Genomic DNA, 47724 nt, shown 5'->3' with positions numbered 1-47724 from the left:
TTTTTATGGAAGACGGCAGTGTAATAATAACTTCGTTAATTTATACTTTAACAAATCATGAGTAAAAACCGTTGTTCAGATTACCACAGCTTTTTGTTTTAAGTGAAAACTTATGTTGCAGGTTTTTTATGCAATTTTACCATCGGTGGAAATTTTAGCCTTATTAAGTAAAACTGAACTTGTGACAACTGATAGAGAACTAAAGGCCATCGCCAATCCAGCTAATTCGGGACTAAGTGTCAAACCAATTGTGAAAAACAATCCGGCGGCGACTGGAATTCCCAGAACATTGTAGATAAAGGCCCAGAACAAGTTGAGCTTGATTCGGTTAAAGGTCTTTTTACTCAACTCTAAAGCTTTAGCAACATCACGAAGATCATTTTTAACTAGGACGATTCCTCCGGATTCAATCGCAATATCAGTTCCTGAACCCATGGCAATTCCGACATCAGCCATGGTCAGAGCTGGGGCGTCGTTGATTCCATCACCCACAAAGGCAACTTTACTTTCTTTTTGTAATGCCTGAACATGATCAGCTTTATCACCTGGCAAAACATCGGCGATAACTTCATCAATCCCAACTTGCTTGGCTATTGCTTGAGCCACTCGAATATTATCACCAGTTAACATAACAGTTCTCAATCCTCTTGCTCTTAAAGTAGCAATTGCTGCTTTAGAAGTTTCTTTCGGAGCATCTTGGATTGCAATCAAGCCGATAATTTTTTGATTCATGCCGACAAAAACAACTGTTTTAGCAGCGTTTTGTAATTGAATCATTTGTTGTTCCATAGCTTTGGTAATTTTAACATCAGCTAACAGCTTATCATTTCCCACAAAGGCCTCGTGGTTGTCAACTATTGCTTGAACACCTTTACCCTCAATTGCTTGGAAATTATTTGTGGTAGCAGGAGTAATTTTCAACTCTTTGGCACGATCCAAAATAGCTGTAGCCAAAGGATGTTCAGATGATTCTTCCAATCCAGCAGCGATAGCTAGAATTTGTTGTTCATCACCGATAATGTCGGTAACTTCTGGTTTACCGTTAGTAATAGTTCCAGTTTTATCAAAGACAACTGTTTTAACATCACTAACTTCTTCCAAAACTTCACCATTCTTGATCAAGATACCCATTTTGGCACCACGACCAGTTCCAACCATCAAGGCAGTTGGTGTTGCTAATCCTAAGGCACATGGACAAGCAATGACGACTACAGAAACTGCAAAGATCAACGCATTGGCCAATGTAGCGCCAAGGAAAACGTACCAAACTAAGAATGTTGTAATTGAAAGAATTAATACTATTGGTACAAAGATTTCCGATATTTTATCAGTTAATTTTTGAATTGGAGCATGACTATTTTGAGCTTTTTTAACTAATTCAACAATTTGTGACAACATCGTTTCATTTCCAACTTTTTCGGCTCGGAACATGAAGGTACCCGTATTATTGATGGTAGAACCAATAACTTTGTCGCCAACCACTTTATCAACTGGCATACTTTCACCAGTCACCATCGATTCATCAACTGTTGAATTACCATCAGTAATGACACCATCAACAGCCACTTTTTGACCTGGTTTTACTTTGATGATATCGCCAGCGACGACGTCAGAAAGTGGAATTTTAACCAATTGACCATCACGTAAAACTTCGGCCTCTTTGGCTTGTAGATCAACTAACTTTTCAATCGCATTTGAAGCATTGTTACGCATTCTTTCTTCAAACACTTGTCCAAGTAACACGAAAGTTACTACGAAAGCTGCACTTTCAAAAAAGACTGCCTGATTAGTGAACATAGCGTAAACACTGTAAAAATAGGCCGTGGCAGTACCGATTGCAACTAAAGTATCCATATTAGAATGATGCTTTTGAAAAGATGCCCACGCACTTTGCAAGAATGGTCGAGCTGAAACTGCCATAACGATGGTTGTTAAAATTAATTGCGTCCAGGCACCACCTGGTACCATCCAACCAAAGGGCATCATAACCATTCCAAGTAACATTGGAAATGAGAAAATCAGTGAAATCCAGAAACGTTTTGTAATTGTCATCATTAATGCCCCCTATTTAATAATCAACTTGCCATGGAACATATCCATACCACAAGCCCATTGGAATTCTCCAGGTTTAGTTGTATCGATTTTAACTGATTGTTGTTCATTTTGTGGTAATTCTTTATTGATACCAAAATCTGAAAAGACTACTCGATCCAAACAACTTGATGCATCTTTTCTAGTAAAATTGATAGTCGCTGGAACACCTTTCTTTAAAGTAACTACTTCTGGTGAATAACCACCCTTAACCTCAATATCAACTGTTTGGTTATTGTCAGTTACATCCGCTGTAGCTTGAGCCACTTGATGTTTACCGAAAAACCACCATAGAATAAAACCAATAACTGCTAATCCTACTAATAACACTATAATTTTTGTCATATTTTTTCTCCTCAATTCACGTTTACACTTGTAATCTACAAAAACCATCATATTATCAAAGTCTACATTTGTCAACTATAAGAATTAAGTGTTAGGGAAAACATAACTGTTTTTAACTTTAAACTTGCAGTACAAAGAATACCTCATCAATTCAAAGTACGGATTGATGAGGTATTCTCGTTGGCGCTCGAAAACTAAATGTGTTTTGTCCCACCCCCTAATAGATTACTGTTATACCAAGGAAATAACGGGCTAAAAAAGCTGCTTGTTCACTATTAACTTTTAAACCTCGAGCCAAATCCTGATCAATATCAATCGATTCAAAATGACAACTGCTTAAGTCAAGTCCTCTTAATTTAGTCCCTAAAAGATTCATCTTATCTAATTCACAGTTTTTAAAATTAATTTTATTCAGTTTATTTTCGTTAAAACTAACATCCTTTAAACTACTATCGTTGAATTGAACAACTTTTAAATTGAGTTTATTCAGGTTAGCCAAATCCAACAAACAGTTGTTAAAAATCACATTATTCAAATATGAACTATCAAAATCAGTTCCCATCATCTTACAATTTTGAAATTCAACGCGATAAATACTGGCCTCATCAAAAACACAATTTGATAAATCGCAGCCTTTAAAAATTACATCAGTTAACTCCAATTTATTAAAATTACAGCCACTAAAAGATACATGGTCCAAAACTGTCTGTTCAATGATTGGATGACTGATGTTTTGATTTTCTACAAAATCATTCTTCAAATCCTTATTAGTTAGTAGAAAATCCTCTTCGTTAAAGATATCGAAAAATGAACCAGTTTCTAAATAGTCCTCATTGATTTTGGGATGCTCCATAATTGATTGTCTCCTTTGTTAATACACTCTACTAAAAATACTAACAGATAACATAAAAAAAGAACCTGTCTATTAGACAAGTTTTTTTAAAGTGCTGTTATAAATGTAATTAAACCTAAAACAATTCCTGGAAGATTTGCTATTATAACTGGCCAATCTTTCTTCGGTTTTAATATTCCATATGAAACCCAAAGTATACTGTTCAAGGCTGCACATAATGGTTGTAACGGATTTCCTTTAACGCCACTTAAATTATTCATAATTTGGGGAATATAGGAAACATACATCAAAATCGAAAATACCGTTGCTAATCTACTAACATAGAATAATCCATTTTTACTTAAATTATTCGTTATTTTAGACTGTGGCATTAACAGAACCAACTTTTTCAACTCTCTTACCAAATTTACTGATAAATAGGAGAATGAACATTAATGCTGACAAGATAATACCAGTTACGAATGATCCATCACCCGCTGAAATATGAACCAATGAAATAATTACAGGAGCAAACATTCCCGCAATTGATGAAATGAAAGTATTCATAGCAATTGCGACGGTAAATTGTTTTTCATTAGTTAAAATTGATAATTCGTATGGAAGTGTGGCATTAACTAGTACAATTCCAACACCTGAGAACATGTTTCCAACAATATGAAGGGCAATATTATTCGTAAATAGGATCAATACAAATGACAACATGAAGGCAATGAACCCCCAAGCAATAGTATTTGTTTTAGTGAATTTACGAATGTACTTAATAAATACCGCCGTGATAATACCACCAACATTACCAATAGCTGTAACCATAGCTACATATGCTGTCCCCTTACCTTGTGATGATAAGACGATCGATTGATTAGTCATGAACAACATCATACATAATGATGTCACAAAAGTGATACCAAGTACCAAATATACATGACCATTCATTGCACCTAAGATTGATTTCAAATTGTTCTTTTTAGATGATCCATCGTTAACTTTCGATAATTTAACATCTTGTGGTACTAAGAAAAATATCATTACAATAACTACAATAGATAAACCATAGATCCAGAACAGATTATGCCAATCAGCTCCACCTAAAAGACCACCGATAGCTGTGAAAAGCATCATACCAATATTATTAGCACCAACTGCCCAACCCATGGCTGTGGCACGTTCCTCACCTTCGAAATTATTTTGAAGAAGAACGGGACTAACGTTACTAATAATTCCAGCACCAAATCCAACTAAGACCATACATGCCAAAATAATATTTAAACTACCACCATAAAAGGCCGGAATTAAACCAAATACACCAACAATGGCAACAGCTAAGATACCAAGGTTCTTACGCGTTAATTTAAATGCCAAATAACTGAATACAACCGTTGCGATTAACTGACCTAGTTGTGCAATTGAACCAATCATTTGTACTTTAGAAATCGGTTCACTCGGGAACGATTTTGCGATAGCAGCAATTGCAGCACTAGCTGCTGATGTTGACATCAATAATAAATTCATACTTAAAATACCAAGAATTAATGGAATCTTTTTCTTATTCATAAAACAGCCTCCAGAATATGTTTACGCTTTCATTTCTTTACATTTCTAATCATATTCTGTTCGGCCTCATTCAGCCATATTCAAATTTAAGTTAAACTATGTTCATTTCACAGATGTCCTATTTTCTTATCTTTATATAATCAATCTAAGTCATAACAATCATTGTGCATTAGAACGGGCTTTCTTCCGATAAATATCTGGGGAAACATTCAATGTGTTCTTAAATATCTTATAAAAGTATGACGGATTCTCATATCCAACTTTAAAAGAAATTTTCTCTATGGGTGCTTCAGTATAGGTTAAATATTCTGCAGCTACATTAATTCTTTGTAAATGTACCAATTTAATAAAAGTTAATCCAGTAGCTTTTTTTAGGAATGATGACAAATAGTTTGAATTATAACCAAAATCTTTGGCCATCTTATCCAAAGTTATATCTGAATAATTCTTCTCGATATAAAGTAATAGTGATAATAAGTTAGCTGTCTTCTTATCGTCGCCTTTCCAATCAATATCCACGTTATTATAGGCTTCTCGAATTAATCTTGAGAATAAAACCATTACTTCCAAACGGATAATCTGTTCTGACTGACTGTCAGGATGATAATACTCATCAATAATTTCCCAGATAGTTTCGCTTATCTTCTTATTATGATTTGTCTTGAAAAAACTGTATCTTCCCTCACCATAATTTTTATCAGATAACAATGAAAAGAGCATCCCCGAGATATTGGTATGACTATTATTTTGAAGTAGCGCATTTAATTCATTCAATGAAAAGGCTGTATCACGTAGGGATATATTTACAACAATATCGTCAGGACCAATCGGATCAACTTTATGAATCGAGTGATTCCCAATAATCAAAACATCATCTTGTTTCAGATGTATCGGCTTATTCTTCATAATCACCGTACATCCTCCTCGTAAAGGAACCATCATTTCAACATAATTATGATAATGATAGGGGATATCAGATTCTACTGGTTGTTCAGAAATAGAAATCGAATTATTGTTTAATTGTAAACTTTCGGAATAAGTATCAAAGAACTGATAGACCGATTCCCCGTTAACATTGACCGTTGGCGTGATTACTTGTCCTTCTTTTTCAAGTCTATCCAGTACGCTTGAAAAAGATCTTGGCGAATTATTAGTTCTCAAAATATCTAAGGTACTTTTATCCATTACTATCACCCTCTATTTATGGACATTATATCCTATTTATCAAATGTGGGAAATGAACATAATTAGAATATCATTTGACAATAGTTGAGATTAATCTAAGGGCTTACACTTTAATTAAATCAATTAAGCACGGAGGAATCTTATGTTAGATTTAACAAAAACACCATATAACCTTTCAACAGAACAAATCTCTTTTGTAGAGAAACAACTAAAAAATATGTCTCTTAATGAAAAAATCGGTCAATTATTCTTTGTTATTGGTCAAGATGAGGACAATGTAAATATCTCCGAATTCATTAATAAGTATCATCCTGGTGGGATGATGTATCGTCCTGACACCTCTAAAAAAATCAAACACGAAGTCGCTATGGCTCAAAAATCTACCTCAGTTCCAATGTTTATCGCTGCTAATCTTGAAGCTGGTGGTAATGGCCTCTTGAATGATGGAACCTGGTTTGGACGTCCTATGTCAGTCGCTGCAACTGATGATGCTAAACAAGCCTTTAATTTAGGTGATATTTCTGGATATGAAGCCGCACAAGTTGGAGATAACATGTCATTCTCCCCTATCGTTGACCTTGATCAAAACTTCCGTAATCCAATCATGAACGTGAGAACCTTTGGTAGTGATAAAAGTCGTGTTATCAAAATGGTTGATGCCGAGATAAAGGGTCTTGAACAAAACAACGTTATTCCTGTAGCCAAACATTTTCCTGGTGACGGCGTTGATGAACGTGACCAACATTTGGTTAGTTCCGTTAATTCTTTAAATACCGATGACTGGATGAATTCATACGGTCAAATATATCGTCACCTAATTAAAAATGGACTTCCATCCATTATGATTGCCCATATTATGCAACCGGCTTGGGAACGTAAATTAGATCCTGGTATTGAGGATAAAGATTTACGAGCCGCTTCAACTTCCAAACTATTAATCGATGGTCTTCTACATAAGGAATTAAATTTCAACGGTTTAACTATTACCGATGCCACTCCAATGCTGGGTTACACTTCGATTCTCCCTAGGTCAGAAGCTATCCCTGCTACGATCAACGCTGGTATCGATATGATTCTCTTTAATAAAAATATCGATGAAGACTACAAATTCTTAACCGACGCCGTTAACAATGGCACTGTCTCAATGGATCGTGTTGATGAAGCTATCCGACGTATCTTTGGCACCAAACTGGCTCAAGGCATCATGAATACTGATGGCAACTTCAGCCGTGTTATTCCTGAACAGATCAATTTAAAATCTGATGAACATAAAGAGTTGACTGAAGATTTAGCCAAAAATGCCATTACATTAGTTAAAGACCGCGATAAAATTCTTCCCGTCAACAGCAAAAAATATCCCCGCGTTCGTCTAGTCGTTTTAGGTGATAACGATGACGGTGGTTTTAAGGAAGGTGGACACGTAACTTCACTTTTCAAAAAGCAATTAGAGCATCAAGGATTTAAAGTTTCATTATTCGATCGTCAGAACCTTGATTTCCACGAAGTTTTTGAGGAAGGCGTCCAAGACTTAAAAGATAAATTTGATTTAGCAATTTACGTCGCCAACATTGAAACTGCCAGTAATCAAACTACTACCAGAATTGATTGGATTCATTTAATGGCCGCTGACGCTCCTTGGTTCATGCGTTCTATTCCAACACTATTTATTTCCATGTGTAATCCATATCATCTTTTTGATCTTCCAGATATTTCAACAATGATCAATGCCTACACCGGAAACCCTGAATCAATTCAAGCTGTCGTAAAAAAAATAACTGGTCAGGAACCATTTATGGGTAAAAGTCCTGTCGACCCATTCTGTAATAGATTCGATACCAGATTGTGAGGAAATTATGAAAATCTCAAATATTCTTGTTAACCATATGACTGAACCAGTAGGTTTCGATTTAAGTGGCCTCCGGATTGAATTCGAAGTCTCAACTACCAAAAATACTAAACTACAAAAAAAGCTCGAAATATTCAATGGTACCGAAATTGTCTTCAATTCCGATTGGGAGAATTATAATAATAACTTTTTCACTCCTAAATTGACACTTCAGCCTAAAACCAAGTATGACTTTACCATTAGTCTAAAAGGTTCTGATGAAGATGACATCACAACTGGTATGAGCTTCTTTGAAACTGGAAAAATGGATGAACCTTTTGTAGCAAAATGGATTGGTAATAACAATCTGGCAATTCAAAATACACTTTTAAAACGTTCCATTAACATCAACAAAACTATTAAAAAAGCTCGAATCTACATGTCTGGACTAGGTGTTTATGAATTATCAATTAACAACAACAAGATTGGTGACGAACTATTAGCTCCTGGAGTTACCGCCTATGATAAATTGATTCAAACTCAAACATACAACGTAACTGATGCTTTAGTATCCGGTGAAAATCAACTTCAAATATCACTCGGTGATGGTTGGTATAAAGGTAACTTTGGTTTCGATGGCGGCAAAGACAATATTTATGGTAATCAACAACGAGCTATTCTAGAACTTAATCTTACCTATACAGATGGTTCTAAAGACCTGATCATAACTGATGAGAATTGGTTAACGACCTCTGGCTCAATCACTAAATCGGCTATTTACTACGGTGAAGATCTAGATGACACTATCATTCCTGATAACTGGGAAAAAGTGACTGTTCTTGATTATCCAACTAATTTACTTCAAGATCGTTTGAGCCTTCCTCTAAAGGTCCACGAATACTTACCTGCAAAAGAGTTAATCCATACTCCAAAAGATGAACAAGTAATTGATTTTCAACAAAATCACGCTGGATTAATCGAATTTTACAATCAAGAACCCAAAGGTACTAAAATAACTCTCCAAGTTGGCGAAATTCTTCAAGCTGGTAATTTCTATAATAAGAATCTCCGTGAAGCCAGAGCTACCTTTACCTATGTTTCTGATGGTGAAAACAAATGGGTTCGCCCTCATTTCACTTACTTTGGTTATCGCTTCGTTAAAGTAACTGGTAACACTAAACCATTAAGCTTAAAGAATTTCCGCGCCGCAGTCGTTTATTCAGATATGCCTATGGCCGGAGAAATCAAAACCAATAATAATGAAGTAAACCAACTTTTCAGTAATGTTACTTGGAGTCAAAAGAGTAATTTCTTTGATGTTCCAACTGACTGTCCTCAACGTGACGAACGACTTGGTTGGACTGGTGATGCAGATATCTTCTCCAGTACTTCAACCTTTAATATGAATGTTTATGCTTTCTTCAAAAAATATGCTAAAGATATGGCTATTGAACAAGCTCAGAACGATGGTCGATTATCATTGTTTGCTCCAGCAATGGGCAGTAAAGATGGTGGTGCTGCCATTTGGGGCGACGCCGCTACCATTATCCCTTGGAATATGTATGAAAAATATAATGATGATGTTATTCTCAAACAAAATTATTCCAGCATGAAGGCCTGGGTCGACTGGATTCAAAGAAACACTCATGCGGCTGACAAAGATCTCTGGACTGGCACTTTCCAATTTGGTGACTGGTTATCACTTGATGGTGAAAACCCTGCTATGCCAACTGGAAAAACTGATGAAGACTTCATTGCCTCAATCTATTATTATTATTCCACTTGGATCGTTGCCCAATCGGCTAAGGTTCTTGGTAAATCAGACGATTACAATACCTATTCTGCTTTAAGTTCCAAGATTAAACATGGTATTTTCAAAGAATACATCACTGAAAATGGACGCGTTGCTATCGACACACAAACTGCTTACGCTCTTGCGCTTTATTTCAATATTGTTCCTGATAACCTAAAAAAACACGTTGTTAATGATTTGGTCAAACGTTTAAAGAAAGATCACAATCACTTACAAACTGGCTTCGTTGGGACTCCGTTCTTATGCCAAGTCTTATCTGATAACGGTCAACACAAATTGGCAACACAGCTCTTCTTAAATGAGGATTATCCTAGTTGGCTTTATGCCGTTAAATTGGGAGCTACAACTACTTGGGAACGTTGGAATTCGGTCTTAGCAGATGGCTCTATGAACCCTGAAGGAATGAATTCACTCAATCATTATTCACTTGGTGCCATCAAGGAATGGGCCTACCGCTTTATTTTAGGTATTAATCATCAAGATAATGGTTATCAAACTGTTGCCGTCGAGCCTAAGTTTGACTATCGTTTAAAACACGTCAGTGGTCACTACATTAGTTCATACGGAAAATTAACTATTAAATATGATCTCGAAACAAACCCTGAACACTTAATAACCTTTGATATCGATATTCCTTATGGTCAAACCGTTGAATTAAGTCTTCCAAACATCGGTACCGCTGGAATCACTTTAGATAATAAAAAGGTTCTCGACCATCAAATATTATTAACTAATGGTCAACACAATATCAGTTACATCCCCAGCCATGATTATATTGGTAGATATAATTCTGAAAGTTTGATTTCACAAATTATTCCTGATTCTGAGTTATTTACCAAACTTCAACAGGAAACATCTGCCCTAAATATGTTTGCTGATAAAGAAAACGTTACTAAATTTGGTAGTTTATCTATTTCTGAAGCAAATAAAATTTTGCCATTCATTCAGATATCAGCTGATGAATTAACTAAGATTAATAATATTTTGAATCAGACGCCATTATTAAGTGAAAGGAAGCAATAAATATTATGACTGTCACACAATATTCCAATCCCATTTTACGGGGAATGTACCCTGACCCCAGTATCGTTCGTGTAGATAATTATTATTACATGGTCAACAGTACTTTTGAATACTATCCAGGAATTGCTCTTTCACGAAGTTCAGATTTATTGAATTGGGAACAACTACCCAGCATTGCTAGTAAACATTCCCAAGCAAATCTAACTGGTTCAAAATCAAATGAAGGTATCTTTGCCGTCTGCATTAGATATCACGCCGGTTCATTCTATGTAATTACCACTAATTTTGCTGAATTTAAAACATTCATTATTACCGGTAAATTAAATACTAATGGTGCCATTGTTTGGTCTGATAAAAGAATTAACATTGATATTAACGGCATTGATCCTGATATCTTTTTTGAAAATGATCATACCTTCGTTCAATATACTGGTTATTTGAAACAAGGAACTAAGGCTTTACAGCAAGTTGAAATAGATTTGAAAACTGGCAAAATTCTTGTTGGTCCAAAAGTTTTAACCGCTGGAACTGGCGGTCGTGATGTTGAGGGACCACATATTATCAAAAATAAAGACTATTACTATCTTTTAGCTGCTGAAGGCGGTACTGGTTTGGGACATATGATTACTATTTTTAGAAGTAAATCAATTTGGGGACCATTTGAAGGCTGCCCAATCAATCCTATTTTTACCAATCGTGATCGCGCCGATGAACCAATTCAAAACATTGGTCATGGTGATTTATTTAAAGATGTTAATGGTAACTGGTGGTTGGTTTGTTTAGGTACTCGTCCTGCAAATGTTAACTTTAAAACTTTCACTAATACTGGTCGGGAAACTCTGCTATACCCAGTTCAATGGGATAATGATTGGCCTATTATTAACAATGGTGTTCCCACTCAAACCGTAGATTTAACTAAGTTTCCTAAACATGCTTTGGCCGTTAAGGAACAATCTATTCATGAATTTAATGACAACTTTAAAACCCCCGTTTTGAAACCTCAATGGGTTTCCTTACGTGATTCACTTACTGACCGTATTTCTATCAACAATGAATCACTAACTTTAACTGGTTCCGATGCAGATTTAACTTCAATCGAAACTCCATCATTTTTGGGTATTAGACAATCAGAACAAAATGAGGAATTCGTTGTTACCATTGATCCCGAACAAGTTAAATTAACTACTGGACAATTTGGCTTAGCCTTAACGATTGATAATCGTCATTTTGCTAGTCTCACTATTAAAAAGAATAAGAATCAATATGAAATTATCGAACATATCCAGGTCTTCGATTTAGTCGTTGATAAAGTCATTGCTAAATCAGATAATCTTCCTACCACAATAAAGATTATCAATCATCCTACTTCTAAAGAATTCATCATGAAAACTATTGATAAACAAGAGTTCAGTTTTAAAACTAGTGCCATGCATTTTTCTAATGAAGCTATTGGTGCTTTAAACACTGGTGATATGTTTGGAATTTACGCTTTGGGAAATGATACCAAGGTTACTATTACTTCCGCAAAACGTTCTACTTTAGAGGAGGAAAATATCCAATGAAAGGCGTACTTTTTGATTTAGACGGTGTTATTACTGACACTGCTCAACTACATTTCAAAGCTTGGAGTGCAGTAGCCAAAAATGATTTAGATATTTCTTTACCTGCTAATTTCGAAAATGATTTGAAAGGTATCAGTCGTACTGATTCAATCAATAGAATTCTTGACTTTGCTGGTAAAGCAGATCAATTCTCTTCCGCAGAAATTGAAACCATGTTAGATAAAAAAAATACTTATTATCTAAAAGAAATGGATAAATTAGATAATAATGATATTTTCCCTGGAATCACTAATTTATTAGATCAACTCAAACAAGCCGGAATCTTACTATCAATCGCTTCAGCTAGTAAAAATGCACCTGCTGTTTTGACTAAAATTGGTCTTATTGATAAGTTTGATGCCATCGCTGATCCTTCAAAAGTAGCACATGGTAAACCTGCTCCCGATATTTTTATTGAAGCCGCTCGAAAGATTAATTTAGACCCCCATGAATGTATCGGTTTGGAGGATGCCGCTGCTGGAGTACAATCCATCAAATCAGCAAATGCAATTGCTGTTGGAATTGGAAATAGTTCAGTTTTGTCTAAAGCCGATAAAGTTGTTCCCTCAACTGATTACCTATCACTTTCCTTATTAGAGAATGTTTATAATTCAGTAAAATAGAAAAAAATCTTTTGAGTTTAAACTCAAAGGATTTTTTTATTGGCCATCATCAAGTTCAAGTAATTCAAATAAATGTTAAAATTATTGCATAAATTATTTGGGAGGCTTTTTAAAATGAAAATAATCACTGAATCTCAGGCATTAGAGATCCTAAAAAATTTAATTGCTATCAAATCAGTTAATGACAAAGAAAAAGATGTTGCTACTTACTTACAGGAATTATTAGCTAAATATGATATCAAATCAGACATCAAAACTATTCGTGGTGATCGGGCTAATTTGGTTGCTGAAATTGGTTCTGGTTCACCTGTTTTAGGCGTTTCTGGACATATGGACGTGGTTGAAGCAGGTAATCCTGAAGATTGGAACAGTGACCCCTTTGAAATGACTGAACGTAATGGTCAATTATTCGGTCGTGGTATTACTGATATGAAAGCCGGTTTGGCAGCTTTAGTTATCACGATGATCGAACTACATAATGAGGGACTTCCCAAACAGGGTACAATCCGTTTGATAGCAACTATGGGTGAAGAAGTCGGTGAAGAAGGATCTAGTTATCTACTTGATGAAGGCTACATGGAAGATGTCGATGGTTTAGTAATTGCTGAACCTTCTGGTTACAATATCGGTTATGCTGAAAAAGGTTCGATGGATATTAAATTTGTTTCCAAAGGTAAGGCCAGCCACAGTTCAATGCCCGAAAATGGTTATAACGCAATCGATGCCTTGATGAATCTGTTAATTGATGCTAACGCTGCTTTCCGTGATAAAAATATCAAACAAGATGCCATGGGATCATTGATTTTTAACACTACTTTGATCAAGGGTGGAACTCAAGTTAATTCCATCCCTGATTACGCAGAAGCCGATGCCAATGTTCGCACTATCCCCGAATACAGTAATCAACGTGTTATCACTGAACTAAATACCTTAATGGAAAAATATAATCAACAAGGTGCCGGATTAGGTATGGATATTTATATGAATGAAGAACCAGTTTCCATGCAAGCGGACAATACCTTGGTTGATTTGACGAAAGAATTAATGAGTAAATATACCACTGATGAGATTACCATTTCACCGATTTCACCAGTAACCGATGCTTCTAATTTGGTCAAAGGTAAACCGATTGATTTTCCATTTATTATTTCTGGTCCCGGTAATGATACCCCTCACCAGGTTAATGAGAGTTTGGATAAGCAAATGTTCTTTGATTTTATTGAATTGTATAAAAAATTATTTGTTGAATTTCTCTAAGGAAATTAAAAATCCCACTTCTAATCGCAGAAGTGAGATTTTTTTATATCTTACATTTTAGAGAAATAACTCCCATTGGAGGAATTACTAAATCGGAATCCTGAGGATCCTCTAGTGCATTCACAACCTGATATTCTTTTCCCAATTTCAATTTATCAATTGGTATTGTTTTTTTAGAAACATTTTCCAATCTTATAATAAATGAATTTCTATCGGTATAAGCTGGATAAATTGAACTTACTAAATAATTATTAGGTAAATTCAACAATTCCAATTCAGTCATTGCTTCTTTTTCGATTGTTGGGAACTGAATCTTATTATCCAAACGATTATGGAATAAATTCAATTCCTGTTCTTGATAATTTGGAGATGTTAAATCATCATTTTTTACTTTTTGCTGTAATTTCAAATAATCCAACTTGTCATTAAAGCTTAGACTAAAACTCTCAGATATATCTTCTAGTAATTCACCATCAGGAGTTTGAATCATCACATGGCCCTTTTTAGTTGTATCTCCTGAAGCTCTGCCAGGACGATAAACCAAATCTGGTTTCCCCAACTCATTAGTTGAAGAAAAAATTGTTAACCAAATAATATCGTCCGTTTGTTGATATTCAGATATATCTTTTGAAATGACTGAAACTACTTTATTGTCATCCACTAAAGAAACAGTATTATCAAACGGATAAATATTAACAGGTACTTCTGCCCAATCGACATGTGATTCAACTTCATTGTTTCGTTCAATAAAGCCAAATGGAACTGATGCTATATTTGTATTACTTTTAATACCTGTTCTTATGCCAATTCTGACACGATGATCTAATACTTTATTATCAAACTTAAAGTTAAATCTGATTCGATCATCATTTGGTAATAATAACATCTCTAGTTTATATGAAACAATTTCGGTCTCATCAGAATACCGTGACTGAACTTGTGATTTAGGAAGCTCTTTTTCTCCAGATAAAATCATTTTGGAAAAATTAGCATGTGTTTCAGTAGTATATTTATTAAATTCAAGCGAATATTTTTCACCATTTCTCAGTGGCGAAAAGTCATATGTATCACCATCATTAGCAACATCTTCAACCAAAATAGCATCTTTTAACAATTCGTTGTGATATTTAATATTCACTTTTCCATTGTCATATCTAACTGAAATCAAGTCATTACTAATATCATCCTTAGAACTTTGAATATTACTTATTCTAGTATGATTTACAATTTTGAATACCTTAAATCCTAACGCTGGTAATTCTATTTTACTTAAAACCTTTGAAATATAATATCCTGGCTCTTCGATATAATGATCACCTGTTTCATCCTGCATCAACACATTTTCTCTAGGTTCAACATATTTCTGTGATATTACTTCAGTTACACATTCATCAATCTTGGGATCATTTGAAGGTGTCAATATTTCCAGAACTTTATAACCATTAAATTTGTGTGCTTCGGTATTAAAAACTAGAACTTCATCCTTTGCTAGACCAATCTTTTTAGCAATCAAATTCTCGACCGTATTGATAATATCATCAGCAATTTGAATTCCTTCATTCAAGCGATGCATAATATCTCTTTCGACCGGATCAGTAACACTTCCAGCCATACTATCATGTGCTTGACTTTCCAGCAGTTTCTTCCATGCTCTGACCAAAAGGTTTTGACTAATATCTAATCCAACAGCCTGAGCAATAACTAACATTGGTTCCGCCTTTTTTAGTAACAGACTTTCCAATTTTCTGGACTCTAATTTAATATTCATACGGCTAGAACTGCTTGATCTATGAACTCTTGCTAAAACTGGATCAATAAACTCACCAACGTATTCTGGTAAATCCTTACGTTCGACAATTTTATCAACAAAGGTTTGATAATCAGATATTTCATAATCATACTTACCTAGTTGATTAATATTCTTAACTTTATTTTGGAAATCCTTAATGATATCTAATTGGTCGTTTCCCGATGGAATCAGGATATCATTACCTCTTTCAATTCTTTTAATAAAATCAATTGCATTATCCAATCGTTGATCAACATACTCATGATTATCATCCAATAGCATTCCAGTGCTATAACCTTGAGGCATATTAACCGCTGTAACACTATTTTCTTGCCCTAATGATTTCCAATTAAAGTAGTATCCACCAATTTTTTTAGCATTGAGTCCACGCCAAAAAACAAAACTGGACAAGCCTAGTTCATTTAGAATAACTGGCATTTGAGAATTAAATCCAAAAGTATCGGGTAAATAACCAACATGTAGATATTGACCATATTTCTTTGAATCGAAGATTCCGATCATTCCATTGCGAAGTAATGATTCACCTTTAATATGTAAAGCATCTGGTTGTGTAAACCAAGGACCAATTATTAATTGACCATCTGCAACCAGCTTCTTTACACGATCTAACATTTCCGGACGAATTTCAAGATAATCATCCAAGATTGAAATTTGTCCATCTAAGGTAAAACTGGTTTCTGGATGATTTTCTAATTCAACTATGGCATCGGTAAACAATTTATCACTTAGAAAAATTGAATCCTCTGCTGAGAAATACCATTCTCGATCCCAATGCGTGTGATTTACAATACTTATTTTTTTCATTAGCTTTCCCACTCTTCTTCAGAGAAGTCTACATCTTGGCTTTCATCGATAGTCGTTTCTGGTGTATCTTCAACTTTGGCATCTTTTCTAACTAATAAAGTTGCACATGTAACAAAAGCTGATCCAACAAAAATACCAAGAATATAAACTGGCCAATTATTAACAGCAAACCATCCATAAAAACCACTGATAGGAGCCTTGTTAACAGCGCCTAAACCAACGGCAATGGCACTACCTAAAGCTGAACCGATAACATTAATCGGAATAACTTTTAAAGGTGATTCAATAGCAAATGGAATAGCACCTTCACTAACACCGATAAGTCCCATGACAAATGATGCTTTACCAGCCTCATTTAATTCTGGAGTAAATTTCTTTTTATTAATCATGGTTGCAATTCCTAAACCAATAGGAGGAATAATAATAGCTACTTGTGCGGCCGTATTGGGATCATAAACACCACTTGTTAAAAGAGCCATAGCAGTTGTAACAGCAGCCTTATTAACTGGTCCACCTAAATCAAATCCGACCATTCCACCAACAATAGCGGCCAAAAGAACCTTATTAGCCCCTGTCATTGATTTTAACCAACTTGCCAAGCCTGAATTCAAAGCAGCAAATGGTCCACCAACAACATACTGAATCAAAATTAAAGTAATCAAGGAACCTAGAACTGGAACTAAAAATACTGGTACAACTGAGTTCATTGCTTCTGGTAAATGAATGTGATCAAACATGAATTTAGCTGTATACCCTGCAATCAGCCCTGAGGCCAAAGCGCCTAAGAAACCGGCATTCATATTAGCAACCAAAACACCAGCTACCATACCGGGTGCAATTCCACCCTTGTCAGCAATTGAATATGCTATGAATCCGGAAATGATTGGGAACATTAATCCTAAAGCTAAACCACCCCAGCCATCATCTGTATGTAAAAATTGAATAATTGCATTTGAATTTGTGGCCCATTTTGCATCCCAAATATCAGAAATACCAAATGCTGAAGCACCGATTCTTGATATAGCCATTAGAACGGCTCCGGCAATAACAACTGGAATCATGTATGAAATACCAGTCATAACGTGCTTTTCTAAATCCTTCCAAAATGACTTACTCATTTTAAATACCCCCTTAAGTTATGAAATACTACTCACCATCTGCTAAAGCTAAAGCATCATTGATAACTTTCTTTGCATCCTTGATAGGATCACTAACATTAATATCTAAAATTTTCTTACCATCAAATCTTTCAGAATCACGTACTTTAGTATCTGTTGCAAAAATTACTGCTTCACCAATTTGGACGTCTTTTTCTGTTAGGCGATTACCAATACCAGTGGCACCTTGTGTCTCAACTTTAATCAATACATCCATTTCTTTAGCTGCTTTGCGAAGAGCTTTTTCTGCCATATATGTATGAGCAATTCCGGTAGCACATGCTGTAATTGCAATTAATTTTCTTTTCATTATTCCGTAATCTCCTTATCTTTAAAAATATTAATAATATCATCTTTCGTCTCAGCGACTTTTAAAGCGTCAATCACATCGTCATCCATCAAACTTTGAGCCAAAAGTGACAACACTCGTAAATGTTCTTTTGATTCTGATCCGCCAGGAATTGATAACATAAAGACCATTGAAACCTTTTTACCATCGAGTGCATCCCATTCTACCGGCGTATTTAGTTTAGCAAATGCTATTGAAGATGTTTTGACTACATTAGCTTTACCGTGTGGAATTGCAATTCCCTCGCCTACTCCAGTCGTGCCTGTTTTTTCACGTTCCATTACCGATTCAACGTACTTATCTACATCAGTAATGACACCATCTTTTAAAAACATCTGTGCCATATCACGAATAACTTCAATTTGTGATTTGGCATCAATATTGAAATCCATTTGGTTCTTATTTAACAAATCTAAAATTTCCATTTTTATCTCCCCTTTAACAAGTTAGATATTTCTTTACTATCGTTATCTGAAATGATTTTTTTAATCAATTTATCATCACTTAAAATATCCCAGAAGCGGTCATAAATCTCATCTAATTCTTTCTGTTGTATATCTCCTTTAAAGGCAATAAAGAAAACTACACTTACCATTTGATCTCCCCATACAATGGGATTATTCAATTTCAGAACACCAATTTGTGATTTATTAACGAATTTAGGATTAGCATGTGGCATTGAAATATTTTTAAACGAAGTAAACGATAAATTCTCTCGTTTAATTGCACTTTCAATCGAGCCATCTTTAAGTATTGAATTGTCTTCTAATAATTTCCCCAGAACTCTGATTGCATCCTGCCAAGTATCTACATTAGCGTTAATGATATTCTTATCTGAAATTAAACTATTAAATAATTCATAATCATCTTTTGGTGATTTATCAGTGGTTATCGCTATTTTTATTTTGTTTTTTAATTCTTCCGTTGACACTACCGGACTAACATAAATCGTTGGTTTGGTATTCTTAGGTAGTTCAATTGTGCTAATAATTAAATCTATTTTTTCACTGTCAAATTTCAAATATTCATCATAGGAAAGAATCTTAACAACCTTCACTCTAGTAAAATCATTCTTTATCCTGGCCGCTAACAATTGGGAAGTTCCTAATCCCGTACTACATACGATAGCTGTTCGAACAATATTATCGTTAGACCGTTTCCGTTCAAGATAGGCCTCAAAGTGAAGTGCCAGATAGGCTGTCTCATCATCATTAATCTTGGTGTTATATTTTTGCTCATAAAGTTCTTTCAAATGTACTGCCACTTCAAAGGCATAATTGTATTTCTGAATAATGGAATCTTTATATGGATTAGTGATTGAAACTCCTAATTTCCAACGGTTCAATGACGAACTGATATGCAATAGTAATCCTTCATATAATTGATCATCATAACCAAAATCATTTAAATAATTTTGTAGTAAATTATTTGTATTTAAATTGGTAGATATTTTATTAGCTTTCTTTTTCCCAGCCGCCACTAAATGTAATTGAATGTAATATATTTCCTGCTTAGGAAAATTAACTTTTAGCGCATTCTCCAAGTCCTTGGCCAATATTTTAGATTCAGTTAAATAGATTTGTGAGTTACCCCAATGCTCATTGTTATTAATAAACTTACCAAGACGTATTCTCTCAACTGCTATCAATAAATGAACCAACAGTGACTGATATTCATAATCGTTTAAGACCATATTTTGTTCTTTAATGAAATCACTCAAGATACTATCAACTGTTGTTATTAAATTCTTTGAAATAGATAGCTTGTTATCGTTTATTATTTTCAAGTTACGTTCATTAATTGTTGGTACGGCATTGAACAATTGTCTGGAAACAACTTGTGTCAAAATCTTGCGCCGTCGATCTTCATCAATATCAAGTTTGATTCCTTTACCTGACCTCCGTTGAAGCTCCAAACCTAATAGTTTCAAACGCAATTCAATATCATCTATATCCTCCAAAATCACTTGACGATTTACATAATATTTATCCGATAAGTCTTGGATCGTAATAAATTCATCTGAATTGAGTAATTGACTAAAAACTAATTCTCTTCTAGTTTCATTATCCAGATACTCATCATTCTTTTTAAATTCAATTCCTGTTAAAATTTTCAGAAGATTTTTATCACTGCCTTGGATATAAATTCCAATTCTTGGTTTTTTAATAAGCTCAACATCAAAGCCGTTAATATACTCTTTAATAACAGCCACATCGTTATAGATAGTTTTTGTTGAAACATTCACTTTTCTTGATAATACTTTGGCACTCAGAGGTAGATAGTCAGGTTCTCTTTTATTTTCAACTAGTATTAAAATTAATTGAATCTGTCTTTTATTTAGGTTCATCTCTTTGCCTCCAATTACAATATAGCATTTGTGTAAACGGTTCCATATATGATTACCTTCCACATTAATGTGGAAATATTTAGATTAATTGATTTAAAAACAAAAAAACAACCACATTTTTATAGTGGTTGTTAATTAATTTTATCATATTAGTTTAATTCCAATTGCCAATGCTCCGTACTTGCGCTCACGTTCCCGAGAATAAATTCCCATGTTATCCTGATCCAACTCTTCAATCGTTTGATCATCCGGACTGCCAATAATTGAACCTGAGTATTCTGCAAATAATTGTTTAAAGGTAGCAAATTGTTTCAACTTCAAAACCTGAGTTCTAATCACCGCTCCAGTTTCTAAATCAGTGAATTTGATTTCATCGCCAATTTTTAACTGAGATCTCTTTTCATCGTTTAATCTGATTTCGATTTTTTTACTACCGTTCTTAATTGCTAAAAATGGCTCATGATTTAACCGCATATCCATAAGTATTCGACCTCTTCTTAATATTTAGGTAATTATAAGCCCCATAAATCTTATAATTATGTATTATATAGTAGAAACAAGATGGGGGAGCAATTATGGGGATACTAGCTGAATTCCGCGAACAGAATCGCAATTTTTGGCGTTATTTTTGGAAATACAGTCAAATTATCATTCTGATTCAATTGATTATTAATTTTATTTTGGTACCAATTTTAAACTACTTGGCCAATGGCATTATTCGTCTAGGTCATGTAAATTACATTTCCTATACTAATGCAATATTCTTAATCACCAAAAAACCAATGGTGGTAATTGGGTTAATAGCGGTGCTGTTAATTCTTTTGTTATTAGTTTTTGCACAGTTCACACTATTATTAGTTAGTTTTCAAGCTATCAAGTCCCACGCTAATTTAAGTTGGTGGGATTATCTTAAAAATGTTAGTAAAAATCTTTTTGGACTGCCTTTTAAGGCCTTTGGGTTTTTCCTACTCTACTTTTTAATTATCACACCTTTTGGTAGTATCGGCATGTCTTCAAGTCTATTAAACAAGGTCAAAATTCCTGAGTTCATTATTGAATGGCTTTTCAAAGAACATTTACCTTTGGGTATTTTATTAATAATCGTTTATGCAATTATTTTCTATATTGGATTACGCTGGATATTTGTTTTACCAATGATGATTTTCGAAAATAAAGACATTCGTGATTCTATTAGACGCAGTTGGAATTTAACTAAGGGCCGAATGATTTATTACTTAGGAATTTTTGCTGCTTTGATTATTGTAATTACAGTCCTAATCGGTGTCTCCACGGGACTTTTAATTATTCTACAATCCGGTTTTGATCATATTTCATTCTTAAAAGCCATCGATTTTCCGATGGCAATCATTAATATGACTGCGATTCAACTGATCAATTATCTAACCAGTATCTATGCCTCTGGTATGGTTGTACTGATTATCTTAAGCGATACACAAACGAATTATTTTTATCCCCATAAAAAACACCGTTCTCATAAATGGTTCTGGGGCATTTTAGGCACGTTCGTTATGGTCAGTTTTATTACTTACGATACGATGTACTTCAATGATTGGCTTCTAACTCCACCAGTTACTATTTCTCACCGTGGGGTTGATGACGGAAATGGTGTTCAGAATACTGTTCAATCACTGGAAGCCACTGCCAAAGAAAAACCTGACTATATTGAAATGGATATCCAAGAAACTAAGGACCACCAATTCGTAGTTTTCCATGATAATACGTTAAAAGTTCTAGCTGGAATTAATAAACGTCCTAGCCAAATGACTTTAGAAGAATTAAAAAATACCGACATTCATGAAAATGGTAAAACCACCAAAATTGTCAGTTTTGATGATTATTTAAATACTGCAACTAGATTACATCAAAAATTATTGGTCGAATTAAAATCTGTTCCCGGTAATAAAGCCGATTTTGTAAAACTATTTGCTAAAAAATATGGTAAACAATTATTGAAGAATAAAGATATGGTTCATTCTTTAAATTACAATTATATCGAGGAAACGAAAGATTTATTACCCAAAGAACATACCAGTTATATTCTACCTTTCAATCTCTTCGGTGTTCCTTTAACCAACGCTAATGCCTTTACCATGGAATACACGACGCTAAACAGTTCCTTCGTTGACGACGCTCATATCCAGCAAAAGAAGGTTTACGCCTGGACAGCTAATGATACTGAATCGATGGATCGAATGATTTTCATGGGTACTGATGGTGTAATTACTGATAATTTGAATACATTAAAAAAAGAAATCAATGTACTCTTCAATGATGCTAGTTATTCCAAACGTATCTCTGCTTATGTCACTCAGATGCAAGATCCATTTTAAAATATAATTTTTTCATTTAACTATTAAAACAAAAGTGGAACATAACATGGTCAGCTCTCGAGCATGTTATGTTCCATTTTTTATCTAATCAAATCATTTTTTCCTTCACTATCAATATAGTGAAAAACATCTTCTTTACTAAATATCGGTGAATCATTCATCGAAGCTTGTGCCAAAACTGAATTGGCAATCGCAAATTCCAAAGTATCGTTAAAATCCCATTTCTCTAACAATCCTGTAATCACACCACTAGCAAAAGCATCTCCGCTTCCGATACGATCTAAAATATTCAACTCTCTCGGAGCAGAATTATAAACTTTATCATGATGAAACAAAAATCCCTCAAAAAATTTTTTTCCATCAATAAAAGTTCGTTTACTACCAGCAAATATGTTGATTTGATAATCATGACAGAACTGCTCATATAGCTTGGTTTCATCAATATTTGGATAATCTAGCAGCCCTGTTATATCACGTTTACTGCCAAATAAAATATCCACGTAAGGTAAAATACTTTGATAACGTTTCTTCATAACCTCGTGATTATTTTGCTCATTCAAACTAAAACGATAATTAAAATCAAAACAAACAACTTTGTTTCGCTCATGAGCTAATTCAGCCAACTTCATGGCAGCTCGCCTAGTTTGTCTAGTTAAACTCAACGAAATACCACAAATATGAACAATATCAATACCGACTAAGGCTTTTTCAAAATCATAATCATCGGCATTCATTAAACTAAATGCACTCGACAGCCGATCTTGATACGTTACCCGTTCTGGTCGTGCTCCTTGTCCTAATTCAACAAAAAAACTACCGATATTTTTTCCACGATACAATAATCTTCGATCAGAGATACCAAGTTTTCGTAAATCAGCTGCGGCCTTTTTTCCTAAGGGATTGTCTGGTAAAACTGTCAAAATCGAAGTGTTATAACCAAAATGTGCCAAGCTACTCAATAAATTAACACCTGTCCCCACAGTTGTCATATTTAAATTATCACTTTGCTCCAGCATCATTTTGTCAGTAACGGTAAATCTAATTAACACTTCACCAAAGGCTAAAATATTCATTTTTTAACCTCTAAAATTTTTTCATGATCTCGTAAAGTTTGGCAACATCGGCCGGTCTCGTATCACCAGTAGTTGGATCAATGATTGAACTATAAACATGGGGAATAATTCTCTTAACACCAGCATCTACGGCAATTTTGACAATCGTTTCAAAATTATCCAAATCGATTCCACCAGTTGGCTCCAAATCAAAATTATTGTCAGCACAGGCTTTGGCAACTTCTTTGAATTCAGCTTCGTGAGCTAAACCTTTCATTGGGAAAAATTTAATTGAAGAACCTCCCATATCCTTTAATAAAGCAATGGCAGTCTCAATTGGTACTTCAGTAGCGGCGGTTTGACTGCTCAATGGACCCGTTGCCAAATTGACCAACCCGACTTTACCAGTTGGAGAAACTAGTCCGTTGATAATTGTCTCTGATTGTCCTAATGCCTCTCTAGTAGCACCAACACCAGTGAAAACTTGGTTAACATGTTGAGGTTGAATGGCTTTAGAAACTCGAGTTACCATGTTGCTTTGTTTGGGATCACCAGCACCTAGTCCGACTGAGACAGCATTATCAATAGCAACTTGATATTTCTTCATATCTTCAATAGCAGCTTCATCAGTTGGATAATTTTTGGTCAAAACTCCCAAAACCACATGACCTTCAGCGGCTTCGTAACAGTCTTTTGCGTTTTCAACTGAATTAGCCAAAACATTCAAACAGATTCCATTTTCCAAATAGTTTGGTAGTAAATTCATGTTTATTCTCCTTCAATGATTTCTTTTAATCTAGCAACGATTTGATCCATTTCAATTTCATCAACAGCTCTAATATCAAACTCAATTATTCCTTGATTAACTCGATATTCACGGGCATAAATGGCTGTTTCACCAGTTCTTAATTGCTGACAAATCTCAGTTGCCGATAATTTACCGATTGGTTTTACTTCAGCTCGATAAATTTGCCGTCCAGCAGCATCTTGAACAATTTTGACTTTAGTATCAGGTAGTGCGGCCAATTTTTCTACAAATGGTTCCAACCGTTCAACCATTGAATCACCAGTTTCAGAACCATTCTCTAAATACTTGGCAATGGCAGTTGTTAAACCAATAATATTTTCCTTACCAATCTTCATAGCCCGACCAATACCAGCACCTTGCATCCGAGCCCATTTAATATAGTTAGCTTTTCCAAAAATCACCCCTGAAGCTGGTCCTTCAATTGCCTTAGCACCACTATAAATAACTACGTCGGCACCCATTTTAAGGTATTTGAACAAATCTTCCTCAGCTGCGGCATCTAAAATCAACGGTAAATTATGACGATGAGCGACTTCAATTGCTTCTGGAATCGACAGCATACTCTTTTGAACTGTATGGTGACTCTTAATGTACAAAACGGCGGCAGTTTGTTCAGTTATCTGCATTTCAATATGCTCTGGAGTACACATATTAGCATATCCAGCCGGCACCATTTTGGCTCCAGCAAGACCCAACATCACATCAACAGGCGCTCCATAATCAACATCGTGGCCCATTGGCAAAATTACTTCACGCTTAGTAATGCGTTCAGTGTATGGATGATAAACGTGATATGAACTGCCTTGTCCGATCACACCAGCTATTGTTTCAGCGATTCCGGCCGAAGCTGAGTTAACAACTAAAGCATCTTCACTACCGACTAAATTGGCCAGATATTTTCCTGTTTGAATCAAAAGATCTGACATCTCAAAAAAATTCTGAGCACCTAATTTTTGAGCCAATACCACTTCATCCGAAACTTTAGAAACACCCAAAATCGTCATTTTTCCATCGGCGTTGATTACATGTTTCAAATTATATTTCTGATAAATATCCATTTTATTCTCCTATCGCATAAGCTTTTCCAGCAATGATACTGAATCGTGGTTTGACTAATTTTTGTGCTACTTTAGCATAACCATCAGAATCAATAATTTCTTTTTCACCAGTCTTTAGATCAAAGATGGTAACATCCGCATCCATTCCCACCTTTAATTGACCTTTCTTACGTAGTTTGTAATTAGTAGCTGGCACAGTAGTAATCATTGGAATAATCTGTTTGAGATTTAAGCCTAAATACAACATTTTTTCAACACACGTTGCCATGTCATATACCGGACCATGTTCACGATTTTTATGATATATATCGGTACTAAGACTCTGAGGATAAATTTGATTCTTCAAGGCTACATAAGCTGTATGGAAATTAAAACTATCTGTTCCATGACCAATATCAAAAATAATTCCATCATCGATAGCTTGAAAAACAAACTCTTCCACCTTGTCATCACTATTTAAGATGCCATTTTCTTTACCGTTAAAGCAGTGTGTTAAAATATCGCCTTTTTCCATAACGGACAGAATTTCCTTTAATTCTGGTGGATTACTACCAACATGAACCATTAAAGGTAAACGTTGAGATAATTGTTTTTGAAATTTTTTAGCCTCTAATAATGGTTTGATACCATTTTCAACCACCACAGACTTACTGATCCGGGCTTTAAGACCAATGATAAAATCTGGATAATCATTCACAGCTTGTTGCAAAGGTTTAAATCTAATCTGTTTCATATCGCCTAATTCGTCTTGATCCAAAATTCCTGTTTGCGAAATATTGATCATTGCATAGACATTAGTCTTTTTGGACTGGGTAATTTGATAAAAGTCACCAATATTATCGGCACCAGTCGAACCCGCATCAATCACAGTGGTCACACCAGTTCCATAGCCAACTTGGTCGGGATCGTCGTAATAGAGAGATAATTTTTCATAACAGTGGACATGGTCATCGATCCAACCAGCAGTAATATAGGACTTACCTTGCAAATCCAATTCTGTGTCAGCCGTAATATTTTCCAAATGAGTAGCTTTTTCCAAAATTTTTCCATCTTGAAGTAACAATTCAAGTGGTTCATTATTAATATCTTTGCCATTCTTGATATACAAACTACTCACAGGATCATCTCCTAAATCTGAATTTATTCCATGGTCCAACATAATCTAATAGGAATAATTCATCTGAAGAAATTTGAGCGACTTTATTCTTACGTTCATCGCTATGATTCTTTAAAACAACTTGTAATTCATTCTTATATTTCCCAAAGTTATCATTGCCGATAACCACATCTCCACGTTTAAAATCATGGCTAGCTGAACTGACTGGATTATCAGCCTGCTTATACTTTTTCCGTACCTCAGTCGAACGAATGACTAAATCAGTAATATCACCACGACGAACATGTTGATTATCAAGTAAAATTTCTCTTTCGACTTGAGTAATATCAGTTGTCAAACTAACATCAAAAGTTAATTGATACCGGTCAATTTCACCCAATTTACGTAGTTCATGCTCTGATGCGTAGGCATTTCCGACAATGACACAGTCAATTAGATTAGTAGCGAAAAGATGCTTAGCTTGAATCTCAATTGGAAGATCACGATGCATTTCCAAAGTTGGCAAACCATCATTGATATCCCAAGGTCCTATTTTACCTACTTGTGAAGTGATAAAAGCGGCAGTATCGATTCCCTGGTCTTTGAACCGTTTTGAAGAACTAATGAAGAAATCTAATGGCAGCCCCGTACCTCGTTGTGGGTAAAAATTGTGACAACCATAAATAAATGGTTTGTTGGCTGAATAACTTAAAATATTATTCAAATAAGCAACATCATTACTCATATTTAATTCAATATTCATCTCTTGGGGATTAAACGAGATCAAAGCTTCTTTTTGACCATCAAAACCTTGATCCAACCGAATAGCATCGGCTCCTAATTCGTGAAAGAAATCCAAATCATCATATGAAATGCCTAATTGATCAAAAATATTAGGTGCAATATCCAAAGTGGTTGAAAATCCTAAGCCTTTAGCAAACTTAATCAAATCAGTGAATTTTTCAGCTACTTTATCTTTTCCCTCCGAAACCTCCAACATGCTCATAAAAATTCTTGTAAAACCATACTGACTGGCTAATACCAAATATTTCTTATCTTCATTCAGATCACTATGATCAGGATAAAGTGAAATACCCAAAGTCCTTTTAGTCATATCTTCTTACCTCTTTCCATTTTATGAAATGCATCCAGATAAAAATTAGAAATAACGATAGATAAATAAATCGTGCTCAAAACTACTAAAATAACTGCTGGTTTGAACAAAAAACTAATAATCGCAGTACTGAGAATAATCATCAGTGAATAAAATATTAATTTACCAGCCGATACTTTTTTAAGAAATTTGGGAACGAAACCTTTTTGAACTAATATTTCACTAGCAATAAAGAAAGCTGCAAGAAATATAAAGAACATTATTTACTCCTTCTCTAGTTGTTGTTTTTCAAATACTTTAAAGAATGGATAATAAATTGCCAAATCAATCAAGAAATTGACAAAAACTAGAATCAACGCTGGAATACTCCAGTTCGTACTGATAAAAGCACCTAATGGTGTAGGTACAGTAAATGGCATTCTCGCCATCATCATTGGAACCACACCAGCAATGGTCAGAAAGTACGATAACGTGGCTGTCACTAATGGTGCGACAATAAAGGGAATCCCCAAAATCGGATTCATCACAATTGGAGCACCAAAGATAACTGGTTCATTGATATTAAAGATACCTGGCAAAATAGCTAATTTGCCCAAATCCTTAAGATAGGCTGATTTAGAGAAAAGGAACAAAACAACTAACGCCAAGGTACCCCCAGCACCACCGATCCATAGGAACCATTGCAAAAATTGCTCCGTGAAGATAGTTGAAAGATGATTAGCACTTGTCCCGTTAGCGAATTGTTCCATATTTTCAGCAATCGAGATTTCCCAAAATGGTCTAACAATTGGCGCCATGATAGCTGGTCCATGGATACCCAAAATCCAAAAACCAGTAATCAAGAAAATGGTCAACAAACCACCAAACAAACTATTACCAACTAGAATTCCCTTTAATGGCGTTAAAAGAAAGGTTAAAAAACTGGAAATATTGAAATTCAAAATGTAACGAATAAACCAAAAGACTAATAAAATAGCTGCCGCTGGCATTAAAGCCACAAATGAATTGGAAACTTCTGGTGGTACTCCATCCGGCATTTTAATAGTAATATTCCGTACTTTAAAGAATCTGTATATTTCCACCGATAATAAACCTGTTACGATTGAAGTAAATAATGATGATGCACTCAAATTAGCAATATTAATATAACGTCCCGCATCGATCACACCTTTAACATCCTTAGTGACATTAATCGGTGCAGCAGCGGTTAACATAAATGCCAAAACTGCTAAAGTACCATTAGTTAATTTATCGAGCTTATAACTCTCTGCCAATGATGAAGCAATTCCGAATGTAGCGTAGAGCGCTAAAATACCAACTGTGTATCGAAACGGTACGTCCAAAATGTCCTTATAAGGTAACAACATCGCCGCTACTGAAGGAATGGGAATATTATTGAGAATTGTGAAAAATGAACCCACGATAGTCAACGGTAATGTTGATATGACACCCTTTCTAATTGCTGTCATATGCCGTTGGGCGCCTAATTTACTAGCAAATGGCGAAATTTTAACATTTAAAAAATTAACAAAATTATCCATTTTGTACCCTCCTTTTTTCGACAACATCATAACATTATAATGTTATGATGTTAACGTTTAAATAAAGATTTTTTAAATCTCATATTCAATCTTGTATGGCATTTTATTACTGTCATATATAGATGTAGTATATTCAATTAAATGGCCTTTATTATCGAAACCTTGTCTGATTCTTTTCAAAGCTAAAGAATCCTTTTTATTTAACAATTCTTGATCGGATGTATCTAAATTAACTGCACTAAATTCTTCTTTAAAACTATTAATTTCCTGACCGTTATCTTTTAAAAATTTATATAAAGATTGATTATTAAATTTACTTTTATTATTAGTTAAATTAATGTTCGGCAAAAAATGTTCTACAAGAATAAAGGGATTATTATCTAATGAATATAAATTTTTAACATAAATAATATTTTGATTTTCAAAAAGGTCTTTCAATGGTGTATCAATTGCCGATACTAATTCCACTGTAAGATTTTTTTTAGTTAGTTGATCATGCTCTTTTATAATTGAAGAATACGACCTCGCCTTGGACAATTTATTGAACAAGCTGTTACTGATCACCCGTGTTCCAATGCCACTCTTTTTCAAGAGATATCCTTCAGTAACCAATTGATCAACTGCCTTACGAATCGTAATTTTACTGACATTGTACTTCGTTTCTAATTCATTCTCAGTTGGAATTAGACTACCTACTTCATACATACCAGACAATATATTCTTTTTAATATCATCAGCTACTTTTTGATACAAAATTTCTGCAACCATAAATACACTTCTCCAAACGCTTAATATTTATATATTCATTATAGTATTACTTATTCAATCAAAAATATATTTTTATAAACATCAATTATTTGTTTAATTCACACTAAAAAAGAACCGCCATTCCTGTTTGGCAGTCCTCTACTTTAAAACAATATTTTTTCGATTTTTATTTTTTCCTAGAGAAGAATTCATCCACTAAAAGATGTGTTTCCTTTAATTTTTGAACATTACTATCATAATCACGTTGTAAATAAAGATAATAGATCAAATCAACTGCATATAGTTGACTGATCAACGACGTTGTAGCCGCAGATCTAATTTGATCCTTTGGTATGGTATCACTTGTCAAAATATGAATATTAGAGATCTGTGCTAAACGACTTTTTTCATTAGAGGTTAAGCTAATCACTGTAATATCTTTTTTTCGTGCTAATTTTGCCAAAGTCAAAGTCTCATTAGTCTCACCTGAATCAGAGACTAAAAATAAAACTTGTTTATTTTGTTGCGTCAAAAAGTTGGATGCCATTACATGAGTATCTTGCGTATTAAATATATTTATTCCAATTCGAGCAAATTTTTGGGTAAAATCTTCAGCTACCAAATTGGAAGCTCCAAGGCCATAAACTTGAATCATATTCGCAGCCACCAATTGATCAACTGTCTTTTGCAAAATTTGTTTATTCAAACCATTACTTGTAGTTTCCAAGGTGTGCTGAATTCGAACGACTAATTTTTCTTTCAGTTCATCAACTCCATCATCTGGAGAAATTTCATCATACAAACCATTCGTTACATCGTCCACGGAACAGCGTGCTAATTCCACTTTTAAACCCTTAAATCCATCCACGCCTAAATTTTGAGCAAATCTAACTACTGTGGCCTGACTGACACCACTTCTTTTTGATAATTCCGCTACGCTTAACCCTGGAATATTTTGAACATTATCCAAGATATAGCTTCCCAAAACTTTTTCAGTTTTACTAGCCGTTTCCATTTTGGAACGAATTGTTAATAAAATTGTATTTACCATCCGCAATAGCCCTCACTTAATTGCTTGTCGTACAAAACCATTTGACTCGCTTAGTTTTTGCTCAGCTGCTGCTTTATCCATATGCTGAGAGATCATAACAATAGCGTCTTTAACTGAGTAATCGGCCCTTTTTAAAACTTTTAAAGCTACATCTTCAGTCACACCCGTCACTTCAGTAATGATATTAAGCGAACGTTGAACTAACTTCTTATTAGTTGGTTTGACATCCACCATCAAATTACCATAAGTTTTTCCAATACGAACCATCGCAGCAGTAGATAACATATTCAAAACCATTTTTTGAGCCGTTCCAGATTTTAATCTAGTTGAGCCTGACAATACTTCTGGACCAACGACAACTTCGATTTTAGTATCAGCATGTTGGCTGATAACTGCATCATTATTGCACGATAAAGCAATTGTATCGGCTTTAACAGATTTAGCGTAGTCCAATCCACCAACTACATATGGAGTCCGTCCGCTGGCTGCAATTCCCACAACAACGTCTTTGTCAGTTAATTGTCTAGCTTTCAAATCACTAGCCCCTAATTCCGCATTATCTTCGGCGCCTTCAACTGCCAAAGTCATGGCTTTGCTACCACCAGCAATTAACCCTTGAACCAATTCAGGGTCAATTCCAAAGGTAGGAACACATTCAGCAGCATCCAGGACTCCTAAACGACCACTCGTACCAGCTCCAATGTAGAATAAACGACCACCAATTTTGAAAGAATTTGCAATTTTCTCAACTGCGATGGCTATTTGAGGAAGTTCTTTTTCAATTGCCAAAGATACTTTTTGATCCTCATGATTCATGATCGTCACAATTTCTTTGGCATTCATCTCATCAAGGTCAGTCGTTGCCGGATTTTGGCTTTCAGTTGATAGTTTTTTTATATCCATATTTGATCATTCCTAACTTCCAATATCAATCAATTGAATTGCCTGATTGGCAACACAGTATTTTAACAAACTAATATCTTTCTCATCGATTTGACCAATAACATTGACCGTACTATCAGCTGGTAATTGATATTTGACTAATTGTAATTCTCCTTGATAACGTCCCGATAATTCATTGTCTAACGTAATTGAGCCACGTTTCCGTAAACCACTGTTGGTTGGACGAATTTCAGTTTTATTAAGAGGTCGCCCCTCTCTCAACCTGACGACATCCCTTGAAACATCTGCTCTTTGATGCAAAACATCAGTGATATAACTGGGAGCATGATCGAATTGAGCTCTAATCTGTAAGACATTTTTTATGAAATAATTTCTAAATTGTTCAAAGGTACTGGCTTTCAAAGCTGAATCACCAATATAAATCCGATCGGCCCCATACTCTTTCATGTCAATTGCTGCTGCTAAAGGATTCTCATATCGATGAGCTTCCAAGGTTGGTAAGCCTTTATAAACAGGAGCTCGAAGATTTTTATCACCAGGAACAAAAGCCATAACTTTAAAATTATTAGCTTTTAACCATTGATTCTTTTCTTTAAACCAAGCTCCGTCCAAACCAGTGTTTTCACGCGGATAATAATTATGCCAGGCTTCCAAATTTGCAAAGTTAGCTTTGGCCGCAGTCAATTCATCAATTTCTGTTTGTTCGATTGTACTAGCATTCAAGGCCACCTTCATCCCTAACGAGAGTCGAGCAATCCTTTGAATAGAAATGCCATCATCAATTCTTAACATTGTCACATGCAATTTTTTAAAAATCGCTAAGTCACGATCCAAGTTTAAATTAAGTCGTTTCATTGCTACCGAAGAAATATCAAGAGTTAACTCCAAACCATTGTCGAAACATAATTGTCCCAATCTTTTCAAATTATCTAGGAGAACCTGTGGATCATCTTCCGGTAAATTAATTGAAGTAAAAACACCCTTGAATCCAGCTTTGACAAATTGGTTGAACATTTCCAAATCTTTCTTTTGAAAAGAACTGTGCAAATAGGCTGAAAATCCTAACATATTAAACTCCTTTATTCTGGATAAATTTCGTTAATTCTATCTTCATCAACTCCGAAGAACCAAGTTACAACGAAGCCACCAGCGTAGGCAATCAATAATGCTAAGAGATAAGTTAATTGTTGTCCTGGTTGCATGATCAAAAGTCCAAATAGTCCTGAAACGCCCTGTGTAACAGCACCCAAGTGGAATAATGAAGCAAAGATACCACCAAAACCAGCACCAATACTGGCAGTAACAAAGGCTCTACCAAGTGGCAAGGTTACGGCATACATCAATGGTTCACCAACACCCAAGATAGCAACGGGAATTGAACTCATAACCATTTTCTTAAATCTCTTGTTCTTTGATTTGATATAAAGAGCAAGACCGGCACCAACTTGACCACCACCGGCCATCATTAAGATTGGTAGTAGATAGTTGATACCATGTGTAGGACCTGAAGGATTGTTTAGTAACACGTGAATTGGTGTTAAAGCTTGGTGCAATCCAACAGAAACTAAAGCTAAGAAGGTTGATGATAGAACAAATCCACCAAAGACACTCAATTTAGTATAAACAAAGTCCATTGTTACGTAGATGGCTGTAGTCAACCAAGCACCAATCGGTTGTAGGAAGACGACCGCAATCAATGAACCAACAATAACAGTTAATAATGGCGTAAAGAATGTATCGAGCACACTAGGCATAATCTTGCGGAAATTTCTTTCCAAAATAGCGAAGAAAATACCCATTAATAGAGCTGTAATTAAACCACCAACACCGACAGTAAATGGTGCATGGGTAAATGGCATCGTAATGCCTTTAGCAGCCAATGGTGAGCCGGGAATTGCAACACCTAAGCAGAGTGTTCCCCCGATACCACCTAAAATTGGACTACCTTTAAACTCTCGAGCAGCATTCATCCCAACGAAGACTGGAAGGAAAGTGAATAATCCCCAACCTAAAGTTTTAATAGTCATGTACCACCAGTCAGTTGCAAAGGCTTGATGAGTTTGAAAATCAATAACATTAGCTAGACCATTGATCAATCCAGCGGCAATAATACCAGGTAATAACGGTATAAAGACGTTAGCAATGTGTTGTAGACCACGTTGAAGTGGCTTGTCATGTTTAGCTTTGTTAGCTGTCTTATTCTCTTTGGCGATTTGCTTGATATCTTCGCCACGTTTTGAATCTTCAACTGTCTCCCCATCGTCGGCATCGCTACCAAGTGGCACTCCAGTTAAATCTGCAAATGGTTCAGCAATTTTATTTACTTTACCTGGACCCAAGACAACTTGCAGTGTATCAGCTTGGACAACAGCTAAAACACCATCAATACGTTTCAATGCATCAACATTTACTTTGTCATTATCTTTGATACCTAGCCTTAATCTAGTCATACAAGCAACATTGGCTGTAACGTTTTCTTTACCACCAACATTTTTTAGAATTTCGTTAGCAATCTCTTTATTGTTCATGTTTGTTTACCTCCCCAAAGCATTCTGATAACGCTTACAATTAAATAATACCTCTTTTGAAGAAAATTTCAATATTTCATATGAAAATACTATAATTATAAAATAAAATTTCAAAAAATTTATTTCACACAAAAAGAACTATCATCCACGCATTTCATAGATGATAGTTCTTTAAAATACCTCTTAAATTATTTTGAAAGATGTATCTGTTAATTTGAATTTATCTTTAAGATTATCTGTTAAACGAATTGTCCGATCCTTGTAAACAAAAACCAATCCAATTGCATTATCAGTTAATAATTTTAAAGTTCCCTCATAATTATTATAAAATCCTAAACTTGACCAAATCTCACCATCAATTGATTTGGGACTAATTACAGTGACCCCTATTAAATCTGTTTTCACTGGATAACCCGTTTTTGGATCCATAATATGATGGTAACTATGCCCCTGCTTATTTAAAAAACGTTCGTATATCCCTGAAGTTACAACCGAGTAATCAGGTATTTCAACAATTCCTAAATAATCACTACGAGTATCAAATGGTGACTGAACTCCCACAGTCCAAAGACCATCCTCATGAATACTCTGACCGACTAAAAGCACGTTTCCACCCAAGTCAATAATTCCCTGTTCTACTCCAGATTCATACCATAATTTCTTAATGGCATCAGCAATGTAACCTTTGGCTATACCACCTAAATCTAGTTCCATTCCTTCATCTAATAGATACACCGATCTATTACTGTCATCCAACATAATTCTTCCTGGATTAGTTAATCTTAATCTATTAGATATCTCTTTTTCAGTAGGAACTTCCGCATCAGAAAATCCTATGTGCCATAATTTTACTAACGGACCAATTGCTGCGTTAAAGCCTTGATTCTTTTGACTGACTTTAACAGCTGCTTTTACCAAGTCATAACTTATTTTTGAAACTGATACAGCTCCCTTACCAGAAGCATGATTGATAGACATGATTTCTGACTCAGTTCGATTTACTGTTAAAATATCCTCACAATATTGAATCAATTCGTATGCTTTATCAAGGGCCGGTACTTGTCCTTCTTGAAAAACTGTTAATTTAATCTCTGTACCCAATGCATGGTAGGTTTTAGTAAAATTTGACATAATCAATCTCCCGATAACAAGAATTTCTTATTATGCTTCAACTGCAGCGGCATCTTTCAAATAATCCAACTCAGCTTCATTAATTAATTCATTAGTTTTTTCTGTATAATCTTTAATCTGATCGTCTGTCCAATCATAGTACTTGGCCATTTCGCTGATAACTCCAGCCTTGACGTTCTTAATTTCATCATGATTGAATAATAAATTATTAGTACGACGGAATAAATAATCTTCCGGTGTAAGTGTCATTTCGTTTTCCATTGAGTAACGAAGACTCAATGTTTCGGCTAAGCTCAAACCAGCAATTGGTTTAGTATCCTTAGCATTGGCAATAACTTCTTCAGTGTTTGAGCCAAAGATGTTAGCCATCTTTTCAGCACCGACAGGATCAACTCCTGCTGCAATAGCTTCTTTTGCATAGTTTTCAAGTTCTTCTTCAGCGTGATTTGAATCAAAATCACCACCAGAAACCTTGATGCTAGCAGAATCAACTGGTTTAAAATCACGAGCATATTGAGTATTCATGATTTCAATGATCATCTTCATAGCACCATCAGCCATCTTACGATAGTCAGTTAACTTACCGCCGGCTAGAGTAATCAAACCGTCATCGGCACGTTTCAAAGAGCTACCTCTAGAAACTTGTGAAGCTGTTAGTTTGTGGCTACCAGAATCACTAGCACCTGAAACTACATCAGGCTTCTCTTCTTCTTTTTTCTTATCATCAACCGGAGCAGGTTCTTCGGCAACAAGTGGTCTTACACCAGCCCAACTTGATTCAACATCATCAAGTGTAATATGAGCATTAGGGTATTTCTTGTTGATGATCTTCAATAGATAATCAACATCACCTTGATCAACCTTAGGATGTGTTAAATCACCCTTAAAGTCAGTATCAGTTGTTCCAAAGTATGTCTTACCATCTCTTGGAATTGTAAAGATCATACGACCATCATTAGTACCTGAACCAAAGTATGTTGGCTTTGGAACATTCAATCTAGATTGGTCAACAACTAAGTGAACACCCTTTGTAGGACGCATTTGTGTCTTACGTTGATCATGCTTGTCATCCAAGTCTTTAACAAAGTCTGACCATGGACCTGAAGCATTCAAGACGATCTTAGCTTTGACATCAAATTCTTCGCCACTGATCATGTCTTTGACTGTTACACCACAGGCATTGCCAAATTGATTATGAAGAACTTTAACAGCCTTCATACGACTAACCATCAAACCGCCCAAGTCATGAGCCTTTTTAATGTTTTCAATAACCAAACGTGAATCGTTGTTCAAGTAGTCTAGATAAACCCCACCACCAGCTAAGTTCTCTGGGTTCAATTGTGGTTCTAGCTTCAAGACTTGTTCTTTATCCAAAGTATAGTTAGCATACTTCTTCAAATATTCTGATTTATTGATTCCAGCTAGGCGATCGTATAGATCCATCGCAATCTTAACTGAGAACATTGAGAAAGTTGTTCCGGGTTCGTCATAGATTGGTAGCAACATTGGATCAGGTCTAGTTACGTGTGGTGCAACGTGTTGAATAATTGCACGTTCTTGGACCGTCTCAGAAACGACCTCAACATCAAAACTCTTTAGGTATCTAATTCCACCGTGAACTAGTCGTGTTGATCTTGATGAAGTACCAGCCCCGAAATCTTGCATATCAATCAAGGCTGTTCTCATTCCAGCAGCACTAGCTTGTAGAGCAAGACCTGCTCCGGTAATACCACCACCAATGACTAAGAGATCTAGTCTTCTAGTTTTTAATTTTTTTATTTCTTCTGCTCTACTTTTTATTGAAAATGTCATAGTCCGTCCCTCGTTACTACGCAATAGATAGTCAATTTGATTATCTGCAATGCATTTTAATTTTTAAAACTTTGTGCTGCTTTAATAGCATGTTGCCAGCCTGTATAAAGGTTTTCACGTTCATCTGCTGGCATTTCAGGCTTAAAGATCTTACCTGTTGCATGAATATGTTTTAGATCATCGACGCTCTTCCAATAGCCAACACTTAAACCAGCTAAGAAAGCTGCTCCAAGTGCAGTTGTTTCTAGATTGGCTGAACGATCAATTTCTGTATCAAGAATATCAGCTTGGAATTGCATCAAGTAGTCGTTGTTAGCAGCACCGCCGTCAACTTTTAACTTATTGATTTCAATTCCAGAATCTAATTTCATTGTGTCAATTACATCACGACTTTGATAAGCCAATGATTGTAATGTTGCTTTAATGAAGTCTTCTCTGGTTGTTCCTCGCGTTAAACCAAAGACAGAACCTCTTACATCAGAATCCCAATATGGAGCACCTAAACCGGTAAATGCCGGTACAACATAGACTTCGTTTTCATTGTTAGATTTCTCAGCTGCGGCTTGTGAATCTGAGGCATGTTCAAAGAGTCTCATTCCATCACGTAACCATTGAATAGCCGATCCAGCAACGTAAATACTTCCTTCTAGTGCATAATTCATTTTTCCATTTATACAGTAGCCAATCGTCGTTAACAAATTGTTAGCGGAAATTTTTGGAGTATCACCAGTATTCATAACAACGAAAGCACCAGTACCATATGTGTTCTTAACCATGCCTGGCTCAAATGCTAACTGACCAAATAATGATGCTTGTTGATCACCAGCCATACCAGAAATTGGAACTTCACTTCCATAGAAGTGATAGTCTGCTGTGTGTCCATATATTTCAGAATTAGATTTAACTTCAGGGAGCATGATCTTAGGGATATTGAGCATCTTCAAGATGTCATCGTCCCAGTCCAAGTCGCGAATGTTGAATAACATTGTCCGACTGGCATTTGAATAATCAGTTACATGTATTTTTCCACCAGTAAGTTTCCAAACTAACCATGTATCGATTGTTCCAAATAATAACTCACCATTTTCTGCACGTTCTTGTGCACCTGGAACTTGATCCAGGATCCAACGTATCTTAGTAGCTGAGAAGTAAGCATCAACAATCAATCCAGTTTTTTCATGAATTTGATCTTTATAGCCTTTTTCAATCAGCTGATTAGCAATATCAGAGCTTTGACGTGATTGCCATACAACAGCGTTGTAAATTGGTAGTCCAGTCTTTTTGTCCCAAATAATTGTTGTTTCACGTTGATTAGTAATACCGATCCCACTGATCTGGTTGGGTTTTACGCTTGATTCAATAAATGCATCAGCGATTGTTGATAGAACACAATTCCAAATTTCATTAGCATCATGTTCTACCCAACCCGGTTGGGGAAAGTGTTGTGTAAATTCCTTTTGGGAATCTATAACTTTATTTCCTTCATGATCAAAAATTACTGCTCTGGTACTGGTTGTACCTTCATCGATTGATAAAATATATTTTTTGTCTGCCATTTTAACCTCTCCATATATGGATTTATGAAAGAGGTGTGACTATCTTAGTAGTCCCACGATTGCCCTCATTTTGAGAACAAATACTAAGTTAATTTTTATTAACTCCCAACATAAATCTAGCTCAATTACTTACTAAACTAATTCAATTTTCTTATCAAGAACTTCTTGTGCCTCGTCCATTAATTTCTTAACGATTTCGCCAGCTGGTAATGATTCATTAATCAAACCTGAGATTTGACCACTGAATACTAGGCCATCTTCAACATCATCTTTTTGAACGGCGTTTCTTAATCCTTCATTCATAACTGAGTTAAATTCGTCACGTGATACTTGATCCAATTCAAGCTCTGTTAGTTTACTTGCAATGTTGTTTTTAATGATACGTGATGCATCTTTGATTGTGGCACCAGCAACAATAGTTGATGTATCAGTTGCATCAATAACTAATTTTCTCCAATTATCCCCAACAGGACTTTCTTTTGAAATTGAGAAGATTGTTCCACATTGAACAGCTTGAGCTCCAGCAACAAAAGCACTGACAACTCCACGTCCATCACCAATACCACCAGCAGCAATAAGTGGAATTGATACTGCGTCAGCAATTTGTGGCCAAAGAGTTTGTGATGTTAGAACACCAATGTGTCCTCCACCTTCCATACCTTCGGCAATAACGGCATCGGCACCCATTTCTTCCATCTTCTTAGCAATCTTAACGTTTGGAATAACTGGACAAACTTTGATTCCAGCAGCCTTCAAATCTTTCATATATGGTTTGGGTGTACCTGCACCGGTAGTAACAACTTTAACGCCTTCATCAATAACTACTTTGACAACTTCAGGTGTGTTTGGATCCATTAACATCAAGTTAACAGCGAATGTATTCTTAGTTAATTTCTTAGCTTTTTGAATTTCTTCTCTTACTTGATCAGCTGTCTTTCCACCGGCTGCAATAATTCCAAGGCCTCCACCATTTGATACGGCAGCTGCTAGTTCAGCAGTAGCAACTTCTTGCATAGCACCTTGTACAATTGGGTATTTAATTCCTAAAAGTTTACATACTTCATTCATTTTTAACATCCTCCAATAGAAAATTAAGTAATAACCAAATCCATAAATGAAATTCATAGGTTTAAATTCGATTTTCATTCACCTAGGCTAAATATTGAAAATCTCTTTAAATTTGCAATCAATTTATTTTTGCAACCGTTTACCTTTGAAAACCATTCCTGTATCTCTCGAGCGCTCCTACAATTTATAATACAATCGATTAATATATTTGCAAATTACGTTCACATATTCACTATTTATTAAATTATCTAAAAAGCCGATTTAAAAGCTTTTTCAATTTCGTTATTTTGTAAGCGTTTACTGTCTTTTGCTATATAACTCGCAGCACTTGTGGCTGTAAGTACCGCTGTGTCAGCCTTTCATCACTGTATAACCTATGATTATGTATATTATGATAAACAGTAAGCTGTTTTTTGATAATCACAATCATTTTTTAGAATCGCTTCACATTTATTCATTTTATTAAATATATTCTTATGTTTTTTGATTTATCAATCATAACTAAAGGTTATAAATACTATATAATAGATTTATCGTTAAATTTATCAGTAAAATTGCCGTTTATATTATCTTATTTTTTAGTACATTATCTAAGATATTTATGAATTAAATATTGATATACAATTCGTAGATAAAAAAACGTATAATTTAGACGTAGTAGTTTGAACTTACTGATGTAATTTTCATTAATTATGATCTCAAGAAATTAATCATTATATTGTTAAACAGCTCCTGTTGCTCCGACATAATTATGTGACCTGAATCAGGTACAATCACAGCTGTTCCATTTTTACATAGTTTTGCCGATGCAGTTGCATGACCTGGAGACCAGAATGGACTCTCTTGGCCGGAAAGAAACAGAACTGGTACTGTGACTCCTTTAATAACATCTCGCCAATCTTGAAAGGCATGGTCAAACAGCAACGGTCGATTCAATTGGTAATCAAATTTCTTGTTGCCCTGAACTGATTTAACGAGCTTATAAGTTTCATCATCAATATTGTGATAGGTAGTGTGGACATGATACATTTGCTCAGCCTCATTAGGGAAATTATTCCAGTTCAAATCTAATAATCCATATGGCCAGGTTTCATCCGATATCATTTTGGGTGACTGATCAACACTAATAATTTTATTTATACGGTCATCTCCATAGAGCGAACAATAGGCCCAGATAGTCGCTGCTCCCATAGAATTACCCATCATACTGATCTTATCTATTTTTAAATAGTCTAATAATTCAGCGACATCTTTACCCTGACGACTCATTCTTAATCCTTTAGTTGTTGTTTCAGATCGGCCATGATTTCTTCTATCTAAATTGATGACCCGATAGTGTTGGCTCAATAATTGAACTTGAGAACGCCAAATTTCTTTATAACCGGCATATCCTGTCATTATTAAAATCGGATTCCCTTGACCGACATCATCATATTCCAGTTGTACACCGTCACTAGTTATAAATCTCATTTTTCAAAAGTCCTCATACTTTCTTTGGTTTTTAATTTATTTGAAAAAACATAATAAGCGAAAACACTACTATAAATTTTCGTAATGGTATATTTTCCATTCACACTAATGTAAGCGGATACATAGTCTATACCAATTATTTCTCAAGGAGGATTTACCATGGATATTCATCAGATTCAATATTTAATAACCATCGTTGACAACGATTTCAACTTAACCAAAAGTGCTCGAGTTTTAAACGTCTCACAACCGGCACTAAGCAAATTAATTGGTGAATTAGAAAACGTTGAGCAGATTCAAATCTTTACTCGTGGAAAAGGTCGGATCACTGGGCTAACTCCTACCGGAGAGGACTTGATTAAACATGGTCGAAAACTTAGTCAAGATTATGAAGATTTAATCAAAAGTCTTTATGAACGCAGTGATTCAAAGAGTGGAACTGTAAAAGTCGGAATTGCTCCAGTTATCATTTCAACCGTCTTCAATCGTTCCATTCCCAAATTTATTCAAGAGAATCCCGACATCGACTTACAAATCATTGAAAAAGGTGCTTACGAGTTACAAAAGAAGTTAATTCTTCAGGAAATTGATTTAGCCGTCTTAGTTTCACCAGCTACCTATCCATCAATTCGTGAAAAGATAATTTATAACGATTCCGTTTCCGTTTGGTTCAATAAAAATCATCGTTTCCATGATTTAAAAGGTCCCATTCCGTTTAGCGAGATTGTCAAAGAAAAAATTGTAACTTTAGATGATAGTTTTATGGTTACCCATCAACTCAACCAAAGATTTAGTCAAAAAGATTTACGTCCTAATTATTTCTTTCAAACAGGTTCTTGGGACTTAATTTTAAATATCTGTCAGGAAATGAATGATGCAGTAGGTATCATAGCTTCACCTATTGGTCAAAATTATTCTGGAACTAACATTGAACGTCGTGATTTTTCACCAAATTTCCCTTGGAGTATCAGTATTTGCAGTCTAAAAGATAGTTATCAAAATACCGTTGTCAAATATACACAAGATTGGTTTGTCGATTACTTCAAAAACAATCAAAAGAATAACTAATAAAAATGTCTAATTCACTTTTGTGAATTAGACATTTTTTATTGCTAGAACAAGTTGAGTGATCAGTTTGCTTTAAATTATTTAAGTCAGCTTCATTCTATGCAGTAACTCCAACTTTTTCGCCTGGATGATTAATAACACTGCCCATCAATGGTTCTGCAAAAATACGTGCATCCATATAGCGTAAGTCATCACTAATCTGTGGCTTAAAGTCCATATGATCAAGAATGTCCTTTTGAAGATCCATTCCTGGAGCTATTTCAATCAATTCAATAGCACCATCAACTAATTTAAAGACAGCACGCTCTGTAATATAGTAGATATTTTGTTTATTGTCATAAGAAACAGGTCCTGAGAAGGTGATTTGTTCAACATTGTTTACAAGTTTATTGAATTTACCTTCTTGGATAATGTGTAACTTACCATCTTTAACTTCTTCTTTTAAACCGCCGGCTGTAAATGTACCGGTAAAAACAACAGTTGGTGTATTTTGAGTAATATTAACAAAGCCACCAGTACCCGCAATCTTAGGACCAAATTTAGATACATTGATATTACCCAATTTATCCAATTCAGCAAGGCCTAAGAAGGTAATGTCGATACCACCACCATCATAGAAGTCAAACATATATGGTTGGTCAATTGTAGCTTCTGGTGAAATGGCACAGCCAAAGTCACCGCCACCCATTGGGACACCACCAAAGGTTCCGGGTTCAACCGTTGTTGTTACGTTTTCAGCAGCTCCTTCTTCTTTCAAGATCAAAGAAACTGTTTCTGGATATTTACCGATACCATAGTTAACGATACTATCATCGTCATTCTTATACATAGCGGCACGTCTAGCAATAACTTTCTTAGCATCAAGTGGTACGTTGATTGCACCTGCTGGTTTAACGACAGCTTGGTTGACATAATCAGGATTAAATTGGGTATCAGTACTTTGTTGAGTCATTTCAACATTTGAAGTTTCCACAACATAGTCAACAAGTAGTCCAGGGATTCTGATATCCTTAGGCTTCATTGAACCCTTCTTCAAAATACGTTTAACTTGAACAAAGACTTTACCACCATTATTATGTGCAGCCATAGCAATAGATGTTGATTCAAGTGTCAAAGGTTCATCATCAAACGTGATATTACCATCCTCATCAGCGTAAGTTCCACGTAAAATGGCGATATTTGGCTTTGGAACGTCATATGCTAAATAATCTTCTCCATTGATCTTCATCTTTGAAACTAAATCGTCTTTTTTAGCAGCTTCATTTAACTTACCACCTTCGATATCTGGATCGACGAATGTACCAAGTCCAACTCGACTAATTTGAATAGGTTTGTGAGCGGCTGAGTCACGGAAAATCTGTGACATAACACCTTGAGGGAAATTATATGCCTCAAATTCGTTATCGGCTACCAATGGTTCTAGTTGTGGAGCTAATGCCCAATGACCACCAACTAATCTTCTTAGCAAACCTTTAGCAGCAAAATTATTAGTTCCTTTGTCTTTTCCGTCACCAATACCTGATGCATGCCATACTTCTAGGTCCTTAGGATGACCTTCTTTATCAAATCTCTTACGAATATTCTCCAAAATCTCTTCAGCAACATCTGAGCCTAAGAATCCTTCCAAAGCAATTGTTGCATCATCAGGAATTAGCTTTGCAGCCTCTTCACTGTTAATAAATTGTACAGTCATTTAAAACACCCCATCCTTTTTAACTCATCGATCACAACTACCTACTGCTTACTTTGAAAGTTATAGGCAAGATGTCTCGAAAAAATATTATGGTCTCAATTTCATTAATTTATCTAAATCTACAGTTTCAATGTCAGCACCAGGAACTTCAAAGCCGTTTAGTTGCATGAATTCTCTTCTAAATTCAGCGTAACCAGTTAACTCACTGTTAAAGTTGTCTGGAGTAATCTTTGTCATCAATTCGGAAACTTTTGCTTGAATATCATCACGTTGTTCCCAAGCATCAGGACGTAAGCGCCCTCTATCATCAACTTCACGACGATTGCCATAAACCATGTCACGGAATAGGCGATCTTTATGCATAATTGGTGTCTCGTGTGTTCCTGTTTCTTCTTCAATCTTATAAAGTGCAATACAATACATTGGGAAAATAGGAATAACAACAGATGCTTTAGTAGTAACAGCACGAGATACAGAAATTAGTGATTCACCGTTAATGTCATTGATCTTGTCTTGGATCTTGTGTGATGATGCTTCAGCAGCGTCTTTTGCAGCTCCCAAAGTACCCTCGTGATAAAATTCATAGGTGCTCTTTGGTCCAATGTATGAATAAAGGATTGTCTTAAATCCATCTGCTAAAACTCCAGCAGCTTTCAATTCATCGACCCAAATTTCCCAATCTTCGCCACCCATGACATGCTTGGTAGCCTCGACTTCATCGTTTGTAGCTGGTTCAACAGTTTGTTCAAACAATTTGTTCTCTTCAAGGTTGATATTTTCACCAGTTACCTTTTTACCAACGGTCTTAATTACCGAACGCCATGTTTCATCCGGATCTTTAGGATTGGTACGCTTTGGTGCGGCGACTGAATATACTAATAAATCAATTTTTCCACCAAAGCTATCTTTAATATATTGAATAACTTGGTCTTTCATATCCTGTGCAAATGCATCACCAATAAAGTTTTTACCAATCAGTCCGGCTTTCTCTGCTGCTTGACGGAAGTAGATATTGTTATACCATCCGGCAGTTCCGAGCATGTTTTCATCACGTGGTGGTCGTTCGAACGATACTCCGATTGTGTCAGCTCCTTGACCAAAAGCTGTTGTAATTCGACTAGCAAGTCCATAACTTGATGACCCCCCAATAATCAGCGCTTTTTTGGCACCCTCATATTTACCTTTGCCTTGTACATAAGCAATCTGATTAAGAATCTCTTGACGACAACCTTCTGGATTTACTGAACGTGCAACATTTCCTTTGAGCTTCTCAGTAATTTTTACCATTGTATCTGACATGTTCAACTCCACCTTTGTAAATTAATGTTAATGAATGAAGTCAATTATTATCTTTTAGCATTTGATTGAAAGTACTCGCTGGCGTTTTGAGTTTTCAAATGCTTTTTGATAATGTAAAAAGATTCCGCTCATTTGATTGAAAACCTCGATAGCTAAATCACATTGTGACGTCCATAACTATCTTCACTTGCTAATGTAAGCCTTTACATTATTTTGAACCAATATTACTTGTTTATTCATCATATAACGATTAGTTATAATATTGTCAGGGCGGGACTAGTTGACTATCATACTTAAAATAGACAACAAGATATTGCATGTTATAATATTTTGCTATTACTTAGTAAATAAACAAGCTATATTATGATTTCTTTAAAATAAAACATAACGTCTTTCCAATAATAGGAAGTTATTATCCTTTGATTTGATTAACTTATAATCTTTAGTAATTGATCTTGTATTAGCAAAAACTCAGTCATAGCAACTAATTAACTGGTCTTTATCATTAATTCATTATTCCTTATGTTCTTCATATCCTCATAACCTATGAGTAAAAATCATACATCCTATAATAAATTATCAATAGTTTCACAATGATATTACGTATCATTACATATGCTATCTATGTATAATTGCAAATGTAAGCGTAATCATTGTGAAACAGGAGGAGATTTATTATGAATGATAGCTTAACGTTACAATTAGTTGGGGAATTCATTGGTACTTTAGTTCTTATTTTGCTTGGTGATGGGGTTGTCGCAGCCGTATCACTCAAGAAATCTAAGGCCGAAGGTGCTGGTTGGATTGCCATAGCACTTGGATGGGGATTGGCAGTTACTTTAGGGGTTTATTGTTCAGCCTTTTTAAGTCCGGCTCATCTAAATCCTGCAGTCACCTTGGGAATGGCAATTGCGGGTGTCTTTAAATGGTCATATGTCGTGCCTTATATGATTGCTCAAACATTAGGTGGATTAGTTGGGGCCATTATTGTTTGGATAAATTACTATCCACATTGGGCTGAAACTGATGATTCTAAAGCAATTTTGGGAGTATTTGCTACTGGACCAGCCATTAGAAATTATCCAATGAACTTTATCAGTGAATTCATTGGTACTTTAGTTCTAGTATTTGCACTATTAGCCTTTACCCGTGGTAAGTTTACTGAAGGACTAAATCCTATGGTTGTTGGTCTTTTGATTACTGCTATCGGATTCTCTCTTGGTGGGACGACCGGATATGCAATCAATCCTGCCAGAGATTTGGGCCCAAGAATTGCTCACCAGATCTTACCAATTGCCAATAAAGGCGATTCCGATTGGAAATACAGTTGGGTTCCTGTTTTTGGACCTTTAGCTGGTGGTGCCGTTGGTGCTTGGTTATATCTTCTAATTCCTTAATCATTTTGAAATCATAAGAGCGAGACAAAGCCCAGTTAGCTTTCGAGCGCTAAAGAAATACCTCATCAATTCGCACTTTGAATTGATGAGGTATTTTTGTAAGACGAAAAAATCAATATTTTGTTTCGCATTCATACTGCAAGTTTAGGATAAAAGACAGTTATATCTCAGGCTCAGACTTTTTGTTTTAAACCCTAAGAGCTATGTTATGTCCCACGTATTGTGTATTCGAAGGTTATATAAGGCCTGAACCAGGTTTTACACGATCTTCTAGCCATTCTCAACCAGCTCTGATACCCTTCTACCCTGGATAGACTATAATCGAGTAGGAGGTAATTTTTAATTAC

Annotated in this window: 39 protein-coding genes; 8 read left to right on the top strand and 31 right to left on the bottom strand. The window is 35.2% G+C overall.

What is annotated here, in order from left to right:
- Positions 1-126 precede the first annotated feature (126 nt).
- From IV57_RS08865 to IV57_RS08840, 6 genes are all read right to left on the bottom strand, one after another.
- Positions 127-2052: a copper-translocating P-type ATPase gene (locus tag IV57_RS08865; protein WP_083488943.1), complete on the bottom strand. Its 1926-nt coding sequence runs from the start codon at positions 2050-2052 to the stop codon at positions 127-129.
- Between the two features lie 12 nt (positions 2053-2064).
- Positions 2065-2436 (bottom strand): cupredoxin domain-containing protein, encoded by a 372-nt coding sequence (locus IV57_RS08860; protein WP_057881165.1) that lies wholly within the window; start codon positions 2434-2436, stop codon positions 2065-2067.
- Positions 2437-2653: 217 nt separating this feature from the next.
- Positions 2654-3289, bottom strand: a complete 636-nt coding sequence (locus IV57_RS08855; protein WP_057881164.1) for a pentapeptide repeat-containing protein — start codon at positions 3287-3289, stop codon at positions 2654-2656.
- Between the two features lie 86 nt (positions 3290-3375).
- Positions 3376-3660 carry a SemiSWEET family transporter gene (locus tag IV57_RS08850; RefSeq protein ID WP_057881167.1) on the bottom strand — a complete coding sequence of 95 codons (285 nt, stop codon included), beginning with the start codon at positions 3658-3660 and terminating at the stop codon, positions 3376-3378.
- Positions 3647-4840: an MFS transporter gene (locus tag IV57_RS08845; protein ID WP_057881163.1), complete on the bottom strand. Its 1194-nt coding sequence runs from the start codon at positions 4838-4840 to the stop codon at positions 3647-3649. Before IV57_RS08845 ends, IV57_RS08850 begins: the two co-directional genes overlap by 14 nt.
- 159 nt (positions 4841-4999) lie before the next feature.
- The gene (locus IV57_RS08840; RefSeq protein ID WP_057881162.1) at positions 5000-6025 is read right to left on the bottom strand and encodes an AraC family transcriptional regulator; all 1026 of its coding nucleotides are present in this window, start codon (positions 6023-6025) and stop codon (positions 5000-5002) included.
- A gap of 142 nt (positions 6026-6167) precedes the next feature.
- On the opposite strand from IV57_RS08840, the gene IV57_RS08835 reads away from it, so the two are divergent.
- The 5 genes from IV57_RS08835 to IV57_RS08815 all read left to right on the top strand — a co-directional run bounded on the left by IV57_RS08835 (position 6168) and on the right by IV57_RS08815 (position 14167).
- Entirely contained in the window at positions 6168-7871 is a 1704-nt protein-coding gene (locus IV57_RS08835; protein ID WP_057881161.1) for a glycoside hydrolase family 3 protein, read from the top strand.
- A gap of 7 nt (positions 7872-7878) precedes the next feature.
- On the top strand, positions 7879-10686 hold the full coding sequence (locus IV57_RS08830) for an alpha-L-rhamnosidase (protein WP_057881160.1): 2808 nt from the start codon (positions 7879-7881) through the stop codon (positions 10684-10686).
- A 5-nt stretch (positions 10687-10691) separates the two neighbouring features.
- The gene (locus IV57_RS08825) at positions 10692-12248 is read left to right on the top strand and encodes a glycoside hydrolase family 43 protein (protein ID WP_057881159.1); all 1557 of its coding nucleotides are present in this window, start codon (positions 10692-10694) and stop codon (positions 12246-12248) included.
- Positions 12245-12910 carry a beta-phosphoglucomutase gene (gene pgmB / locus IV57_RS08820; protein ID WP_057881158.1) on the top strand — a complete coding sequence of 222 codons (666 nt, stop codon included), beginning with the start codon at positions 12245-12247 and terminating at the stop codon, positions 12908-12910. The genes IV57_RS08825 and pgmB overlap by 4 nt, the downstream gene beginning before the upstream one ends.
- Positions 12911-13024: 114 nt before the next feature.
- Positions 13025-14167 carry an ArgE/DapE family deacylase gene (locus IV57_RS08815; RefSeq protein ID WP_057881157.1) on the top strand — a complete coding sequence of 381 codons (1143 nt, stop codon included), beginning with the start codon at positions 13025-13027 and terminating at the stop codon, positions 14165-14167.
- Between the two features lie 43 nt (positions 14168-14210).
- Here the strand turns inward: IV57_RS08815 and IV57_RS08810 are convergent, their stop codons facing one another.
- The 6 genes from IV57_RS08810 to IV57_RS08785 all read right to left on the bottom strand — a co-directional run bounded on the left by IV57_RS08810 (position 14211) and on the right by IV57_RS08785 (position 21114).
- Entirely contained in the window at positions 14211-16781 is a 2571-nt protein-coding gene (locus IV57_RS08810; RefSeq protein WP_057881156.1) for a glycoside hydrolase family 38 N-terminal domain-containing protein, read from the bottom strand.
- Positions 16781-17899 (bottom strand): PTS fructose transporter subunit IIC, encoded by a 1119-nt coding sequence (locus IV57_RS08805; protein WP_057881155.1) that lies wholly within the window; start codon positions 17897-17899, stop codon positions 16781-16783. Before IV57_RS08805 ends, IV57_RS08810 begins: the two co-directional genes overlap by 1 nt.
- 28 nt (positions 17900-17927) lie before the next feature.
- Positions 17928-18248 (bottom strand): PTS fructose transporter subunit IIB, encoded by a 321-nt coding sequence (locus IV57_RS08800; protein ID WP_057881154.1) that lies wholly within the window; start codon positions 18246-18248, stop codon positions 17928-17930.
- Positions 18248-18712 carry a PTS sugar transporter subunit IIA gene (locus IV57_RS08795; RefSeq protein ID WP_057881153.1) on the bottom strand — a complete coding sequence of 155 codons (465 nt, stop codon included), beginning with the start codon at positions 18710-18712 and terminating at the stop codon, positions 18248-18250. The genes IV57_RS08800 and IV57_RS08795 overlap by 1 nt, the downstream gene beginning before the upstream one ends.
- Positions 18713-18714: 2 nt before the next feature.
- Complete coding sequence (locus IV57_RS08790; protein ID WP_057881152.1) at positions 18715-20634, bottom strand: BglG family transcription antiterminator; 1920 nt, start codon at positions 20632-20634, stop codon at positions 18715-18717.
- 144 nt (positions 20635-20778) lie between these two features.
- A complete protein-coding gene (locus IV57_RS08785) occupies positions 20779-21114 on the bottom strand; it encodes an ASCH domain-containing protein (protein ID WP_057881151.1) in 336 nt (111 codons plus the stop codon).
- Between the two features lie 95 nt (positions 21115-21209).
- On the opposite strand from IV57_RS08785, the gene IV57_RS08780 reads away from it, so the two are divergent.
- Positions 21210-22985 (top strand): glycerophosphoryl diester phosphodiesterase membrane domain-containing protein, encoded by a 1776-nt coding sequence (locus IV57_RS08780; protein WP_057881150.1) that lies wholly within the window; start codon positions 21210-21212, stop codon positions 22983-22985.
- Between the two features lie 80 nt (positions 22986-23065).
- On the opposite strand, the gene IV57_RS08775 is transcribed toward IV57_RS08780, so the two are convergent.
- The 17 genes from IV57_RS08775 to IV57_RS08695 all read right to left on the bottom strand — a co-directional run bounded on the left by IV57_RS08775 (position 23066) and on the right by IV57_RS08695 (position 41920).
- Entirely contained in the window at positions 23066-24058 is a 993-nt protein-coding gene (locus IV57_RS08775) for a sugar kinase (RefSeq protein ID WP_057881149.1), read from the bottom strand.
- Between the two features lie 10 nt (positions 24059-24068).
- Positions 24069-24803: a 2-dehydro-3-deoxy-phosphogluconate aldolase gene (dagF, locus tag IV57_RS08770; RefSeq protein ID WP_057881148.1), complete on the bottom strand. Its 735-nt coding sequence runs from the start codon at positions 24801-24803 to the stop codon at positions 24069-24071.
- A gap of 2 nt (positions 24804-24805) precedes the next feature.
- Positions 24806-25903, bottom strand: a complete 1098-nt coding sequence (locus tag IV57_RS08765) for a DgaE family pyridoxal phosphate-dependent ammonia lyase (RefSeq protein ID WP_057881147.1) — start codon at positions 25901-25903, stop codon at positions 24806-24808.
- 1 nt (position 25904) lies between these two features.
- Positions 25905-27020 (bottom strand): amidohydrolase/deacetylase family metallohydrolase, encoded by a 1116-nt coding sequence (locus tag IV57_RS08760; protein WP_157051940.1) that lies wholly within the window; start codon positions 27018-27020, stop codon positions 25905-25907.
- Between the two features lie 4 nt (positions 27021-27024).
- Positions 27025-28113: a DUF871 domain-containing protein gene (locus IV57_RS08755; RefSeq protein WP_057881145.1), complete on the bottom strand. Its 1089-nt coding sequence runs from the start codon at positions 28111-28113 to the stop codon at positions 27025-27027.
- Positions 28110-28373 carry a hypothetical protein gene (locus IV57_RS08750; RefSeq protein WP_057881144.1) on the bottom strand — a complete coding sequence of 88 codons (264 nt, stop codon included), beginning with the start codon at positions 28371-28373 and terminating at the stop codon, positions 28110-28112. The genes IV57_RS08755 and IV57_RS08750 overlap by 4 nt, the downstream gene beginning before the upstream one ends.
- 3 nt (positions 28374-28376) lie before the next feature.
- Positions 28377-29654, bottom strand: coding sequence for a PTS sugar transporter subunit IIC (locus IV57_RS08745; RefSeq protein WP_057881143.1), 1278 nt, complete (start codon positions 29652-29654; stop codon positions 28377-28379).
- A gap of 72 nt (positions 29655-29726) precedes the next feature.
- Positions 29727-30422: a GntR family transcriptional regulator gene (locus IV57_RS08740; RefSeq protein WP_057881142.1), complete on the bottom strand. Its 696-nt coding sequence runs from the start codon at positions 30420-30422 to the stop codon at positions 29727-29729.
- A 166-nt stretch (positions 30423-30588) separates the two neighbouring features.
- Positions 30589-31452: a MurR/RpiR family transcriptional regulator gene (locus IV57_RS08735; RefSeq protein WP_057881141.1), complete on the bottom strand. Its 864-nt coding sequence runs from the start codon at positions 31450-31452 to the stop codon at positions 30589-30591.
- Between the two features lie 12 nt (positions 31453-31464).
- Positions 31465-32355 (bottom strand): N-acetylmuramic acid 6-phosphate etherase, encoded by an 891-nt coding sequence (murQ, locus tag IV57_RS08730; protein ID WP_057881140.1) that lies wholly within the window; start codon positions 32353-32355, stop codon positions 31465-31467.
- 12 nt (positions 32356-32367) lie between these two features.
- The gene (locus IV57_RS08725; RefSeq protein ID WP_057881139.1) at positions 32368-33423 is read right to left on the bottom strand and encodes a MupG family TIM beta-alpha barrel fold protein; all 1056 of its coding nucleotides are present in this window, start codon (positions 33421-33423) and stop codon (positions 32368-32370) included.
- Positions 33424-33434: 11 nt separating this feature from the next.
- Positions 33435-34883 (bottom strand): PTS transporter subunit EIIC, encoded by a 1449-nt coding sequence (locus IV57_RS08720; protein ID WP_057881138.1) that lies wholly within the window; start codon positions 34881-34883, stop codon positions 33435-33437.
- 183 nt (positions 34884-35066) lie between these two features.
- Positions 35067-36014 (bottom strand): FAD:protein FMN transferase, encoded by a 948-nt coding sequence (locus tag IV57_RS08715; protein ID WP_057881137.1) that lies wholly within the window; start codon positions 36012-36014, stop codon positions 35067-35069.
- A gap of 30 nt (positions 36015-36044) precedes the next feature.
- Entirely contained in the window at positions 36045-37826 is a 1782-nt protein-coding gene (locus tag IV57_RS08710) for an FAD-dependent oxidoreductase (protein ID WP_057881136.1), read from the bottom strand.
- Positions 37827-37882: 56 nt separating this feature from the next.
- Positions 37883-39382: a glycerol kinase GlpK gene (gene glpK / locus IV57_RS08705; protein ID WP_057881135.1), complete on the bottom strand. Its 1500-nt coding sequence runs from the start codon at positions 39380-39382 to the stop codon at positions 37883-37885.
- A gap of 132 nt (positions 39383-39514) precedes the next feature.
- Positions 39515-40450: a nitronate monooxygenase gene (locus tag IV57_RS08700; protein WP_057881134.1), complete on the bottom strand. Its 936-nt coding sequence runs from the start codon at positions 40448-40450 to the stop codon at positions 39515-39517.
- 690 nt (positions 40451-41140) lie between these two features.
- Complete coding sequence (locus IV57_RS08695) at positions 41141-41920, bottom strand: alpha/beta fold hydrolase (protein WP_057881133.1); 780 nt, start codon at positions 41918-41920, stop codon at positions 41141-41143.
- A gap of 159 nt (positions 41921-42079) precedes the next feature.
- On the opposite strand from IV57_RS08695, the gene IV57_RS08690 reads away from it, so the two are divergent.
- Entirely contained in the window at positions 42080-42988 is a 909-nt protein-coding gene (locus IV57_RS08690; protein ID WP_057881132.1) for a LysR family transcriptional regulator, read from the top strand.
- A gap of 97 nt (positions 42989-43085) precedes the next feature.
- Here the strand turns inward: IV57_RS08690 and IV57_RS08685 are convergent, their stop codons facing one another.
- Both IV57_RS08685 and fabV read right to left on the bottom strand, forming a co-directional pair.
- Positions 43086-44681, bottom strand: coding sequence for an acyl CoA:acetate/3-ketoacid CoA transferase (locus IV57_RS08685; protein WP_057881131.1), 1596 nt, complete (start codon positions 44679-44681; stop codon positions 43086-43088).
- Between the two features lie 87 nt (positions 44682-44768).
- On the bottom strand, positions 44769-45980 hold the full coding sequence (fabV, locus tag IV57_RS08680) for an enoyl-ACP reductase FabV (protein WP_057881130.1): 1212 nt from the start codon (positions 45978-45980) through the stop codon (positions 44769-44771).
- A gap of 677 nt (positions 45981-46657) precedes the next feature.
- Between fabV and IV57_RS08675 the strand changes: the two genes are divergently transcribed.
- Positions 46658-47377, top strand: a complete 720-nt coding sequence (locus tag IV57_RS08675) for an MIP/aquaporin family protein (protein WP_057881129.1) — start codon at positions 46658-46660, stop codon at positions 47375-47377.
- Positions 47378-47724: the final 347 nt, after the last annotated feature.

This window comes from Companilactobacillus kimchiensis, from assembly GCF_001438805.1.
Classification (GTDB): Bacteria; Bacillota; Bacilli; order Lactobacillales; family Lactobacillaceae; genus Companilactobacillus; species Companilactobacillus kimchiensis.
This window is presented reverse-complemented; position numbering and strand designations above follow the sequence as displayed.

Excerpts from the sequence above, each read along its gene's own strand:
- IV57_RS08865 (WP_083488943.1), bottom strand. The coding sequence starts at position 2,052 with ATGACAATTACAAAACGTTTCTGGATTTCACTGATTTTCTCATTTCCA.
- IV57_RS08860 (WP_057881165.1), bottom strand. The coding sequence starts at position 2,436 with ATGACAAAAATTATAGTGTTATTAGTAGGATTAGCAGTTATTGGTTTT.
- IV57_RS08855 (WP_057881164.1), bottom strand. The coding sequence starts at position 3,289 with ATGGAGCATCCCAAAATCAATGAGGACTATTTAGAAACTGGTTCATTT.
- IV57_RS08850 (WP_057881167.1), bottom strand. The coding sequence starts at position 3,660 with ATGCCACAGTCTAAAATAACGAATAATTTAAGTAAAAATGGATTATTC.
- IV57_RS08845 (WP_057881163.1), bottom strand. The coding sequence starts at position 4,840 with ATGAATAAGAAAAAGATTCCATTAATTCTTGGTATTTTAAGTATGAAT.
- IV57_RS08840 (WP_057881162.1), bottom strand. The coding sequence starts at position 6,025 with ATGGATAAAAGTACCTTAGATATTTTGAGAACTAATAATTCGCCAAGA.
- IV57_RS08835 (WP_057881161.1), top strand. The coding sequence starts at position 6,168 with ATGTTAGATTTAACAAAAACACCATATAACCTTTCAACAGAACAAATC.
- IV57_RS08830 (WP_057881160.1), top strand. The coding sequence starts at position 7,879 with ATGAAAATCTCAAATATTCTTGTTAACCATATGACTGAACCAGTAGGT.
- IV57_RS08825 (WP_057881159.1), top strand. The coding sequence starts at position 10,692 with ATGACTGTCACACAATATTCCAATCCCATTTTACGGGGAATGTACCCT.
- pgmB (WP_057881158.1), top strand. The coding sequence starts at position 12,245 with ATGAAAGGCGTACTTTTTGATTTAGACGGTGTTATTACTGACACTGCT.
- IV57_RS08815 (WP_057881157.1), top strand. The coding sequence starts at position 13,025 with ATGAAAATAATCACTGAATCTCAGGCATTAGAGATCCTAAAAAATTTA.
- IV57_RS08810 (WP_057881156.1), bottom strand. The coding sequence starts at position 16,781 with ATGAAAAAAATAAGTATTGTAAATCACACGCATTGGGATCGAGAATGG.
- IV57_RS08805 (WP_057881155.1), bottom strand. The coding sequence starts at position 17,899 with ATGAGTAAGTCATTTTGGAAGGATTTAGAAAAGCACGTTATGACTGGT.
- IV57_RS08800 (WP_057881154.1), bottom strand. The coding sequence starts at position 18,248 with ATGAAAAGAAAATTAATTGCAATTACAGCATGTGCTACCGGAATTGCT.
- IV57_RS08795 (WP_057881153.1), bottom strand. The coding sequence starts at position 18,712 with ATGGAAATTTTAGATTTGTTAAATAAGAACCAAATGGATTTCAATATT.
- IV57_RS08790 (WP_057881152.1), bottom strand. The coding sequence starts at position 20,634 with ATGAACCTAAATAAAAGACAGATTCAATTAATTTTAATACTAGTTGAA.
- IV57_RS08785 (WP_057881151.1), bottom strand. The coding sequence starts at position 21,114 with ATGGATATGCGGTTAAATCATGAGCCATTTTTAGCAATTAAGAACGGT.
- IV57_RS08780 (WP_057881150.1), top strand. The coding sequence starts at position 21,210 with ATGGGGATACTAGCTGAATTCCGCGAACAGAATCGCAATTTTTGGCGT.
- IV57_RS08775 (WP_057881149.1), bottom strand. The coding sequence starts at position 24,058 with ATGAATATTTTAGCCTTTGGTGAAGTGTTAATTAGATTTACCGTTACT.
- dagF (WP_057881148.1), bottom strand. The coding sequence starts at position 24,803 with ATGAATTTACTACCAAACTATTTGGAAAATGGAATCTGTTTGAATGTT.
- IV57_RS08765 (WP_057881147.1), bottom strand. The coding sequence starts at position 25,903 with ATGGATATTTATCAGAAATATAATTTGAAACATGTAATCAACGCCGAT.
- IV57_RS08755 (WP_057881145.1), bottom strand. The coding sequence starts at position 28,113 with ATGACTAAAAGGACTTTGGGTATTTCACTTTATCCTGATCATAGTGAT.
- IV57_RS08750 (WP_057881144.1), bottom strand. The coding sequence starts at position 28,373 with ATGTTCTTTATATTTCTTGCAGCTTTCTTTATTGCTAGTGAAATATTA.
- IV57_RS08745 (WP_057881143.1), bottom strand. The coding sequence starts at position 29,654 with ATGGATAATTTTGTTAATTTTTTAAATGTTAAAATTTCGCCATTTGCT.
- IV57_RS08740 (WP_057881142.1), bottom strand. The coding sequence starts at position 30,422 with ATGGTTGCAGAAATTTTGTATCAAAAAGTAGCTGATGATATTAAAAAG.
- IV57_RS08735 (WP_057881141.1), bottom strand. The coding sequence starts at position 31,452 with ATGGTAAATACAATTTTATTAACAATTCGTTCCAAAATGGAAACGGCT.
- murQ (WP_057881140.1), bottom strand. The coding sequence starts at position 32,355 with ATGGATATAAAAAAACTATCAACTGAAAGCCAAAATCCGGCAACGACT.
- IV57_RS08725 (WP_057881139.1), bottom strand. The coding sequence starts at position 33,423 with ATGTTAGGATTTTCAGCCTATTTGCACAGTTCTTTTCAAAAGAAAGAT.
- IV57_RS08720 (WP_057881138.1), bottom strand. The coding sequence starts at position 34,883 with ATGAACAATAAAGAGATTGCTAACGAAATTCTAAAAAATGTTGGTGGT.
- IV57_RS08715 (WP_057881137.1), bottom strand. The coding sequence starts at position 36,014 with ATGTCAAATTTTACTAAAACCTACCATGCATTGGGTACAGAGATTAAA.
- IV57_RS08710 (WP_057881136.1), bottom strand. The coding sequence starts at position 37,826 with ATGACATTTTCAATAAAAAGTAGAGCAGAAGAAATAAAAAAATTAAAA.
- glpK (WP_057881135.1), bottom strand. The coding sequence starts at position 39,382 with ATGGCAGACAAAAAATATATTTTATCAATCGATGAAGGTACAACCAGT.
- IV57_RS08700 (WP_057881134.1), bottom strand. The coding sequence starts at position 40,450 with ATGAATGAAGTATGTAAACTTTTAGGAATTAAATACCCAATTGTACAA.
- IV57_RS08695 (WP_057881133.1), bottom strand. The coding sequence starts at position 41,920 with ATGAGATTTATAACTAGTGACGGTGTACAACTGGAATATGATGATGTC.
- IV57_RS08690 (WP_057881132.1), top strand. The coding sequence starts at position 42,080 with ATGGATATTCATCAGATTCAATATTTAATAACCATCGTTGACAACGAT.
- IV57_RS08685 (WP_057881131.1), bottom strand. The coding sequence starts at position 44,681 with ATGACTGTACAATTTATTAACAGTGAAGAGGCTGCAAAGCTAATTCCT.
- fabV (WP_057881130.1), bottom strand. The coding sequence starts at position 45,980 with ATGTCAGATACAATGGTAAAAATTACTGAGAAGCTCAAAGGAAATGTT.
- IV57_RS08675 (WP_057881129.1), top strand. The coding sequence starts at position 46,658 with ATGAATGATAGCTTAACGTTACAATTAGTTGGGGAATTCATTGGTACT.